Below are 43,899 nucleotides of genomic sequence, written 5' to 3'. Positions count from 1 at the left end.
CGCCGTCCTGGAGGAGACCCGTGCGGTCCAGCAGCGGCTGCGGGATCTGCCTTCGCGGGTCGGGGTGTACTTCCTCCTGGCGATGTGCCTGTTCCTGGAGGTCGGATACCGGCTGGTGTGGGACAAAATGACGGCTGGACTCGACGGCCTCCTCCCGGCGCCGAGCACGAAGGGCCTGCGCGACCTTCGACGCCGGGTGGGCTGCGCCCCGATGAAGACCCTGTTTGAGGTGGTGGCCGGAGCACTGGCGCAACCACACACCCCAGGGGCCCGTTTCGGCCCCTACCGCACCGTCTCCTTCGACGGCTGCAGCTCCATCAAGACCGCCGACAGCGAACGCAACCGGGGCTGGCTGGGCCGATGCCCGCACGGCGGCTATCCCCAACTCGAGTTGATGACGCTGGTCGAGACCGGAACCCGGGCGGTGATCGCCGCAATCTTCGGGCCCACCAGGGAGGGCGAGACCTCCTACGCCACCCGGCTGCTTTCGCACCTTCGCCCCGACATGCTGGTGCTGTGGGACCGGGGTTTCGACGGCAACGACTTCCTCGCGGCCGTGCACACCACGGGCGCCCGCATCGTGGGCCGCATCAGCCAGCGCCGCCGCCCACCGGTGCTGAAGACCCTCGCAGATGCCTCCTACCTGTCGGCCATCGGCGGCGTCCCGGTACGCATCATCGAGGCCCAGGCCAGCGTCACCTGCGCGGACGGCAGCGGCTTCGCAGGCACCTACCGCCTGGTCACCACGCTGCTGGACGCCCACCGCTTCTCCGCCGACCGCCTCGTGCGCCTTTATCACGAGCGCTGGGAACACGAGAGCGCCTATTACGCGCTGCGTCACACCATCCTCAACGGGCGCGTGCTGCGCTCGTGCGACCCGGTCGGCGTCGAGCAGGAGATGTGGGCCCTGCTGGTCCTCTACCAGCTGCTGCGCCGGGCCATGGTCGAGGCGGCGGAGTCCCGGCCGGGCACCAATCCCGACCGCTGCGGCTTCACCATCGCCCTCCACACAGCCCGCGACCTGCTGGTACGCGCGGAAGGAATCCTCGAGCAGGGCCTCGGCACCATTGGAAGCAGGATCTTGGCAGCGCTGCTGCCGGCACGCCGGCCCCGCGTCAGCACCCGAAAGGTGAAATCTCCCATCTCCCGATATGCGGAACGGAAGTTGGACGGCCGCCCGGACGCGAGCCAGACGGTGACTGCCGTGACGATCACGCTCCTACAGCCCCCGCCCACTCGCCCCGAACTGCCAGCGGCCACGGTCCCCCAGTACGTCGGTGCCGGCAAAACCAGCAACCGCATGGCGCGCGTCCTCGCCGTGCTGCAGGAAGAGCCCGAGCGGCAGTGGCGGGCCCGAGAGATCGCCGAGCTCCTCGGCGACGTCACCCTCGTCGCCACCTACCGGCAACTCTCCCGCTGGACCGAGAAAGGGCTGATCAAGAGGATTCGTACAGGCCGCTACGCGGCAGCCGCACCGCCAACGGCCGCTGCTTTGCGCCCCGGTCACCAGCGCTAACTACCCGGCCTTGGGGGAACTTCAGCTGCGGCCAACGACTTGGTGCGCGACGGCTGACACCCCGCCCTGAGCAAGCGAACGGCCGTGCGGGACGATCATGATTGTGACGTCAGGATGGGCCCGCACGGCCTTGAGCCATCGTATCTGTACCGGCATCCCGCGCCGCCGCTTAAGCAAGCTGATCGCGGAGCTGGCCGAGCCGTGGACGGCCCGTGAGGAGTCCCGGCTGCGTGAACGCCGAGGCCATGACCGGCAACTACGTGGACGCTGCCGCCGACGGCATCACATGGGCGCGGGCCCGGGAATACGCCCTGACCCGTACTGAGCGCAATTCTCGCCTGGCCAAGCGGCCTTACGATCTCCGTCACGCCGGGATCTCGTTCTGGCTCTACTCCGGAGTGGACCCGGCCGAGTGCGCCCGCCGCGCCACAGAGCATCGAGGTTCTCTTTCGCCACTACGCCAAGTTCCTTGACGGCCTTCGAGAGCAGGCGAACCGTCTCATCGAGCAGTCCGTGAACGAGTGGCAGCGCGTCAGTCAAGGTGACGTACCCGAGGGCTGACCGGGGATTTGGTCCGTGACTGGTCCGGAAGCACTGGTCAGGAGGGGTGCAGTCGTGGGAGGAATTGGGAGTTAGCACGCAAGCCGGGCCCGGTCGAGAGCGGGTTGCACGAAGGGCGCCTGACGGGTGAAAACCCAGGTCAGGCGCCTTTTCGCATGTGTCTAGAAGAAGCCCAGCCTCTTCGGCGAGTACGACACCAGAAGATTCTTCGTCTGCTGGTAGTGCTCCAGCATCATCTTGTGGGTCTCGCGGCCGATGCCCGAGCCCTTGTAGCCGCCGAACGCGGCGTGTGCCGGGTACGCGTGGTAGCAGTTGGTCCACACGCGGCCCGCCTGGATGGCGCGGCCCGCGCGGTACGCGGTGTTGACGTCCCGCGTCCAGACGCCGGCCCCGAGCCCGTACAGCGTGTCGTTGGCGATCTTGATGGCGTCGTCGAAGTCGTTGAACGACGTCACTGACACCACCGGCCCGAAGATCTCCTCCTGGAAGATCCGCATCCGGTTGTCGCCCTCGAAGATGGTCGGCTGGACGTAGTAGCCACCCTTCAACTCGCCGTCGTGCTCGATGCGTTCGCCACCCGTGAGGACCTTCGCGCCCTCCTGGCGGCCGATGTCCAGGTACGAGAGGATCTTCTCCAGCTGGTCGTTCGACGCCTGTGCGCCGATCATCGTCTCCGTGTCCAGCGGGTGCCCGGCCTTGATCAGCTCCGTACGGACGACGGCCGCCTCCATGAACTCGGCGTAGTGGCCCCGCTGCACCAGCGCCCGCGACGGGCACGTACAGACCTCGCCCTGGTTGAGCGCGAACATCGTGAAGCCTTCCAGCGCCTTGTCGCGGAAGTCGTCGTTCGCCGACCAGACGTCCTCGAAGAAGATGTTCGGGGACTTGCCGCCGAGCTCCAGGGTCACGGGGGTGATGTTCTCGGAGGCGTACTGCATGATGAGCCGCCCCGTCGTGGTCTCGCCCGTGAACGCGACCTTGGCGACGCGCGGGCTGGAGGCCAGCGGCTTGCCCGCCTCCACACCGAAGCCGTTCACGATGTTCAGCACACCCGGCGGCAGCAGGTCGGCCACCAGGCTCAGCCAGTAGTGGATGGAGGCCGGGGTCTGCTCGGCCGGCTTGAGGACCACGGCGTTGCCGGCCGCCAGGGCCGGTGCGAGCTTCCACGTGGCCATGAGGATGGGGAAGTTCCAGGGGATGATCTGCGCGACCACGCCGAGCGGCTCGTGGAAGTGGTACGCCACCGTGTCGTCGTCGAGCTCACCCAGCGAACCCTCCTGCGCCCGGATCGCCCCCGCGAAGTAGCGGAAGTGGTCGATCGCGAGCGGGATGTCTGCAGCCAGCGTCTCCCGGACCGGCTTTCCGTTCTCCCAGCTCTCGGCGACCGCGAGCTTCTCCAGGTTGGCCTCCATCCGGTCGGCGATCTTCCGGAGGATGTCGGAGCGCTCGGTCGCCGACGTACGGCCCCAGGCGGGCGCGGCGGCGTGCGCCGCGTCCAGCGCGCGCTCCACGTCCTCGACGGTCCCCCGAGCGATCTCCGTGAACGGCTGCCCGTTGACCGGAGTCGGGTTCTCGAAGTACTGGCCGCGAGCCGGCGGCACGTACTCACCGCCGATGAAGTGGTCGTACCGCGCCTGGTAGGAGACGATCGCACCCTCGGTGCCGGGCGCTGCGTAACGGGTCATACGGGTCTGCCTCCTGGGAAAGCGCTGCCCGCCGTTGGGCAGCTCTCGGCGCGAGGCTAGGCACGCGCACGTTGCGAGTACGTTGCGTCCAGGCCGCGGCCGTTGCGTGTACGGGCGCGAGGACACGCCGCAGGGCGTTCCGGCCGCCCGGTGCCTCAGCGAGGTGCCGCCGGACGTGCCCACCCTGCCGGTGCCGCCAACTCCGACTCCAGCTCATCGAGGCGCGCCCGTACCGCCGCTGTCGGCCGAACCGCCGCGAGCGCCCGCCAGACGTCGAGGTCGTCCTCCCCCCACGGTGCGTGAGCCCAGCCGGCCAGCAGGTCGGGGTCGCGGCGGGCGATGAGCGCCGTCCGCAGTCCGTCGGCCAGCCTGCGCCGCAGCAGCGCCACCGCCGGTGCCAGCGAGCCTGGCAGCAACGGTCCCGGGTACGCGCCCGCGGCCTCCGCGAGCGCACCCGCCGCCAACCGGCGCTCCGTGACCTCGACATCGGACTCGACCGGAGCCGTCAGCCGATACGGACGCGAGGCCAGCAGGCCGGGCCCGAGTATTCGGCGCAGCCGTGCCAGCTCGGCGCGCAGCGTCACCGGTGTCACCGACTCGTCCTCGTACAGCGCGCACAACAGCTCGTCCCCGCTCAGTCCCTCCGGATGCCGGGCCAGCAGCACCACGATCTCGCTGTGACGGCGACTGAGCCGGATCTGCCGACCGCGTGTGCGCAGCCGCGCCTCGTCGCGACCCAGGGCGCTCAGCTCCACCGTGTCCGCCGGGGCCTCAGGTGGAGACAGCAGGGCCAGCTGGGACTCGGCGGCCCGCGCCACCGCCTGCACGAACCCCAGGCTGTGCGGGTGCGCGAGCCCGTCCCCGCCGGTGATGTCCAGCGCGCCGAGCACCCGGCCGGTGCGCGGATCGTGGACCGGTGCCGCCGCGCAGGTCCAGGGCTGGACCCGGCGGATGAAGTGCTCGGCCGCGAACACCTGCACCGGCCGGTCCACCGCGACGGCCGTCCCCGGCGCGTTCGTCCCGACCGCCGACTCCGCCCAGCGCGCTCCCGGCACGAAGTTCATCCGGTCCGCCCGTCGCCGTGTTGCCGGATCGCCCTCGACCCAGAGCAGCCTGCCCTGTGCGTCGCACACCGCCAGCAGATGTTCGCCGTCCGAGGCGAACGGGCCCATCAGCTCGCGGATCAGCGGCATCACACGTGCCAGCGGGTGTTCCGCCCGGTAGGAGCCGAGGTCGCCGTCCACCAGTTCCACGGGCGCGGTGCCGTCCGGCCCCACACCCGCCCGCGCAGAACGCCGCCACGAGTCGGCCACCACAGGACGCACCTTCCGCGCGACCGTGCCCGCCGCCGTGAACGTCTCGTGTGCGCGACGTAGCTCCCGCACCCGTTCGACGGGATCGGTCCCCGGCTCCAGCGCCACCCACGGATCGGTCAATGCGGCCTCCCGGGACGGTGATGGGGTCGGGGACATCGTCACTCCCGGCGGGGCCCCCGACAACCATCTCGACAGGCTTCCGCCCGAACGAGGTCGGGGGAGCCGCACCGGACCCGAACCCGTGTCCATGCGCCCTGCCGGCCCACGGCGCTGCCTTCCGGTTCAGCTTGATCTAGCGCGGAACCCGGGGCGTGAACGACTCCGTTGGGAAATCTGCAAACCAGACTGGGTGATCAGGCTGCCAGGTCGAGGGTGGAGAAGTGCGATGTGCGGGTCTTCCCCAGTGGTATGCCGAGTAGCGGCGTGGTCCGGACGAACGGGATTCCACCTGCGGGTCCGGGACCTCGTGGTCGTTGGTGCTGGCCACTGGGGTACTGCTCCTTCTCCGCCCTCGGTCATCGACTCAATGAATCGTACGGTATGCCCGCCTCACACCACTTTGACAGGGAGAGTCGCGCACGGCGTGCCGCGTGAGTACGAGTTGCGCAAGCACACCTACGCTGAACTCAAGGCCCGTGGTCTGGGGGTACAGGCTGCCCAACACGTGATCAAGAAGGTTCGCGACTCCTGCACGACGCTCAAGGCCAACATCCGCGCCGGGAACCTGGGAAAGCCGAGCTCCAAGCGGCGGGCCAAGGCCGAGACGAAGCCGGTCGCCTTCCGGCCCGAGGCGGCGCAGCCCTACGACGACCGCTGTCTTTCCTGGCAGTACGACGCGCAGACCGTGTCGATCTGGACTACGGCCAAGCGCATCAAGAACGTCCGCATCACCTGCTCCGTCGGCGCGCTCAAGACCCTTCGGGAGTACCGGCAGGGCGAGTCGGACCTGATCCAGCGCAATGGGGAGTTCTATCTGATCGCCACCTGTGAAGTGCCGCAGGCCGAGCAGTGCGAGCCGGACGGCTTCACCGGGGTGGATCTCGGCATCGTCAACATCGCCACCACGTCCACCGGCTACCAGGCCGCCGGGCGCAAGCTCAACCGGTACCGCAAGCGGCAGGCCGCCTTGCGTGGCGCTGTTCCATCGGAGACTTCATCGTCTACAAGGCGCGACGGGCCGGAGTCCCGCTCGTGTTCGTTGACCCTGCCGACTCCTCGAAGGAGTGTGCGGAGTGCGGACACGTGGACCGGCTCAACCGCGTCTCCCAGGCCAAGTTCGTATGCCGGTCGTGCGGCGTCGTTGCGCACGCCGACCGGAATGCTTCCCGCGTCCTCGCCCACCGCGGCGAAGACGTGTGGATTGCGGGGCGTGAGTCACGCGTCCCTGCCACCCCATAAAGGGGTGACTGGACGGAGGAGCCAACCCAGCAGCCAGTTGGGCACCACCTCCAAACCCGGCCCTCCAGGGCCGGATCAAGTTGACGCGAGGTTCACGAGTCTCATGTAGCGCGTCCAGTCCCAGTTCGGCCCGGGATCCGTGTGGTCCGTGCCGGGGACCTCGTAGTGGCCGATGATGTGGGCCCGATCCTTCGGAATGCCGTACCGCATACAGACGGCTGCTGTGAGCCTGGCCGACTCCTGGTACAGGGCGTTCGTGAAGTAGCCCGGCTGTTCCACCCACCCTTCGTGCTCGATGCCGATGCTGCGGGTGTTGTAGTCCCAATTCCCCGCGTGCCAGGCGATGTCGTGCTCGCGGACGCACTGCGCGATGTGCCCGTCCGCCGAGCGGACGACGTAATGCGCGGACACCTTCTTCCTCGGGTTCCTGAAGATGTCCAGGGTGTTGGTGTAGGTCGCCTGCGTCACATGGATGACGATGCGATCCAGCGGCTGGCTCACGGGCCGGTCCGCGGCCGTGTAGTTGGCGGAGGCCGCCGAGAACCAGTCGGCGAAGCGGTGGTCGACGGATCGGGGCTGGGCGCGGGCCGGAGCCGAGGGGAGCAGCACGTAGGGCACTGCGGCCAGGGCCGCGCCCTTCAGCAACCGCCGTCTGCTGGTGAATGAGTTCGTTTGCTGTGACTCGGCTCGTTCCACGAAGAGAGCGCCTTTCGTAGCCGGAGTTCCGAAATATATCGATCTCGTGCCTCGTGTACTCAACGCCTCGGCGCGGCTGTCGTTTCGCGCGACCCGATAACGGATCTCGCCTGTCTCGCCCTGCGGCGTGTGCGCGGCCGGCCGTGGGCTGCGCCGAGCAGCGGCCCTGCACAGCGCGACTTCCGCGCGTGCCGTCGCCGGTATGGCCGTGAACCGTCTCGCCCGTCATGTGAATCCCCCGATTCCACTGGTGTGCAGCAGCCGCTCGTCGGCTGCGTGTGTGCATCACGTTACGGTGCCGAACGGTCGCGCGGCGGAGGCGCGGTGCCCTCGGTGGACAAGCGCGTAACTGTGAATATCTCCGCCACCCGTTGGAGGGAAAGCAAGCCGGCCGAGGTTCCGGGCGGCAGCGGCTCGGGCGGTTCCCTCACCTCTGTCCGGCCACTCCCGCCGGATCGTCGAGCACCGCCCGGACCACCGAATGCGCGGCGCCGAGCAGCGGCCCCTCGGGCCCCAGACGCGAAACGGTCACGGCACACGCGGGGCCGGCCGTGCGGCGCGCCAGTTCCCGTTCCAGGGACGGCAGCAGCCAGGGCGCGAGCCCGGCCAGTGCCCCGCCGAGCACAACGGCCCCCGGGTCCAGCAGGTTCACCGCACCGGTCAGCGCGATGCCGAGCGCGGTCCCGGCGCCGCGCAGGGCATGGCGTACGTCCTGGTCACCCTGCGCGGCGCGTTCGGCCAGCAGTTCCACTCGGTGCTCGCCCGGCGACAGCCCGGCCGCACGCAGCACGGCTTCCTCGCCGGCGTACTGCTCCAGGCAGCCACGCCCGCCGCACGCGCACCTGGGCCCCTCCGGGTGTACCGGCACATGCCCCAGTTCGCCCGCGAAACCGCGGGTGCCCCGCAGCAGCCGCCCGTCCACGACGACCGCACCACCGATACCGATCTCCGCCGAGACATGCAGGAAGTCCCGTGGCGTGTCGTCGCCCAGCCAGAGTTCCGCGAGGGAACCGAAGTTGGCCTCGTTGTCCACGGTCGACGGCAGTTCGGACGGTAGCAGCGGGCCCAGGTCGACATCGTGCCAGTCGAGGTTGGGGGCGCGGACGACGGTCCGGGCGTCGCTTGCCACCAGACCCGGCACCGCGACCGCCAGGCCCGCAGGCCACAGCCCTTCTCCACCGGCCTCGGCGACGACCTGCCGTACCAGTGCAGCCAGTTCGCCGAGTACCGGCTGCGGGGGGCGGCCCCGGTTCGTTCCGTGCCGCACCGCCCGCGCCCGTATCTCCCCGCGCAGATCCACCGCACACACCGCCAGGTGGTCCACCCCGATCTCGGCACCGATCCCCGCCGGGCCGCTCCCGCTGACGGCAAGGGCGGACCCCGGGCGCCCCACCCGGCCGGGACGCTCCGGCCCCAGCTCTTCGAGCAGTCCCGACCGGATCAGTTCGTCGACCAGGGTGGAGACCGCCGCCCGGGTCAGACCGATCCGTGAGGCGACCGCGGCGCGCGAGAGGGGCCCCTCGGCGCTCACGGTGTGCATGACGCGCGCCAGATTGCGGCGGCGCATGCCCTGCTGGGTGTCGGGCACCCGGCTGCCGGGGCCGCTCGGACGGGCTTCGTGCAGCGGTGCGGTCATGCCTCCCTCGGATCCCGTCAGCGCCGGTCCGGCTCCCGCTCCAGCAGCGGGGCCGCGTCGGAGAGTACCCCGGCGATCCTGGCCAGGGTCGCCTCGTCCCGCTCCACGGCCTCCAGCACCGGGCCACGGGCGGTGTCCCAGCGCCGGGCGACGGAGGCCGGGTCCTCACCGGTCAGCAGTCCGGCGGCCTGGGCGGCGGCGCCCAGGGCGACGAGTTCCCTGGCCTCGGGCACCTGCACGGGACGCCCGGACAGCCGTCGTACCGTCTGCTGCCAAGCCGTTCCCCGCGCGCCGCCGCCGATGAGCAGCAGCGGGGCCGTGCGGTCCGCGTCCTCGTCGAGCACCAGGTCGAGGGCGCCGAGCAGTGAGTGCACCGCGCCGTCGTACGCGGCCTGCAGCAGCTGCCCCGCGGTCGTGTCGTGGCGCAGACCGTGGAGCAGGCCCGACGCGTGCGGGAGGTCCGGGGTGCGCTCACCGTCGAGGTAGGGGAGTAGCGTCACCTCCGCGCCCGGATCGACCGCCTCACGGTCCAGGCCCAGCAGGGTGGCGATCCGGTCGACGGCGAGCGTGCAGTTCAGGGTGCAGGCCAGCGGCAGCCAGTCGCCGTGTGCGTCCGCGAAGCCCGCGACGGTGCCGGTCGGGTCCGTGGGCCGCCGCTTCGAGACGGCGTACACCGTGCCGGAGGTGCCGAGGCTCAGTACCGCCGTGCCGGGCCGCAGCCCGAGGCCGAGCGCCGCCGCGGCGTTGTCACCGGTGCCCGGAGCGACCAGGGTGCCCTTGGAGAACGGCAGGTCATGGGCGTCGCGCACGGTGCCCGCGACCTCGCCGGGCCGGACCACACGCGGCAGCAGGGCCGGGTCCAGGCCCGCGAGGGCGAGGATCTCCTCGTCGTACGACTCGGTCGCGGAGGCCCACCAGCCGGTGCCGGAGGCGTCGCCACGGTCGGTCGTGCCCTCCCCGGTGAGGCGTTCGGTCAGATAGTCGTGGGGCAGCCGCACGGCCCTCGTCGCGCGGACCGCCTCGGGCTCGTGCTCGGTCAGCCAGGCCCACTTCGTGACCGTGAAGGAAGGGCCGGGCACGCTTCCCGTGCGCTCCGCCCAGACCTTGGGGCCGCCCAGCTCCTCGACCAGCCGGCGGGCCTGCGGCGCGGAGCGCACGTCGTTCCACAGCAGGGCCGGACGCACCGGGTCGCCGTGCGCGTCCAGCGTGACCAGACCGTGCTGCTGGCCGCCGATGGACACCGCGGCGGCCTCGTGGGCCGCCTCGCCGCACTGGTGCAGGGCTTCGCACAGGGCGTCCCACCACTGGCGGGGATCGCTCTCGCGGCCCGCCCCCGACGAGACGGTGTGAGGTGCTTGGCCGGCGGCCACCACCTGTCCGGTCGACGCGTCGACGACCAGGACCTTGGTGGACTGGGTGGATGAGTCCACCCCGACCACGAGCGGACCCTCGGCTGCTGACATCGGGCTCTCCCTCTTCCGCGGCTCGCGGGATCTGGCCAGTTGGCGGGGCGTGCCGGGACCGGCGCAGCCCGGGGCCGCCCCTCGTCACCGTACGCAGTCCCCACACGAGGACGCATCGTCTCTTCCCAGAGATGCCCCCCGCATACTAATTTGTTAATCGCCATGACGAAATAGTCTCAGCGAGCAAGGAGCCACGGCATGAGCTACCAGCCCACCCCCGAGGACAGGTTCACCTTCGGCCTGTGGACCGTCGGCTGGCAGGGAAGGGACCCGTTCGGCGACGCGACCCGGCGCGCCCTGGACCCGGTCGAGACGGTGCAGCGCCTTGCCGAGCTCGGCGCCTACGGTGTGACCTTCCACGACGACGACCTCATCCCCTTCGGGTCCTCGGACAGCGAGCGCGAGGAGCACATCAAGCGCTTCCGCCAGGCGCTCGACACGAGTGGGATGACCGTGCCGATGGCCACCACCAACCTCTTCACCCACCCCGTCTTCAAGGACGGCGCCTTCACCGCCAACGACCGTGACGTCCGCCGCTACGCGTTGCGCAAGACCATCCGCAACATCGACCTGGCGGCGGAGCTCGGCGCCAAGACGTACGTCGCCTGGGGCGGCCGGGAAGGTGCCGAGTCCGGAGCGGCCAAGGACGTGCGCGTCGCACTCGACCGCATGAAGGAGGCCTTCGACCTCCTCGGGGAGTACGTCACCTCCCAGGGATACGACCTTCGCTTCGCCATCGAGCCCAAGCCGAACGAGCCGCGCGGCGACATCCTGCTGCCGACGGTCGGTCATGCTCTCGCCTTCATCGAGCGCCTGGAGCGCCCCGAGCTGTACGGCGTCAACCCCGAGGTGGGGCACGAGCAGATGGCCGGCCTCAACTTCCCCCACGGCATCGCTCAGGCCCTGTGGGCGGGCAAGCTCTTCCACATCGACCTCAACGGCCAGTCCGGCATCAAGTACGACCAGGACCTGCGCTTCGGAGCGGGCGACCTCCGGGCCGCGTTCTGGCTGGTCGACCTCCTGGAGAGCGCCGGTTACCGCGGGCCGCGCCACTTCGACTTCAAGCCGCCCCGGACCGAGGACCTCGACGGTGTGTGGGCATCGGCGGCGGGGTGCATGCGCAACTACCTCATCCTGAAGGAGCGTGCGGCCGCCTTCCGTGCGGACCCCGAGGTCCAGGAAGCCCTGCGCGCCTCCCGGCTGGACGAGTTGGCGCAGCCGACCGCCGCGGACGGCCTGCAGTCGCTGCTGGAGGATCGCAGCGCCTTCGAGGAGTTCGACGTGGAGTCGGCCGCCGCGCGCGGAATGGCCTTCGAGCGCCTGGACCAGCTGGCCATGGACCATCTGCTCGGCGCCCGAGGCTGATCATCGCGGCACACCGGCGCCGGCATCCGCACGGAATACCGCGGAATCGGACCATCCATGCCATGAGCCCGTATCAACTGCCGTGCGAGGGTGGCGCGGTGGCGGTCCCGAGGTGACTCTTAACGGTATGGCCATGCCGCCCATGCCACCCCGGCCGCCGGGAGACACACCGCCTTGGGACGACGGCGGGTTCGGCCCGCCGTCCCGGGCGCCCGGTTCGCGCCGCCCCGCCGTCTTCCTCGTGCTCGCCGTGATCGTGGCGCTGGGGATCGTCGCCGTTGTTCTGGTGGTGAACAACGGTGGCGGATCCTCGAAGCAGCAGCCGTCCCCCGAGAGCAGCGGGAGTACGAGCAGCCCTGCCGCCCCGTCGCTGGGTATCCCCTCCGGCCTGCCCACCGCACTGCCCTCGTTGCTGCCCTCAGGGCTGCCCACGAAGCTTCCCTTGGGCTTCCCCACCGAGCTGCTCAGCGGCTTTCCGAGCGTCTTGCCGAGCGGGTTCCCGAGCGACATCCAGTCGCTCTTCGCCGACCCCGCGGCGACGCCGTGAGCAACCGCGTGCCGGTCGGGCGGTGCGAACCCGGTGTGGGCATGCGTGCGTGTGCGTCACGCGCGCGTGCCCCCGAAGTGCGGAGCACGCGCGCGTGGTGGACGGCGATGCGACTCAGAAGCCCTCGGGCAGCCGCACGTACACGACCGTCGTCCTGATGCCGCTGTCGACGAGCCGGCCCTGTGCGTCGAACGCGCCCGCACCGTCCGTCATCCCGAAGTCGTTGTCGTTGACGAGCGTGAGCGTGTGGTGATCCACGCGGGCGATGCCCTCGATCTTCCCGGGCACTCCCTTGACCTTGCCGAGATCGACGACCAGTCGCTTCTCCAGCACCGGAACGCCGGAGGCGGCCGGGTCGTCGAGCTGCTCCAGGGAGGGAGAGGTGGTGTCGTCGTCGTAGCGTCCGCCCAGGATGTCCGCACTCCGGGTGAGCCGGACCAGCTGGAGTCGTGCCGCCCTGTCGGTGCGCTCCTCGACGAGCAGCCAGCCGCCCCCGACGGCCACCACGGACGAGATCTTCAGCTCGGACGGGTCGTCCTCGCCCGGATCCACCACGTCCACCGGGTCGAACCGGTACGCGTACTCCGCGGTCACGGCCCGCTTCTTCGGGGAGAAGCGCAGCAGCCGGGTGGTGCGCGAGGCGGCCCCCGCGTCCCCGTCGGGGAGGGACAGCGGGCTCTGCAGGGCCATCACCAGATCACCGTCGGGGAGCTGCGTGAGTCCTTCGAAGCCGCGGTTGATCGTTCGGTGCAGCAGAACGGACGGCAGGGCCTCGACGACCGGGTAGTCGGTGCCGGTCAGGTTCAGTCCCTTGGGCACATACCTCGTGAGGACCTTCCCGCGCGGAGACGTGGATCAACGACGGCCCGTACTCGTCGACGAGCCAGAAGCTGCCGTCCCCGGACCACACGATGCCCTCGGTGTCGAGGCCGTTCGGGTTGTACGCCAGCGCCTTCTGGGCGTCGTAGGAGTACGGGGCCTCGTCCCGGCCCCGCTGGTTGGGCAACCCGGTGACGGGCTTGCCGGAGGAGGTGGTGATCGGGATCGCGTCGAGCACCCTCACGGTGTCGCCGCAGACGCGGATCTTCACGATCGCCGGGTCGAACCCGGGCACCGGGAAGGTCCGGCGCTTCTTGCCGGCAACCTTGATCTGGCCGTTGGGCCCCCGGTCCGTCACGGTCCAGAACTCACCCTTGCGGCCCGCCGGGTAGATGTCGCTGCCGATCCCGCCGAGATCGATGCCGTGGTCGTCGTCCACCGTGCCGTGCAGCAGCGCGTTGCTGAACGCACCCAGCGGGATGTTTCCGAGCGTGGCGGTGCGCGTCACCTCCGGCTGATCGTTGTGCGCGCTCGCGGTGCCGGAGACCGCGAGGGCGGCCAGGACCGCGAGGGGTACGCTCGCGGCGACAGAGCGGCGCACACGGCGTCGACCGGCTGCATGCGGGGACATCGGGGCCTCCTGAGGCGCAAGTTCGTTGACAGCGGCCAGAGTTGGCCCCGGCGTCGAACGCCGAGCGACGGCTCGGTGAACGCCGGACGACGGCCGTGGATCGGGCCGCCGCCCGGTCGGGGAAGCGCCCGGCTCATGGGTGGGTCGCGCGGCGGTGACGGATCGCGTCTCTCAGGGATGAGTGGGGGGGGCGGCTCAGGGTCGTCTCGGGGTCACGGTTGGAACCGCGCGCGGGACGCACCCGTTCTCATAGCAGAGAGCGGCACTGGCCGCGAAGGAGGCGACACATGTCGAAGAACGCGAAGATCGCCACAGGGGGAGCGCTGGTCGGGCTCGTCCTGCTGATATGGCTCCCGTGGTGGGCCGCCCTCCTGATCATCCTGGGAGTCCCCGCGGCCGCGTACCTCACCCTGGACCCCTCCCAGCGGCGCAGGCTGCGCCGTGTGACACGCAAGGAACTCGGCCGCTGAGGTCCTAGCGGTCCGCCGCCTGTCCCGCCAGAGCGCAGGAGTCGACCACGTCGCCACCCGCGGGCCTGCCGACGGTACGGTCCGCGGGCGGTCGCTCGCCCCGCTCCACCCACGCGGTGAGGGCGTCGAAGGCCGCCCGGTAGCAGGGCAGGATCGGCCGCAGCCGATCAGGGAAGGAGTCGTACAGCCCGTCGACATGGGTGCCACCCTGAATGGTGTAGAAGCGGTCCAGCGGCCCGCGCCCGCTCTCCCGCACCATCCGCGTGTACACGTCCGAGTCCGTGGCCTTGGGCAGCAGCACATCCAGGTCGCCGTGCAGGGTGATCAACGGTTTGCCGATCCGCCCCGTGAGGGCGACCCGGGCCACCGCGCGGTGCACGGACGCGGGCCGCTTCGCATAGTCGTAGGCCGCGTCGGAGGCGCAGGGGGCAAGGATCTGCTCCGCTGTGGACCCTGCGGACGCGCCAGGACAGGCGGCGTCGTAGGAGGGGTCGAACTCCGCGCGATAGATCTTCTGGGTGACACCCCAATACGCCGCTTCGTGGTAGGGCCACAGGAACTCCGACCCCCGGGGGAACCCCGCCGCGTAGAGGTCCTCGTCCCGTGCCGAGCCGAGCATCCGGGCCACCGTCACCGGCAGCGATGTCAGCAGGCTCGGGCCCTGCGCCGTCCACAGCGCGCCCTCCCAGTCCACGCCGCCGTCGTATAGTTCGGGGTGGTGCTCCAGTTGCCAGCGCGTGAGGTAGCCGCCGTTGCTGATGCCGGTCATGTACGTGCGCCGGGGAGCGCGCTCGTAGCGTTCGGCGACCGTGCGCTTCGCGGCGAGCGTGAGCTGGGTCGTGCGCCGGTTCCATTCGGCGACGGCATCGCCGGGCCGGGTTCCGTCACGGTAGAAGTCCGGCCCGCTGTCGCCCTTGTCGGTGGCCGCATAGGCATAGCCCTGGGCGAGTACTCGGTCCGAGATCGCCGTATCAGTCGCGTACTGCCTGCGGGTTCCGGGTGCTCCCGTCACGACGAGCCCGCCGTTCCACCGGTCGGGCAGCCGGATCACGAACTGGGCGTCGTGCCGCCAGCCGTGCGTGGTGTTGAAGTGCGAGTTGTCAGGGAAGTAGCCGTCGATCTGCAGTCCCGGAACGCCCGACGGATTGTGGGTCGCCTTGGCCGTCAGCCCGGCCTGGTCGGCCATGTCGGTATACGGAGTGCCCGCCAGCCCGGCTGTCGTCAGGTCGTCCAGACAGGCGCTCTGCTGGAGCGCCGCACCCGGCACCCGCACCCGCTCCTGCCGTGCGCAGTGGCCGCCGCCGGCCGCCGCTGCGGGGCCGGTGAGGGCCGAGGCCAGCAGGGTGGCGGCGAGGAGCGCGATGCTTCGGGACAGGCGCATGGGGGCCTCCGGAACACGACGGGAGCGGGGTGGCTGCCCATGCTGCGACCAGAGAAACCCACCGGCCATGGGTGCGGGCCATATGTGGACCGACGGCAGTGTGGGGCTGAAGACTCCTCTCAGGTCTTCGCGGCGCGTCCGGCCCTGCGGCGCGGCTCCAGCCTTCCTCCTGCGTCCGGAGGCACGTCGGTGAGGGCCCTTTCCCTCCTGAGTCCAGCGGTGCGCCGCTCCGGCCTTGCACGCCGAGCCTGGCCGGCCCACTCCGCCCGGGCTGCCGCCTCAGGCCGGGCGGACCGCCAGCTTGTCCAGCGCCTCGAGCAGTCCGGGCAGCTTCGAGCCACGGCCCACGGGGAGAACCTCGCCGGGCTTCTCGTCGAGCAGCACGAACGCGATGTCGTCGGTTCTGGCCACCATGGACCAGCCGGGCCCGTCGGCACGCAAGGTGCGCGCGTCGCCCGGAGCGAACGAGGAGCGGATACGGCCCAGCGGCGGGGGAGCGTCGACGTAGGCATGGGCCTCCGCGAGGACGCGGCGGAGGCCGACCGGGGACTTCTCACCGCCGCTTTCCCCGGCGCTCTCCGTCCCCTCCCCGGCTTTCTCCGCCGCTTCCCTGGCCGTTCCCGCCGCCTCTCCGGCCGGTGTCTCGCCGTCTGCGGATGCGAAGAAGTCGTCGTCGATCTGCTCGCGCCACATCGTCCACTGGAGGGCGATCTCGTCGGCTCCCAGGCGCCGTTGCGCCGGGCCCCAGGTACTGGTGTCCGGCGGGGCGAGCGGCTCGCGGTCGGCGAGTTCGGGCGCGGGGTCGTGCGGCGCGGGCAGACCCGGCGCGGCGACGGCCACCGCCAGCGGCCACCCCGGCAGTGCGGCGACGACCGTCCGCTCGTCCGGCGACAGCTCGTACTCCATGCCGCAGTCCCAGGACGCGATGGCCACGGCCACCAAAGACACGTCGTCGATGACCACGGTCCAGCGCGCACCGTCGCCGTCCTGGCCGAGCACGAGGCCGTACCCGTCGGCCAGTGGCGGCAGCTCGAGTGCCGCACAGGCATCCGGATAGTCGTCGCCCAGCACGCTCGGGAACTGCGCGGGCGTCAGCAGAGCCGCCGTCAGCACATACAGCGCGTCGTCCTCGGCGGCGACGGCTTCCTCGTCCGTCCCGGCCATGCCACCCTCCCTGTGGTTCGTCCGTCGGCGCACACTAATGCTCACGCGAGCCGGTTGTCACGAGTGCGAATCACACGAGAAATCGCAGTTCTCCGGCGGGATCGGGGCGAAACGGCCGAGCGGTCGCGGGTCTCAGTGCGCGGGCAGACCGAGCAGTGTGCGAGCGACCACCGAGGGCGACTCGTCGCGCTCCCGAGCCAGGGCGATGACGGCCCGGCACGCCAACTCGTTCACGCCGAACGACAAGGCCTCCGGCGACACCCATGCCACGGCCTCGTCGATGCGGTCCTGGTCGTCCTCGGCACACGCCGCGACATAGGCGGCGGCAGCCTCGAACAGGTTGTGTGTGCGCCTGCCCCCGCCCGTGCGCGTCTCCGCGTCGGTGCCCGTCTCCGTGCCCGGGGACTTGACGAATCTGCCGACCGACTTGCGGATCCTGTCGAACATGCCGACCACCTTCCCCCTGTGTGGTTGCCCTCTCCGAGGCGCATCTGCCGCTCTTCAACCTAGAGTTGAAACTTCGGCGGCAGAAGAGGGGCCGAACGGTGAAGAGATGCGAGCGACTCGAACGGCGCCCCGCTCTGCCGCTCGACCGCCCCGTGTCGCGGTCGCTGCATCAACCGGTCGCACCGCTCCCCTCGAGTGAGTCGAGTGTCGTGCGCAGCCAGGTCAGCTCGGCCCGGCTCGTGGCTCGCGCGATCGTGAGGATGCCGCGTCTGAAGGGATCGTTCAGCTCCTCCGCGCGCAGCGGCCGGTCACCCTCGTAGAAGAAGCTCGAGGGCTCCTCCAGGAAGGCGAGCCGACGGCGCAGGACGGCGGCCTGGGCCGCAGGGTCCTCCAGGTGCCTGAGGAAGGCGAGCACCGTGAACCAGCGGTTCTCGTCGCTGATGTCGCGTTGCGCGGGTTCCGCCAGCCGGTGGCGCAGCTCCTGTCTGCCCTCGTCGGTGAGCGCGAGGACATGACGCGGAGCGGCCACGGAGCCCGGCTCCGTCGTCCTGGCCAGCAGTCCGGACTTCTCCAGTCGCTTGATCGCGGGGTAGAGCGTGCTCTCGGCGACGGGACGCACGTGGCCCGTCAGCGCGGTGATGCGTTTGCGTAGCTCATAGCCGTGCAGCGGGGCCTCGTAGAGAAAGCCGAGGATGGCGAGTTCCAGCATGCCCGTATTCTGCCGCGTCCCCGTAATACATCCATAGCGATATACCTCGGACGCGATGTATTCTGCCTCGAGGCTGGGATCTACAGAAGTGCAGAGGAGAGACCGATGCAGCAGGCCGAGTTCGACGGCAACGGGAGCCTGATCCGCTGGACCGAGACGCCCGGAACGCTGCCCGCGCGCGTGTATGTGCACGGGCTGGGAGCGGCCTCGACGGTGTACCACGCGCACATAGCGGCACGGCCCGAACTCGCCGGACGCCGGACTCTCTTCGTCGACCTTCCGGGACATGGAATCAGCGACCGTCCCGCGGACTTCGCGTACGCGCTGGAGGACCACGCCGACGCGCTGGCCGCCGCACTGGACCAGGCGAAGGTCACCGGGGCGGAACTTGTCGCGCACAGCATGGGCGGTTCCGTCGCCATCGTGCTGGCCCACCGCCGGCCCGATCTCGTCTCACGGCTGGTGCTCCTGGAGGCCAACCTCGATCCGAACCCGCCGGTCGGCGCCGGGAGCAGTGGCATCTCCCGGTACACGGAGGACGAGTACGTCGAAAAAGGCGGCCACGCGCGTGTGCTCCGTCGGATCGGCCCCACCTGGGCGGCGACCATGCGCCTCGCCGACCCGCGCGCCCTCCATCGCACGGCCACGCACCTCGTGCGGGGCACGAACCCCACCATGCGCCGGTTGCTGGAGGCGCTGACAGCGGACCGGGTCTACCTCCAGGGGGAGCTGAGCGGCGAACTCGACGACAGGGAGGGCCTGGAGGCCGCGGGCGTCCGGGTGGTGACCGTGCCCGGTGCCGGGCACAACATCATGTTCGACCACCCCGACGCTCTGGCCGCCGAGCTCGCGGGGACCCGCTGAGACTCAGCCCTCGCGGACGGCCAGGGCGAGGAAGCGAGGGTCCTCGTCGACGTACGACGTCATGCGCCAGCCGGAACCGGCCAGCAAGGGACGGAGGTTGGATTCGGCGCGCAGGTCGTCGGCGGTGATCTGCCTTCCCTGCCGGGTCGCGAGGGCCGCCCGGCCGATCGGATGGAAGAGCGCCAGCAGGCCGCCGGGCCGCACCACGCGGGCCAACTCCCTCAGGGTCCGGGCCGGCGTGGGGAGATGAGCGATCAGACCCGCCGCGAAGACCGCGTCGAGGGACTCCGTGCGCAAGGGCAGCGCGGCCACATCGGCGAGCAGCAGTCGTCCGTCGCGGTCCCGCCCGGCCCGTACGGCGGCCTCCAGCATCGCCGGGGTGAGATCGGCCCCCAGAACTACTCCCGACGGCCCCACGGCCGCGCGCAGCGGCGGCAGGGCCCGGCCCGTACCGCAACCGGCGTCGAGCACGCGGTCGCCCTCGTGCAGCCCGAGCGCGGCGACCGCTGCGGCGTAGGCCGGGCCGTCGTCGGGGAACCGCGCGTCCCAGTCGGCTGCCCGCGCGGTGAAGAACTCCTGGACGTGTGTGTGGTCGTCGCTCATGTTCCGCATGATTCCTCACCTCCATCGGGGATGCCTCTGTGCGCATGTACGGGCGTGAGGCGATCGTTCCTGGAATAGCCTGGGTCAGATTCCAACACTTTTCGAAATGAGCCCCCTGTGTGCTCCCTCGTCAGGGCTAGCGTCCCCGGGCCATGGGACACCTGGACCACGCCACATTCGGCTGGCTGACCCCCGTACTGTCTTACGTGATGGCGTGCATAGGCGCCGCCCTCGGGTTGCGCTGCACCGTGCGGGCGCTCGGCGCCACCGGCACATCGCGTCGCAACTGGCTTCTGACCGCTGCCTCGGCGATAGGCACCGGCATCTGGACCATGCACTTCGTGGCCATGCTCGGCTTCGGCGTCAGCGGCACAGAGATCCGTTACGACGTGCCACTGACCATACTGAGCCTGCTCGTCGCCATCATCGTCGTCGGCGCAGGCGTCTTCACCGTCGGCTACAGCAAGGACCGGGGCCGGGCGCTGCTCTTGGGCGGCCTCACCACCGGCCTCGGCGTGGCGAGCATGCACTACCTGGGCATGGCGGCGCTGCGGCTGCACGGGACGGTCCGTTACGACCCCCTGCTCGTCGCGGGCTCCGTCGTGATCGCGGTGGTCGCGGCGACCCTGGCCCTGTGGGCGGGCCTCAACGTCAAGTCCCCCGTCGCGGTCACCGTCGCCTCGCTGGTCATGGGGGCGGCGGTCAGCTCCATGCACTACACCGGGATGTTCGCGGTGAGCGTGCGCATCGCGCCGTCCGGCGAGGCCCTGCCCGGCGCCTCGGCCATGCAGTTCATCTTCCCCCTCGCCGTCGGTCTCGGCGCCTACCTCTTCCTGACCTCGGCGTTCGTCGCCCTGTCGCCGACCGCGGGCGAGCGTGAGGCCTCCGCTTCGGCCCAGCGACCGGCCGAGAGTCCCGCCCGCTGATCTGTGGCCCTCAACGGCACGTTCAGCCCTACCCGAGCGAGGAGGCCATGCGTACACCCCGTAGAACCCCGACGGCCGCCACCGGAGCGCCGGCCCAGCCACCGGTCCGGGGCCGGCGCGCACACGCCGGTCCGCCGGCCGACGAGCGCGTCGACACCGGCGAGGTCGGCCGTCCCGCGCCGTCCGTTGCGCTCAGACGTCCGCGGCGCTGGCGTGTGCGCCCCCGCACCGTCCGCGCCAAGGTCGTCTGCCTGCTGATGGTGCCCGTGATCTCGCTGCTCGCCCTCTGGGCGTACGCCACAGTCAGCACCGCTCAGGACGTCGCCCGGCTGCGCCGGCTGCAACAGGTGGACGCCACCGTGCGCGCCCCGCTCGCGGACGCGGTCGCAGCTCTCCAGAGCGAGCGCGCGGCCGCGGTGCGCTACGCGACCGACCCCGCGGCAGAACAGCAGAGTGATCTCAAGGCCCGTGCGGCGCGGACCGACCGTGCCGTGGCCAAGTTGCGGCTCGGCGACCACCACACCGTGGCCGACGGCACCGACCTTCCCTCGGGAGCGCCCGCTCGTCTCGATGCCTTCGTCACCGAAGCGGAACACCTGGGTTCCCTGCGCGGCGACGTACTCGCCCACCGCGTCGGCTGGGACGAGACGTACGGGCAGTACACCGGCACCATCAGCACGGCCTTCTCGGTGAGCGGCGCGCTCAGCGGGGTCCAGGACGCCGGCCTCGGCTCCGACGCGCGCGTACTGCTCGAGTTCTCCCGCGCGGCGGAGTCGCTCGCCCAGGAGGACACGATGCTCTCCAGCGCGCGTCTCGCGGGCGCCCTGGACGGCCGACGCATGCGGCTGTTCACCGGCGCCGCCGACACGCGCCGCACCCTCACCGCCTCCGCCGTCGCCGATCTGCGCGCCGGCGAAAGTGCCGCCTGGCACCGGCTCGCGCAAGACGCCGCATACGCCGAGGTCGGCACTGCCGAGGACAAGATCCTCGCCGCCCGGACGGGGAGGGCGGCCGTCGGGGCTGCTCCCGAAGGCGTCTGGAACCCGGCCCACGCGCGCGTGCAGGACGGCATGCGCACCATCGAGGCGGACGCGGGGCGCGGCATGGCGCGCCGGGCCGACCCGTTCATCCGCGGACTGCTCACCCCGGCCGGCGCCGCCGTCCTCCTGGGGCTCGTCGCCGTGTCGGCATCGCTCGTCATCTCCGTGCGCATCGGACGCGGCCTCGTCGTCGAACTGGTCAGCCTGCGCAACAGCGCCCTGGAGATCGCCCGGCACAAACTCCCGCAGGCCATGCGGAAGCTGCGCGCGGGCGAGGAGATCGACGTGGACGCCGAGGCGCCGCCCGGTCCGCCCGCCGAGGACGAGATCGGACAGGTCGTCGAGGCCCTGGGCACCGCGCACCGCGCTGCCCTGCACGCCGCCGCCGAGCGCGCGGAACTCGCCAGCGGCATCTCCGGGGTCTTCGTCAACCTCGCCCGTCGCAGCCAGGTCCTGGTGCACCGCCAGCTCAGCCTTCTCGACAGCATGGAGCGCCGCTCCGAGGACCCGAGCGAGTTGAGCGACCTCTTCCGGCTCGACCATCTGACCACGCGCATGCGCCGTCATGCCGAGAGCCTCATCATCCTGTCCGGAGCCGCACCGGGCCGGGCCTGGCGGATGCCCGTCCCCCTGACCGACGTCGTCCGCGCGGCCGTCTCCGAGGTCGAGGACTACGCGCGCGTAGAGGTACGACAACTCTCCGAGGCCTCGGTGATCGGCGGTGCGGTCGCCGACGTCACCCACCTCCTCGCCGAGATCATCGAGAACGCGGCCCAGTTCTCGCCGCCCCACACGCGCGTGCGTGTCAGCGGAGAGCCCGTCGGCAACGGATTCGCCGTCGAGGTCGAGGACCGGGGGCTCGGCATGGGCGAGGAGACACTCGCCGCGGCCAACCGGCGCATCGAGCAGTCCGAGGCCCTCGATCTCTTCGACAGCGACCGGCTCGGCCTCTTCGTCGTCAGCAGGCTCGCCGCCCGCCAAGGCATCAAGGTGCATCTGCGCACCTCGCCCTACGGCGGCACGACCGCCGTGGTTCTCCTGCCGACCGCCCTGCTGCACGGTGGCGCGACGGAACACCACCCTCTTCCCTCCGATGCCGAACCGCTCGAGGAACGCCGGTACGCGCGCGTGCCCGCGAGCCCGGCGCCCAAGGAGCCCGTCGAGCAGACCGCGGAACGGCCCGCGCTGGCCCGGGCGATGCCCCAGGCACCGGTCGGCCCCCCAGCCGCGGTCGCTTCCCTGCGGTTGCGCCGGGCCGCGGACGACTCCGCTGTCTCCGAGGACCTTCCGCGCCGTGTACGGCAGGCGAGCCTGGCCCCTCAACTGCGCGGACAGCGCGCCCAGGAGCAGGCCACGGGCGCTCCCGGCGTGCGGCGCGATGACGAACGCGCCCCCGAACTGGTACGGGACCGCATGACGGCCTACCGCGACGGATGGGTACGCGGCGGCGGCCGTCCCCCCGGCCGCACGGCAGGCCCCCTGGGTGAAAGCAGCGAAGGAGACTCCGCATGATCCATGACTCGAGCACGAGGGCCACCGAGCGGTCGGGGGAACTCGACTGGCTGCTGGACGACCTGGTGCTGCGCGTGGCCGAGGTGCGCCACGCCGTGGTGCTGTCGAACGACGGCCTGGCGGTCGGTGCCTCGACCGAACTCGGCCGCGAGGACGCCGAGCATCTGGCCGCTGTCGCGTCCGGATTCCACAGCCTGGCCAAGGGCGCGGGACGCCACTTCGGTGTCGGCGGAGTGCGCCAGACCATGGTGGAGATGGACGAGGGCTTCCTCTTCGTGGCGGCCGCGGGCGACGGCTCCTGTCTCGCCGTCCTCACCGTCGTCACAGCGGACATCGGCCTGGTGGCCTACGAGATGGCCCGGCTGGTCAAACGGGTCGGTGAACACCTCCGCGCCGCGCCCCGGATGACCGATCATCCGCCGGCCGCCGGATGAGGACCGAAGGCGGTCGGGGATGACCGAGGACAGAACAGGTATGCAGCATCGGCCGGGCAGCCAGTGGTACGACCGCGAGGCGGGGCCACTCGTCCGTCCCTACGCCATGACGGGCGGCCGGACCACGTCGGGGCCGACCGGGATGGCCTTGGACCTCATCGCCCTCGTCTCGCTGGAGACCGGCGCTCCCGATGCCGCCGACGACACCTCACTGGGTCCCGAGCACCACGCTCTGCTCGACCTGTGCCGCATCGAGACACAGTCCGTCGCCGAACTCGCCGCGGAGGCGGACCTGCCCGTGGGCGTCGTCAGAGTGCTCGTCGGGGACCTCCTGGAGCTGGGTCGCGTCAGGGTCAGCCGTCCCGTGCCACCGGCCCAACTGCCTGATGAACGCATACTGCGCGAGGTCATCGCGGGACTGAGGGCGCTGTAGACGACGAGTGGTCCTCACATGGGCCGCGCAGACGCCGAGTTGCGCACCCGTTCGGACGTCGAACGAACGAAAATCGATCAGATCGGTCAAATGATCGCTTAGCCCCACGAAGTCCGAGGGTAGTTGTCATGATGCTGAACCCGCACAGATGTACTGAAGTCGACCGTTGTCGGCACTCCCGAGAGAAGTGATCCATGGTCTCCGAGTTCCCCGATGCCCCCGAGGCCGAGACGGCCGCCCTGGCGTTGAAGATCCTGGTCGCCGGCGGATTCGGCGTGGGCAAGACGACCTTGGTGGGCGCGGTCAGCGAGATCCGGCCGTTACGCACGGAGGAGTTGTTGAGCGAAGCCGGTCAGTTCGTGGACGACACCGACGGCGTGGACCAGAAGGTCACGACGACGGTCGCCATGGACTTCGGACGCATCACCATCCGGTCCGGGCTCTCGCTCTACCTCTTCGGCACCCCGGGCCAGGACCGCTTCTGGTTCCTGTGGGACGAACTCGCCCAGGGCGCTCTAGGTGCCGTCGTCCTTGCGGACACCCGGCGACTTGAGGACTGCTTCCCAGCGGTCGATTACTTCGAGCACCGGCACATCCCGTTCGTGGTCGCCGTCAACTGCTTCACGGGTGCCCGCGCCTACGACGCCGACGATGTGGCACACGCCCTCGACCTCGACCGGGGCACACCCGTGGTGCTCTGCGACGCACGGGACCGTGACTCCGGGAAGGAGGTGCTGATCCGCCTCGTCGAGTACGCCGGACGGATGCACACCGCCCGGCTGCTCGACTCCGTGAGCTGACGGCGCTATTCGGCTACGGCCCTGTGCGCCAGCACCTTCTCGATCCGCACCCGGACGAGGAGTTCCCCCGGGACCCCGTTGCGGGCGCCGAACTCCTCGGCCCGCTCCTCGCCCATGTACCGGGCACCGAGCCGGGTCGCCCAGCGCCGCACCTCGTCGAGGTCCTCGGACAACGCGGCCCGCCCCTGCAGCACGACGAAGTCGTACGGAGGACGCTCGTCGTCCACGCAGAGTGCGACCCGGCCGTCCCTGATGAGATTCCGCCCCTTCACCGTCTCCTTCCCGGTGTTGAAGACCACATCGTCACCGTCCAGCAGAAACCAGATCGGCGTCACATGCGGACTGCCGTCGGCGCGGACGGTGGAAAGCTTCCCCGTGCGGGTGCCGTGGGAGACGAAGGCCCGCCACTGCTCATCGGTCATCTTCTGTGCCATGTGTCCATCCTGCTTGCCGCGAGGGCGGCTGTGGTGAAGGCTGGCTGATCGGATCCTCCGGCCAGGGGGAGTGACATCACGGGGAGAGAGGACTATGACGCAGAACACGGGACTCAGCTGGCTACTGGACGATCTGACCGGGCGGGTGGAGCACATACGGCATGCGCTGGTGCTGTCCAACGACGGGCTGGTGACCGGTGCGAGCACCGGGCTGCGGCGTGAGGACGCCGAGCATCTCGCCGCGGTGTCGTCCGGGTTGCACAGCCTGGCCAAGGGATCGGGCCGCCACTTCGGGGCGGGCCAGGTCCGCCAGACCATGATCGAGTTCGACGACGCGATCCTGTTCGTGACGGCGGCCGGCGCCGGAAGCTGTCTGTGCGTGCTCAGCGCCGCCGAGGCCGACATCGGGCAGATCGCGTACGAGATGACGCTGCTGGTGAACCAGGTCGGCGAGCACTTGGCGGTGGACGAGCGGCAGCGGGACCAGACGCCGACCGTGGATCTCTGACCACGAGGCGGACATCGGTCCGGACCTTGGGCGGCCGACGCCTCCGATCCATGGCGGTTCGGTAGGTGACCTGCGGAAACTAGTTGTGGGCGGCGTTATCCACAGGCAATCTCCGAGATTCGGCGATCGGGCTACGGTTTTTCCGCAGCGGATGCACACGGCGTCCGCGAGGCAATCCACGGGGGAGACCGCCATGTCCGGACACACGATCACGCCCACGCGCGCCGAGGCTGCCGCCACTGTCGCAGGCCGCACCTCCCGCCGGTCGTCACTGGCGCTGAGCCGCGCCGCCCAGGAACTGGACCTCAAGCGAGGTGAGTTCGACCTCGCCGTCCGGCTCGGTCGCGTACGAACCGTTCCGGACGAGGGAGGAGGGGGCCGCCGCGTCACCCGCGCGGAGATCGACCGTGTGCGTGCGGAGGACGGATTCCCCGAGGTGCTGCGTGGGCGGGTCGAGACCGTGGGCACCAGGGACGGCGCGGCTCTCATGGAAGTGACGCCGGGCAGGTTCACCCGGTTCGCTCGCCTCGGCCTGGTGGTCCCGGTGAACTGGTACGTGAACCGCTACCGGGCCGTGGTCTGGCTGTATCTCGCCGACGAGGTACGGCAGTTCGCCGTCGAACCGGAGAACGCCCGGCTGCTGACCGGCAGGACACCGGAGGGGCTGCGCGGCCAACTGGAGACGGGCGTGGATCTGCGGCCCCGCAACTGGCGTGGACGCCACTTGGGATTCGAACTGCGCCAGGCGGAAGACCCATGGGCGAAGGCCGCCGTCGTGGCGTCCCTGCTGGATCCGGTCCAGACGGTGGAGATCGTCCGGGATCCGTACGAGCGCGCCCATCTTGACCGCCTCCGGCCCGTCCGGCCGGGGCAACCGGCGCCCGAGTCACCCGCAGCGTCGATCGCGGCACGGATCATGACGGCGCAGGACTGCGACGAGATCGAGTGGCTCCGGGCCGAGTTGGCACAGACGCTGATCGAGGCCCGCCGGCACCGGCCTGCTCCGAGGCCGGCGCCGGGGCCACCGGACCGACAGGCCACCATGCCTGGCTGCCCGCCTGCGGCCTGGGGTGAGGCCATGCGCGTCCCCGAGGGCGCCCTGCTCGGTCGGACCGCGGCCATGCAGCCGGAACAGACGCGGTCGCGAAGCATGCTCGGGTGGCTGCGTCGCAGAGACGCCTGACCGCCCCGGCGCGGACGGCCGGGCGCCGTGTGTCGCCCAGGACGTCACCGCTCGAGACTGCGGAACAGTCCCTCCTGGACGACCGAGACGAGCAGGCGCCCCTCGCGGTCGTAGATGCGCCCCCGGGCCAGGCCACGGCCACCCACGGCGATCGGGGACTCCTGGTCGTACAGGAACCATTCGTCCGCGCGGAACGGCCGGTGGAACCACATGGCGTGGTCCAGCGACGCCATGTCGAAGCCGCGCGGTCCCCACAGGGGTTCGACGGGGATACGGACGGCGTCCAGGAGCGTCATGTCGCTCGCGTAGGCCAGCGCACAGGTGTGCACGAGCGGGTCGTCGCCCAGCGGCCCCACGGCGCGCATCCAGACGGCGCTGCGCGGCTCGGCCTCCTTGACCTCCTCGGGGGTCCAGCGCAGCCGGTCCACATAGCGGATGTCGAAGGGCTGACGCCGGGCCATCCGCTCCAGTGTCTCGGGCAGCCCGCCCAGATGCTCCTTGAGCTCCTCCGCCACCGTCGGCAGCGACTCCGGGTCCGGCACCTCGCGGCCCGGCGGCAACTGGTGCTCGAAGCTCCCCTCTTCAGGCTTGTGGAAGGAGGCGGTCAGATTGAAGATCGTGCGGCCCCGCTGCACGGCCGTGACACGACGGGTCGTGAAGGACCTGCCGTCACGGATCCGTTCGACCTGGTACACGATGGGCATGCCCGGGATGCCGGGGCGCAGGAAGTACGCGTGCAGGGAGTGCACCGGCCATTCGCCGTGCGTCGTGCGGCCGGCCGCGACCAGCGCCTGGCCGGCCACCTGCCCGCCGAAGACCCGTTGCAGGGACTCCTGCGGGCTGCGACCGCGGAAGATGTTGACCTCGATCTGCTCCAGGTCGAGCAGATCGACGAGCCTCTCGGCTGGGTTCGTCATGAGTGGGCTTCTCCTGTGCTCACAGCTGGCCGACGTCGGTGACCCGGACGACGGCGCGGCCCTCCGCGTCGGAGGCCGCAAGGTCGATCTCGGCGCTGATGCCCCAGTCGTGATCGCCGTTGGGGTCGGCGAAGATCTGGCGGACCCGCCACAGCTGGTGGGCCGGCTCCTCCTCGATCATCAGCAGCTTCGGGCCGCGGGCGTCGGGGCCGGTGCCGAGTTCCTCGTACTCGTCCCAGTACTTGTCCATCGCCGCGCCCCAAGCCTCGGCGTCCCAGCCGGACTCCGCGTCCATCTCGCCGAGTTCGTCGATCCGGTCGAGGGCGGCGAGCTCCACACGGCGGAACATGGCGTTGCGTACCAGGACGCGGAAAGCACGGGCGTTCGCGGTGACGGGCTTGACCTGGTCGGCCTTCTCCTGGGCCTCCTCGGCCGTCATCTCCTCCGGGTTGGCCAGCTGCTCCCACTCGTCCAGCAGGCTGGAGTCGACCTGGCGCACCATCTCGCCCAGCCAGGCGATCAGGTCCTCCAGGTCCTCCGACTTCAGGTCGTCGGGGACGGTGTGATCGAGGGCCTTGTAGGCACTGGCCAGGTAGCGCAGCACGATGCCCTCGGTGCGGGCGAGCTCGTAGAAGGACACGAACTCCGTGAAGGACAGCGCCCGCTCGTACATGTCGCGGATGACCGACTTCGGCGACAGCGGATGGTCACCGACCCACGGGTGGCTCTTGCGGTACGTGTTGTACGCGTGGAAGAGCAGCTCCTCCAGGGGCTTGGGGTAGGTCACGTCCTGGAGCCTCTCCATGCGCTCCTCGTACTCGACGCCGTCCGCCTTCATCACGGCCACGGCCTCACCGCGCGCCTTGTTCTGCTGGGCGACCAGGATCTGCCGCGGGTCGTCCAGGGTGGACTCGACCACGGAGACCATGTCGAGAGCGTAGGAAGGGGACTCCGGGTCGAGGAGTTCGAACGCGGCCAGCGCGAAGGTCGACAGCGGCTGGTTGAGCGCGAAGTCCTGCTGGAGATCGACCGTGAGGCGCACGATACGGCCGGTGGCGTCGGGCTCGTCGAGCTTCTCGACGATTCCGCCGTCCAGCAGCGAGCGGTAGATCGCGATCGCCCGCCGGATGTGCCGCAGCTGCTGCTTGCGCGGCTCGTGGTTGTCCTCCAGCAGATGACGCATGGCCTCGAAGGCGTTTCCCGGCCGGGCGATCACCGACAGCAGCATGGTGTGGGTGACCCGGAAGCGGGACGTGAGCGGCTCCGGCTCGGAGGCGATCAGCTTCTCGAAGGTGTTCTCCGTCCATCCGACGAAGCCCTCCGGTGCCTTCTTGCGCACCACCTTGCGGCGCTTCTTCGGGTCGTCGCCGGCCTTGGCGAGCGCCTTCTCGTTCTCGATGACGTGCTCCGGCGCCTGTGCGACGACGAACCCGGCGGTGTCGAAGCCTGCCCGCCCGGCGCGGCCCGCGATCTGGTGGAACTCACGGGCGCGCAGGGTGCGCACACGGTTCCCGTCGTACTTGGTCAGCGCCGTGAACAGCACAGTCCTGATGGGGACGTTGACGCCGACCCCCAGGGTGTCCGTGCCGCAGATGACCTTCAGCAGACCGGCCTGGGCCAGCTTCTCCACCAGGCGGCGGTACTTGGGCAGCATGCCGGCGTGATGCACACCGATCCCGTGCCGCACATAACGGGAGAGGTTGCGGCCGAACTTGGTGGTGAAGCGGAAGTTGCCGATCAGCTCGGCGATCTCGTCCTTCTCCTCGCGCGAGCACATGTTGATGCTCATCAGCGCCTGGGCCCGCTCCACGGCCTGCGCCTGGGTGAAGTGGACGATGTAGACCGGCGCCTGCTTGGTCTGGAGGAGTTCGGTGAGGGTGTCGGTGAGCGGAGTGAGCCGGTACTCGTACGAGAGCGGCACCGGACGGGTCGCCGAGCGGACCACCGACGTCGGCCGGCCGGTACGGCGGGTGAGGTCCTTCTCGAACATCGAGACGTCGCCGAGCGTCGCCGACATCAGGATGAACTGCGCCTGCGGCAGTTCGAGGATGGGGATCTGCCAGGCCCAGCCGCGGTCGCCCTCGGCATAGAAGTGGAACTCGTCCATCACGACCTGGCCGACGTCGGCCTGTTTGCCGTCGCGCAGCGCGATCGACGCCAGGACCTCGGCTGTGCAGCAGATCACAGGGGCGTCGGCATTGACGGAGGCGTCGCCGGTGAGCATGCCGACGTTCTCGGTGCCGAAGATCTTGCACAGCTCGAAGAACTTCTCCGAGACGAGTGCCTTGATCGGCGCGGTGTAGAAGGTGACCTCGTCCCGGGCGAGTGCCGCGAAGTGAGCGCCCGCGGCGATCATGCTCTTACCGGAGCCGGTGGGGGTCGACACGATCACGTTCGCCCCCGAGACCGCCTCGATCAGCGCCTCCTCCTGGTGCGGATAGAGGGTGAGGCCGCGCTCCCCGGCCCACGACTCGAAGGCTTCGTAGAGGGCGTCGGGGTCTGCGGTCTGCGGGAGCTGATCGATGAGGGTCACGCCCCCATCTTGCCTGGACTCACACCCGATGGGGGAATCGGATGTCCTCGCGAAGATCACGAACGCTACGCTGTGGCGCCGATGACATGTCAGCGCACGGGAACAACCGGAAAGCGCTGCAAGAGAAATGGGGCGGGAAGCGGCCATGATGGGACCAGCACACTCACTGTCGGGGGCCGCGGCCTGGCTCGGGGTGGGAGCGGCCGCCGCCGCAGCGGGGCACCCGATGCCCTGGCCGGTCCTGCTCGTCGGCGCGCTGATCTGTGCGGGTGCCGCGCTGGCTCCGGATCTGGATCACAAGGCGGCCACCATCTCGCGGTCCTTCGGCCCCGTCTCGCGCTGGCTGTGCGAGATCGTCGACAAACTGTCGTACGCCGTGTACAAGTCGACCAGGAAGGCGGGCGACCCGCGCCGATCCGGCGGTCACCGCACGCTGACCCACACCTGGCTGTGGGCTGTGCTCATCGGTGCCGGCAGCTCGGTCGCGGCGATCGTCGGCGGCCGGTGGGCGGTACTAGCCATCCTCTTCGTGCATATGGTGCTGGCCATCGAGGGCCTGCTGTGGCGGGCGGCACGTGGTTCGAGCAGCGATGTGCTGGTGTGGCTGCTGGCCGCGACGAGCGCCTGGATCCTCGCGGGCATACTCGACAAACCGGGCAACGGGGCGGACTGGCTCTTCACCGCGCCGGGCCAGCAGTACCTGTGGCTGGGCCTGCCCATCGTCCTGGGTGCCCTGGTCCACGACATCGGGGACGCGCTGACGGTCTCCGGCTGCCCGATCCTCTGGCCGATACCCCTCGGCCGCAAGCGCTGGTACCCGGTGGGCCCGCCGAAGGCGATGCGGTTCCGGGCGGGCAGCTGGGTCGAGCTGAAGGTCCTGATGCCGGTGTTCATGCTGCTCGGCGGGGTGGGCTGCGCAGCCGCGCTCAACGTCATCTGAGACCGGTCTTGGCGCGGCGGGCCGCCGCCCCCGACGTCGGGGGCCTGCCGCGGAATGTGACGAGCCTGGGCGGCGGACCGGCGTCCCCGCCTGCCGACTCAGCCCGTTGCGTCCTCGTCGGCGGTCCCTTCCAGGGTGCCGTACCGACGCTCGAACCGAGCGACGCGCCCCTCGGAGTCCACCGTCCGCGCCTTGCCCGTGTAGAAGGGATGGCTCTCGGAGGAGATCTCCACGTCCACGACCGGGTAGGTCTCGCCGTCGTCCCACTCGATGGTCTGGTCGCTGGTCGCGGTGGACCGGGTGAGGAAGGCGTATCCGGCGGAGCGGTCGCGGAAGACGACGGGGTGGTAGTCAGGCTGCTTGTCCTGCTGCATGGCTGCTCCTCGCGCGGGGGCGGGCATCGGCGGGATCAGCCGGACAGGAAGTCCTCGTCGACGATGTGCACGGCCGCCTCCTCCGCCGAGGCTGCGGCGCCGTCGATGCCGACATCGGTGGCGATCAGTCCGCTCTCCTCGTCCTCGTGCGATCCCTCGTCGGGCGCCACGAGCCGACCGGAGCGAGAGCCGCCGACCTCGTTGTCCAGGGGCTCGCCCTCGCCGTCGAGCCAGTCCCCGATGCCGTCGTCGTCAGGGACCGTGATGTCGGGGACTTCCTCGGCGAGGCGCTGGTCCAGCGTTTCGCCGGAGTGCCCCTCGGCCGCGGTCACGCCGACGTGGTCCACCGCCCACGGCCGCTCCGGCGGCGACCAGCCACGTTCGATGGGGTTGTTCACCCCGTCGTTCTCCAGGGTGTCCTCGGCGTCGAGCAGCCCCGCGTCGTCCTGCACCTCGGATCCGTCGGGCTGGTAGACGTCGTCTCCCCAACCGTCGGTGCTGTCCACGGGGTACCTCCAGGTGGTGGGACGGTCCGGACGCCGTCGTAGGGCGGCGGCGGACACGGGGTACTTCCGGGCGCGGGTGGCGCTGTGCGGAACCGGACGGTTCGGCCGCGCCCTCTTGCCGCTTCCGAGATCCAGCCTTTCACCCCCCTTCCCCACCGCGCAACGGCAGGCGTGGGACGAAGGCGCGAGGCGTGGGAGGGGGGCCGGGTCCCCGGTCGCCGTGCCGGGGGCCCGGCCCGCCTCCCACGGGCCGGTGGAGCGGCGTCAGCCGTGCCAGGACCGCCACAGGGCCGCGTACGCTCCGTCCGCGGCGACCAGATCGTCGTGGCTGCCCAGCTCGCTGATCCGCCCCTCCTCGACGACGGCGATCACGTCGGCGTCATGGGCGGTGTGCAGTCGGTGGGCGATCGCGACGACCGTGCGGCCCTCCAGGACACGGGCCAGGGAGCGCTCCAGGTGGCGGGCGGCGCGAGGGTCCAGGAGAGAGGTGGCCTCGTCCAGGACCAGGGTGTGCGGGTCGGCGAGCACCAGGCGGGCCAGCGCGATCTGCTGCGCCTGTGCAGGGGTGAGAGCCAGACCGCCGGAGCCCACCTCGGTGTCCAGACCCTGGTCCAGGGCGCGTGCCCAGCCGTCCGCGTCCACCGCGCCCAGCGCGGCCCACAGCTCAGCGTCGACGGCGTCGGTGCGAGCCAGCAGCAGGTTGTCGCGCAGGGAGCCCACGAAGACGTGGTGCTCCTGGTTGACGAGGGCCACGTGCGAGCGCACCCGTTCCGCCGGCATCCGGGAGAGTTCGGCACCGCCAAGGGTGATCCGGCCGTCCCGGGGCGCGTAGATCCCGGCGAGCAGCCGGCCGAGGGTGGACTTGCCCGCGCCGGAGGGCCCGACCAGGGCGAGCCGGGTGCCGGGCGCGACGTTCAGGGAGACACGGTGCAGCACGTCGACTCCCGGCAGGTATCCGAAGCGCACCTCGTCGGCCTCGACGTCGTGTCCGTCGGGTGCCACGGAAGCGTCGCCCGCCTGCGGCTCGATGTCGCGCACGCCGACCAGCCGGGCCAGTGACACCTGGGCGACCTGCAGCTCGTCGTACCAGCGAAGGATCAGGCCGACCGGGTCGACGAACATCTGCGCGATGAGCGCGCCCGTCGTCAGCTGGCCGATGCCGATCCAGCCCTGCAGGACGAACACCCCGCCGATCATCAGGACCGAGCACAGGACCGTGACATGCGTGATGTTGATGACCGGGAAGAGCACCGACCGCAGCCACAGGGTGTACCGCTCCCAGGCGGTCCACTCCTTGATCCGCCGGTTCGACAGTTCGATGCGCCGGGCGCCGAGCCGGTGGGCCTCCACGGTGCGGCCCGCGTCCACGGTCTCTGCGAGGACGGCGGCCACGGCGGCGTACCCGGCGGCCTCGGAGCGGTAGGCGGAGGGGGCCCGCCGGAAGTACCAGCGGCAGCAGATCACCAGCAGGGGCACGGCGATGAGCACGGCCGGGGCGAGCGGGGGAGCCGTGACGGCCAGACCGCCGAGCAGCAGCGCCGCCCAGACGACGCCGATGGCCAGTTGCGGCACGGCCTCGCGCATGGCGTTGGCCAGCCGGTCGATGTCGGTGGTGATCCGGGACAGCAGATCGCCGGTCCCGGCCCGTTCCAGGACCCCCGGCGGGAGACCCACCGCCCGTACGAGGAAGTCCTCCCGCAGATCCGCGAGCATCCGCTCGCCGATGACCGCCCCGTGCAGTCGTACCAGCCGTACGAACACGGCTTGGATCACCAGGGCGACGACGAAGAGCGCCGCGGTGCGCTCGAGGTGGAGTTCCCGCGCGCCGTCCGACAGGCGCTCCACCAGGCCGCCCAGCAGATACGGGCCCGTCATCGACGCGACGACGGAGACCGTGTTGACGGCGATCAGAAGCAGGAAGGCCCGCCGGTGCCGGCGGAACAGTTCTGCCACATAGGCGCGCACGGTCGCGGGGGCACCGACGGGCAGCGTGGTCGCCGCCGTCGGGGCCGCCGGGTCGTACGCCGGTGGCGCCACGCCGATCATGCGCTCTCCTCGATCCCTTCCAGCGTGTTCATTTCATCCATGTCGTTGAGTTCTTCCAGCTCGGCAAGCGCGGCCGTCTCGGCGTCGGTCTCCCGGGTCACGACCGCGCGGTACCGCGGCTCGCTGTGCACCAGGTCCCGGTGCAGACCGACCGCCGCGACCTCGCCCTCGTGCACCAGCACGACCCGGTCCGCGTGGTCCAGGAGCAGCGGTGAGGAGGTGAACACGACCGTCGTGCGGCCCGTCCGCAGCTTGCGGATGCCTTCGGCGATCCGTGCCTCCGTGTGGGAGTCGACGGCCGACGTCGGCTCGTCCAGGACGAGCACCGGCGGGTCGGTGATCAGCGACCGGGCCAGCGCGAGTCGCTGGCGCTGGCCTCCGGACAGTGACCGGCCGCGCTCGGTGATCCGCGCGTCCATCGGGTCCTCGGTGCCCGGTGCCCCCTGGACGAGCGCGTCCAGGACGTCACCGCACTGGGCGGCGGCGAGCGCATCCCGGGCGGCGACCGAGCCCGAGGCCGGTACGTCGAGCAGTTCGCGCAGGGAGCCGGAGAGCAGCACCGGGTCCTTGTCCTGGACGAGGACCGCGGTACGGGCCGAGTCGAGCGGCAGCTCGTCCAGCGGCACGCCGTCGAGCAGCGCCGAGACGTCCTGTCCCGTCTGCTCGGCGGGGTGCCCGCCCAGCCGTTCGGCCAGCACGCCCGCCGCGTCCGGGTCGCCGCAGACCACGGCGGTCAGCCGCCCCGCGGGTGCGAGCAGCCCGGTCCGCGGGTCGTACAGGTCTCCGTCCGGCACACCGGCCTCACGTGAACCACCGGATTCCGTGGCCCGCTCCAGCGACAGCACCCGGGCCGCGCGCCGGGCGGACGGCCGGGAGAAGGAGTACGCCATCGCGATCTCCTCGAAGTGCCGCAGCGGGTACGTGAGCAGCATGACGGCGCTGTACACGGTGACCAGCTCACCGACGGCGATACGGCCCTCCCGTGCCAGGTGCACACCGCGCCAGACGACCGCGATCATCAGCAGCCCCGGCAGCAGCACCTGGATCGCCGAGATCAGCGACCACATCCTGGCGCTGCGCACGGCAGCGGTGCGGACCTCCTGGGAGGCCGTGCGGTAGCGCTCCAGGAACAGTTCCTCGCCGCCGATGCCCCTGAGCACCCGGAGTCCCGCGACGGTGTCCGAGGCCAGTTCGGTGGCCCGGCCCGCCTTCTCGCGCTGGGTGTCGGCGCGCCGGGTGGCGCGGGGCAGCAGCGGCAGCACGGCGAGCGCCAGCACCGGGACGCCCACGGCCACGACGACACCGAGCGCGGGCTGGTAGACGAGAAGCCCGACGCAGACCGCCACGACGGTGAGCGCCGCCGCGCTGAACCGGGAGACGGCCTCCACGAACCAGCCGATCTTCTCGACGTCACCGGTGGACACGGCGACGACCTCACCGGCCGCGACGCGCCGGGTCAGCGCGGAGCCGAGCTGGGCCGTCCGGCGGGCCAGCAGCTGCTGGACGCGTGCGGCTGCGGTGATCCAGTTGGTGACCGCGGCGCGGTGCAGCATGGTGTCGCCCAAGGCGACCCCGACGCCGCAGAGCAGCAGCAGGCCTCCGGTCAGAGCGAGCCGGACGCCCGAGCGTTCGACGACGGCCTGAACCGCGAGGCCGACACAGAACGGCAGTCCGGAGACGGATAGGAAGTGCAGCAGCCCCCAGGCCAGGGCCTTGAGCTGCCCGCCCAGCTGGTTCCGGCCGAGCCACCACAGGAATCGGGGCCCCGAGCGGGCGTCCGGCACACCCGGGTCGGGATACGGAAGGTCTTGAATCTGCATGGCTTCCCAGTGGCTCGTGTCAGTGGATGGACGGGGCTGCGGTGCGATGCACGGACCGGTGCGGGTCCCCGCAGTCCGCGCGGGCCCGTGACAAGCCGTGACAGGGTCGCGTCGGAGGGTGGGTGAAAGCAAACGGTTTTCCGGTCCGGAAGGCGAGTTCCGGCCCGTCCGGCAGGCGGGTGAAAAGCGGAGAGGGGAAACCCATTATTAAGAAGATAATGTGACGATATGTCGCATGAGTACGGGTGAGGTGTGCGGTGGAGTGCGTGCGCGAGCCGTTGCGGCGGCCTGCGGCGTCCTGGTGATGTCCCTGTCGGCGTGCGGCGGTTGGGGGGAGGGCGGCCATGGCGTGAAGGGGGGTGGCCCGGGCTACGGCGCCAGGGGAAGCTCCACGCTCACGGCGGACCCCCGGCGTACCGTCGAAGGTGCGCCGTCCTCGGACCCGGAAACCCCGGGCGGAGTCCCGCCGTCTTCGAATCCGGCACCCGCAGGGGGAGGCGCGCCGTCGTCGGACACCGGATCCGCGGAGGAAGCCGTGCCGTCGCCCGACAGGGAATCCCCCGGAGGCGCGTCAGCGGACCCGGTGGATCCGAGGTCCTCGCCGACCTCCGCGCCCACGAACGACCCGGAGCGTGTCCCGGGCGTAGGCGACCGGCTGCGCCGGCTCGTCCCTGACGCATCGCGCCAGGTCCTCGCGGTCTACGGCGACGGCGAGGACTCGCCGGACTGCACGATCGTGCTCTACGAGAAGGGCGATGACGACGCCTGGAGCGAGATCGGGCAGTGGCGGGGACACAACGGCAGAAGAGGCTGGACGGTGGACCACCACGAGGACGATCTGCGCACGCCTGTGGGTGTGTTCACACTCAGCGACGCCGGTGGTGTCCTCGACGACCCGGACACCAGGCTCCCGTACGACCAGGGTGAGTCCTACCGGGTGCCGGAGGGCTGGGGTGAGGCCCACCGGCATGACTTCGACTACGTCATCGCCATCGACTACAACCGGCTCAGGGGCACTCCGCCGAACGACCCGACCCGGCCGCTGGGTATGGAGAAGGGTGGCGGCATCTGGCTGCACGTGGACCACGGTGACGGTACGTCGGCCTGCGTCAGTCTGCCCGAGTCCGGGATGGAGTACCTGCTGCGGACGCTCGACCCGGACTGGTATCCCGTGGTGGTGATGGGTGACAGGGAGACCCTCAGGGCCTAGCCGTTTCACCGGATGCCCGTGCACCGCGATCGACCGCCCCGGAGTACTCATTGCGGAGCGGGCCGACTCCCCGTAGAAACACGGGACATGAGAAGCAGGATTATCATGTCCATGTTCACCGGAGGGATTCTGGCGGTGAGTCTCCTCCTCGGCGCGGGCCCCGCCTCGGCCACGACCTCCTCGGCCCGGTCTGCCTCCCACGCCCCCTCCGCGGCCACCGTGGCCCCGCCCGACGAGTTCGGCACCGACTGGCACGACCCGGTGACGGCAGCCCCGCCCGTCGGGCGGCCGAACTCCCGGTCCTGTGAAGTCACGCTCGCCGAGACGCAGTTCCGGGACTTCACCCCCTACCGGGGGATGTACACCCCGCCGAGCGGTTGCGGCGACCACTGGAGCAAGGTCGTGCTGCGCCTTGAAGGCAAGGTCAAGGGCCGGCAGTTCGACCGCCTCGGCTATCTGCACGTCGGCGGGGTCGAGATCCTCCGCACGTCCACGCCGGAGCCGTCACCGGACGGCATCGAGTGGTCCGTCGTGAAGGACGTCACCCGGTACAGCGAGACGTTCCGGCAGAGCCGTGACGTCGAGATGCTCATCGGCAACGTCGTCGACGACACCTACACCGGGGTCATCGACGTCAAGGTCACGCTGACGTTCTATGCGGGCAGGCCCGCACACACCCCCGACCGCGTCCTCACCCTCCAGAACGGTACTTGACCACGCCCCGCAACAGCGAACGCATCGTCGCCGAGGTGTACGCCACCGGCTCGGGCGGCGGCTGCGAGGAGTTCTGGTATCTCACCGTGCCCGACACGGCGCCGTACTCCTGCAAGGCGGCGGGCGGCCCGTACCGCGAGGTGCAGATCACGGTCGACGGGCGGCTCGCCGGTATCGCGGCGCCGTTCCCGGCCGTGTGGACCGGCGGCTGGTCCAACCCCTTCCTCTGGTACGTGATCCCAGGACCACGCGCCTTCGACGTCCAGCCGATCACCTATGACCTGACGCCCTTCGCCGGGCTCCTCGACGACGGCCGGCCGCATCGGGTCGAGGTCTCCGTCGTCGGTGTGCCCGCCGGGCAGACCGGCTGGAGCACCCCCGTGAACGTCCTGGTCTGGCAGGACGCGAAGAGCCGTCATGTCACCGGCGGGCTCACCGTCCATCAGGTGCGCGATCCCGTCGGCTCCCCGGTCTATACCCCCGGCCAGGAGAACCGGCTGGATACACAGGGCGGTCACCGGTTCACCGTCGCGGGATACGTCGACACCTCGCACGGCCGGGTGACCACCACGGTCAGCCGGACGCTGGCGAACACCTCTGTGCACCGCTGGACCGAGGGCGAGGACCAGGACGGTCTCGACGCCACCTGGACGGACGACGAGACCGTCACCGTCCAGGGAGCCGGCCCGGCCCGCACGACGCACACCCGTCGCACGTACACGATGGACGGCGCCACGACCATCGGCACCGACGGCCGGCTGCGTACCGTCCTGACGCTCGCCGACCGGGCCGCGGTCGTCGAGACCCACGGTGGCCGGCGTGCGGCGTGGTCCCTGCTCGACGACACCTACGCCGGCGACGCCGCCTACACGACCACTGTGCCGCGCGACCAGCGGCACGCGGTCGGCACGACGAGCGAGCGTTATCGGCTGTACGGCTCGCAGGGCTGCTACGACCGGCGGCTGACGACCGTCCAGGGGGTGCTCACCGAGAACCGCGACGGCTGCTGAGGACAACCCAGAGGAACCACGGTTCCCGCGGGAAGACCCCGCGGGAGCCACAGACCCCGCGGGAGCCGCGGAAACCGCAGGAACGGAGTGCGGCGCGTCGGGCGCGATGACGCCCGAGGATCGCGACACGATCAGCAGCGATGCTCCGGTCCGGCGGCGAAGGGAGGGTCGCCGCCGTCGATCAGTGTGGTGAGCAGCCCGCCGAGCACCTCGCGCTGCTCGTCCGTCAGCGGGGCCAGGATCTCCTCCGCCGCGGCTCTGCGCGCGCCTCGCAGAGCCCGCAGCGCCTCCCGGCCCTGCTCCGTGACCTCGATCCGGATCACCCGCCGATTGGTGGGATCGGGCACCCGGCGCACCCTGCCGCTCGCCTCCAGGCCGTCGACCAGCGTGGTCACCGCTCGTGGCACCACCTCGAGACGCTCGGCCAGGTCCGCCATCCGGGGCGGCGAGCCGAAGTGGGCGAGCGTGCGCAGCAGCCGGGACTGGGCCGGAGTGATGCCCAGGTCGGACCGCTCCAGATGCCGTTTCTGGATGCGGTGCACACGGCGGGTGAACCGCAGCAGTTGCTCGGCGAGCAGGCCGTCGGGGTCGGCGGTGGTCATGCGGGAACAATATCAGGGCCTCGTTCATTGTGAGTATAGGTAACAATGAACTAAGATCCGTGATCGATCGTCCCGCATCACGTCCCGATGCCGCAGCGTCGTCGAATCCCCGAGCGCTGCCCGACCTCCGTAGGAGCCCATGCATCCCGAGAACCTCACCTCGACGCCGTCCCTCGACGGCCCGTCCGAACAGCCCCGGCAGGTGCGCCGCATCCTTCGCCTCTTCAAGCCGTACGGCGGCCGGCTCGTCGTCGTGGGCCTGCTCGTCGGCGCCGCGTCGCTGGTTTCCGTCGCCACACCGTTCCTGCTCAAGGAGACCCTGGACGTCGCCATCCCGCAGCGACGGACCGGACTGCTGAGTCTGCTCGCCCTCGGCATGATCCTGAGCGCCGTCGTCAACAGCGTCTTCGGTGTGCTGCAGACCCTCATCTCCACGACGGTCGGCCAGCGCGTCATGCACGACCTGCGCACCGCCGTCTACGGCCGGCTCCAGCGCATGTCGCTCGCCTTCTTCACCCGGACCCGCACGGGCGAGGTCCAGTCCCGAATCGCCAACGACGTCGGCGGTATGCAGGCAACCGTCACCTCCACCGCCACCTCGCTGGTCTCCAACCTCACCAGCGTGACTGCGACCGTCGTCGCGATGGTCGCCCTCGAATGGCGGCTCACCGTCGTCTCGTTGCTCCTGCTGCCGCTGTTCGTCTGGATCAGCCGGCGTGTGGGCAGCGAACGCAAGAAGATCGCCACCCAGCGCCAGAAGCAGATGGCCGCGATGGCCGCGACCGTCACCGAGTCGCTCTCCGTCAGCGGCATCCTGCTCGGCCGCACCATGGGCCGTGCCGACTCCCTCACCCGGTCCTTCGCGAGCGAGTCCGAGAGCCTGGTCGACCTTGAGGTGAAGTCGAACATGGCGGGCCGCTGGCGCATGGCCGTGATCACCATCGTCATGGCCGCCATGCCGGCCGTCATCTACTGGACCGCAGGTGTGGCACTCCAGCTAGGCGGCCCGTCCATCTCGCTGGGCACGCTGGTGGCGTTCGTCTCGCTCCAGCAGAGCCTGTTCCGGCCGACCGTCAGCCTGCTGTCCACCGGTGTGCAGATCCAGACGTCGCTCGCGCTCTTCCAGCGCATCTTCGAGTATCTCGACCTGCCCATCGACATCACCGAACCCGAGCAGCCGGTCCGTCTCGACCAGGTCAAGGGCGAGGTCCGCTTCGAGCGAGTCGAGTTCCACTACGACGACAAGAGCGGTCCGATACTCGAGGACATCGACATCACCGTCCCTGCGGGCTCCAGTCTCGCCGTCGTCGGACCCACCGGTTCCGGCAAGTCGACGCTGAGCTATCTGGTGCCGAGGCTGTACGACGTGACGGGCGGGCGGGTCACGCTCGACGGCGTCGACGTCCGCGACCTGGACTTCGACACCCTCGCCCGCGCGGTCGGCGTCGTCTCCCAGGAGACGTATCTCTTCCATGCCTCGGTCGCCGACAACCTGCGCTTCGCGAAGCCCGACGCGACCGACGAGGAACTGCACGCGGCGGCGAAGGCCGCCCAGATCCACGACCACATCACGTCCCTTCCCGACGGGTACGACACGGTCGTCGGTGAGCGTGGACACCGTTTCTCGGGTGGCGAGAAGCAGCGGCTCGCCATCGCCCGTACCATCCTGCGTGATCCGCCCGTGCTCATCCTCGACGAGGCGACCAGTGCCCTCGACACCCGTACCGAGCACGCGGTCCAGGAAGCCATCGACGCTCTCTCGGCCAACCGGACGACCCTCACCATCGCCCATCGGCTGTCCACCATCCGGGGGGCCGACCAGATCGTGGTTCTCGACTCCGGGCGCACGGTCGAACGGGGCACCCACGAGGAGCTGTTGGAGCTCGACGGCCGGTATGCGGGCCTTGTCCGGAGGGACGCCCGACTGGAGCCCACGAGCTGACGATATGCCAGGTATTTCCGGTCCGGCGGGATACGGTGCGGGCCATGGAGACGACCACGCCGCCCCGCAAGCAGACCGGACTGACGCGCCGGAGCCGGGTCGCCTTCGTCGGGACGGGAATCGCCGTGGCGGCCGCCGTCATGGCCGTGCCGCTGGTGACCACCCAGAGCGACGGGAAGGGCCCGCACGTGGGCCTGGTGATCCCGGAAGGCTGGCGCACGGGCCAGATCTACACGGCCGTCGACAAGGTTCTCGGACTGCCGCCCGGCTCGACGAGGAAGTCCCTGCCCAAGGCCCACCTCAAGCTGCCGCGGGACGCTCAGGGGAACCCCGAGGGCTATCTCTTCCCGGCCTCGTATCCCCTCCACAAGGGAGCGAGCCCGGAGTCCGTGCTGCGGTTCATGGTCGACACCGCGAACAAGAGATTCAGCGGCGGCACGATCACGGCGGGCGCCCAGCGCCACGCCCTGACCGGCTACCAGGCCGTCACCGTCGCCAGCATCGTGCAGGCCGAGGCGGCGACCAAGGCCGACATGGCCAAGGTGGCCCGAGTGGTCTTCAACCGTCTGGAGCGGGGGATGCCGTTGCAGATGGACTCCACGCTCAACTACGCGCTGAAGCGTTCCACGCTGCGCACCAGCGTCAAGGACACGAAGATCGAGAGCCCCTACAACTCGTACCGGAGCGTCGGTCTGCCGCCGACACCGATCTCCAATCCGGGCGAGGAGGCGATGCGCGCCACGGTCAACCCGGCATCGGGCAACTGGCTGTACTTCGTCACCGTCAAGCCTGGCGACACCCGGTTCACGGCGAGCTACGAGGAGCAGCAGCGGAACGTCGCCGAGTTCAACCGGTTGCGCGCCGCGAAGTAGGAGGAGAGCCACGCCGGGTGTGCGCCCGGACGGGCCGCTGTGCCGACCGCCGCCGCTCCCTCAGGCCACGGCGGCTGCTTCTCCCGCTTCCTTCACCGGTTCCCCGGCCAGCAGGCGCCGGATGTCCCGCACGGCCGCGCGTCCCGCCCGGTTGGCGCCGATCGTGCTGGCCGACGGGCCGTATCCGACCAGGTGGAGCCGCGGGTCGGAGACCGCGCGCGTACCCTCCACCCGGATACCGCCGCCCGGCTCGCGCAACCGCAGCGGGGCGAGATGGTCGATCGCCGCCCGGAAGCCGGTCGCCCACAGGATCACATCGGCCTCCACATGCCGACCGTCGGCCCACTCCACGCCGTCCGGCACGATCCGGTCGAACATCGGCTGCCGGTCCAGGACCCCGTCCTTGATCGCCTTCCGGATCGCGTCATTGAGCGGCAGCCCGGTCACCGACACCACACTGCGCGGCGGCAGCCCCTGGCGCACCCGCTCCTCCACGAGCGCGACGGCCGCTCGCCCCACCTCCTCGGAGAACGGACCCTCCCGGAACACCGGGGGACGCCGGGTCACCCAGGTGGTCGTGGCGGCACAGGGGGCGATCTCCATCAGATGCTGGGTACCGGACGCGCCGCCACCGACGACGATCACCCGCCGCCCGGCGAACTCCTCCGGACCGGGGTACTGGGCCGTGTGCAACTGCCGCCCCCGGAAGGTCTCCTGGCCGGGGTAGCGCGGCCAGAAGGGCCGGTCCCAGGTCCCCGTCGCGTTGATCAGCGCCCGCGTCGCCCAGGTACCGGCCGATGTCTCGACCAGCAGCCGCCCGTCCGTTCCCTCGCGTACGGCCCGGACGTCGACCGGCCGCCGTACACGCAGGTCGAAGGCGCGCTCATAGCGGTCGAAGTACTCGGACACGACCTCGGACGACGGCCGCGCCGGGTCCGCGTCCGTCAGTTCCATACCGGGCAGTGCGTGCATCCCGTGGACCTTGCCGAAGGTCAGCGAGGGCCAGCGGAACTGCCAGGCGCCGCCCGGACTCGGGGCGTGGTCGAGCACTACGAAGTCGCGATCCGGCTCGAACCCCGTGCGCCGCATGTGATAGGCGCTGGACAGTCCGGCCTGACCAGCGCCTATGACGACCACGTCGACGTCGTGCACCCCGATGTTGTTCACGCTTCCACCAACCGCACCGAAGGCGAGGATCTTCCCGGCCGCTCAGGACCGGGCCGGCGACGGCGAGTGACGTCGAACCGCGCGGGCCGTGCACGGTCCACGGCGTCTCGCAGGATGGACCTCGTGTACCACCGGACGGAGGACCGGCCGGTGTGGACCCGCTCACATGGGTGAGGATGAAGACATGTCCGATGCCTTCAGCACGCGTGTCCTGAACGTGGCCTCCGGTTCCGGTGAGACGGTCGTGGATCTCACCCGGCAGTGCGAGGACTTCCTTCGCGAGACGGCGGCGGGTCGAGACGGCCTCCTGAACGTCTTCGTACCGCATGCCACCGCCGGCGTGGCGATCATCGAGACCGGCTCCGGCAGCGACGACGACCTCCTCGCCGCGCTCCATACGCTGCTCCCGGCCGACGATCGCTGGCAGCACCGCCACGGCAGTCCCGGCCACGGCCGCGACCATGTCGTCCCGGCCTTCGTCCCACCCCACGCGACCCTGCCGGTGATCGCAGGCCGACTCGAACTCGGGACCTGGCAGTCGGTGTGCCTGGTGGATACAAACAGGGATAATCCCAACCGTCAGGTACGGCTGAGCTTCCTCAGTTGATGCATGTTCCGGGACTGTAGCGTCGAATCCCGGCCGCGCCCAATGCCTCTTGGCCTCTGCGGGATCAGCCCGTGAGCTTCATCTTCCTGGCTCGGGTG

At 70.5% G+C, this 43,899-nt stretch carries 38 protein-coding genes and 2 pseudogenes; 20 read left to right on the top strand and 20 right to left on the bottom strand.

Features of this window, described 5'->3' with window-relative positions; all coding sequences use genetic code 11:
- Both ACFYX0_RS05185 and ACFYX0_RS05180 read left to right on the top strand, forming a co-directional pair.
- A partial coding sequence (locus tag ACFYX0_RS05185) for an IS4 family transposase (RefSeq protein WP_388966482.1) occupies nucleotides 1-1,516 on the top strand: 1,516 nt, incomplete at its 5' end.
- A gap of 230 nt (nucleotides 1,517-1,746) precedes the next feature.
- Nucleotides 1,747-1,989: a hypothetical protein gene (locus tag ACFYX0_RS05180; RefSeq protein ID WP_388966519.1), complete on the top strand. Its 243-nt coding sequence runs from the start codon at nucleotides 1,747-1,749 to the stop codon at nucleotides 1,987-1,989.
- A gap of 249 nt (nucleotides 1,990-2,238) precedes the next feature.
- Here ACFYX0_RS05180 and ACFYX0_RS05175 read toward each other — a convergent pair whose 3' ends face one another.
- Both ACFYX0_RS05175 and ACFYX0_RS05170 read right to left on the bottom strand, forming a co-directional pair.
- On the bottom strand, nucleotides 2,239-3,762 hold the full coding sequence (locus ACFYX0_RS05175; protein WP_388966479.1) for an aldehyde dehydrogenase family protein: 1,524 nt from the start codon (nucleotides 3,760-3,762) through the stop codon (nucleotides 2,239-2,241).
- A 155-nt stretch (nucleotides 3,763-3,917) separates the two neighbouring features.
- Complete coding sequence (locus ACFYX0_RS05170) at nucleotides 3,918-5,198, bottom strand: GAF domain-containing protein (protein WP_388966476.1); 1,281 nt, start codon at nucleotides 5,196-5,198, stop codon at nucleotides 3,918-3,920.
- Nucleotides 5,199-6,086: 888 nt separating this feature from the next.
- On the opposite strand from ACFYX0_RS05170, the gene ACFYX0_RS05165 reads away from it, so the two are divergent.
- Nucleotides 6,087-6,476: a zinc ribbon domain-containing protein gene (locus ACFYX0_RS05165; RefSeq protein WP_388966473.1), complete on the top strand. Its 390-nt coding sequence runs from the start codon at nucleotides 6,087-6,089 to the stop codon at nucleotides 6,474-6,476.
- A gap of 75 nt (nucleotides 6,477-6,551) precedes the next feature.
- Here the strand turns inward: ACFYX0_RS05165 and ACFYX0_RS05160 are convergent, their stop codons facing one another.
- The 3 genes from ACFYX0_RS05160 to xylB form a co-directional block, all read right to left on the bottom strand.
- Complete coding sequence (locus ACFYX0_RS05160) at nucleotides 6,552-7,121, bottom strand: N-acetylmuramoyl-L-alanine amidase (RefSeq protein ID WP_388966470.1); 570 nt, start codon at nucleotides 7,119-7,121, stop codon at nucleotides 6,552-6,554.
- 478 nt (nucleotides 7,122-7,599) lie between these two features.
- Nucleotides 7,600-8,808 (bottom strand): ROK family protein, encoded by a 1,209-nt coding sequence (locus ACFYX0_RS05155; RefSeq protein ID WP_388966467.1) that lies wholly within the window; start codon nucleotides 8,806-8,808, stop codon nucleotides 7,600-7,602.
- A 17-nt stretch (nucleotides 8,809-8,825) separates the two neighbouring features.
- Entirely contained in the window at nucleotides 8,826-10,271 is a 1,446-nt protein-coding gene (gene xylB, locus ACFYX0_RS05150) for a xylulokinase (RefSeq protein ID WP_388966464.1), read from the bottom strand.
- A gap of 198 nt (nucleotides 10,272-10,469) precedes the next feature.
- On the opposite strand from xylB, the gene xylA reads away from it, so the two are divergent.
- On the top strand, nucleotides 10,470-11,636 hold the full coding sequence (xylA, locus tag ACFYX0_RS05145; RefSeq protein ID WP_388966461.1) for a xylose isomerase: 1,167 nt from the start codon (nucleotides 10,470-10,472) through the stop codon (nucleotides 11,634-11,636).
- 133 nt (nucleotides 11,637-11,769) lie between these two features.
- On the top strand, nucleotides 11,770-12,183 hold the full coding sequence (locus ACFYX0_RS05140; protein WP_388966458.1) for a hypothetical protein: 414 nt from the start codon (nucleotides 11,770-11,772) through the stop codon (nucleotides 12,181-12,183).
- 114 nt (nucleotides 12,184-12,297) lie between these two features.
- Here the strand turns inward: ACFYX0_RS05140 and ACFYX0_RS05135 are convergent.
- Nucleotides 12,298-13,633, bottom strand: a pseudogene (locus tag ACFYX0_RS05135) (esterase-like activity of phytase family protein).
- Between the two features lie 287 nt (nucleotides 13,634-13,920).
- On the opposite strand from ACFYX0_RS05135, the gene ACFYX0_RS05130 reads away from it, so the two are divergent.
- A complete protein-coding gene (locus ACFYX0_RS05130; RefSeq protein ID WP_311701012.1) occupies nucleotides 13,921-14,103 on the top strand; it encodes a hypothetical protein in 183 nt (60 codons plus the stop codon).
- Between the two features lie 4 nt (nucleotides 14,104-14,107).
- Here ACFYX0_RS05130 and ACFYX0_RS05125 read toward each other — a convergent pair whose 3' ends face one another.
- From ACFYX0_RS05125 to ACFYX0_RS05110, 4 genes are all read right to left on the bottom strand, one after another.
- Nucleotides 14,108-15,484, bottom strand: coding sequence for a tannase/feruloyl esterase family alpha/beta hydrolase (locus ACFYX0_RS05125; RefSeq protein ID WP_388966456.1), 1,377 nt, complete (start codon nucleotides 15,482-15,484; stop codon nucleotides 14,108-14,110).
- A gap of 279 nt (nucleotides 15,485-15,763) precedes the next feature.
- Entirely contained in the window at nucleotides 15,764-16,648 is an 885-nt protein-coding gene (locus ACFYX0_RS05120) for a hypothetical protein (RefSeq protein ID WP_388966453.1), read from the bottom strand.
- A gap of 132 nt (nucleotides 16,649-16,780) precedes the next feature.
- Nucleotides 16,781-17,095 carry a hypothetical protein gene (locus ACFYX0_RS05115; protein WP_355910749.1) on the bottom strand — a complete coding sequence of 105 codons (315 nt, stop codon included), beginning with the start codon at nucleotides 17,093-17,095 and terminating at the stop codon, nucleotides 16,781-16,783.
- A 169-nt stretch (nucleotides 17,096-17,264) separates the two neighbouring features.
- Complete coding sequence (locus ACFYX0_RS05110; protein WP_355910752.1) at nucleotides 17,265-17,804, bottom strand: PadR family transcriptional regulator; 540 nt, start codon at nucleotides 17,802-17,804, stop codon at nucleotides 17,265-17,267.
- Nucleotides 17,805-17,909: 105 nt separating this feature from the next.
- Between ACFYX0_RS05110 and ACFYX0_RS05105 the strand changes: the two genes are divergently transcribed.
- Nucleotides 17,910-18,668: an alpha/beta fold hydrolase gene (locus ACFYX0_RS05105; protein WP_388966450.1), complete on the top strand. Its 759-nt coding sequence runs from the start codon at nucleotides 17,910-17,912 to the stop codon at nucleotides 18,666-18,668.
- A gap of 3 nt (nucleotides 18,669-18,671) precedes the next feature.
- Here the strand turns inward: ACFYX0_RS05105 and ACFYX0_RS05100 are convergent, their stop codons facing one another.
- Nucleotides 18,672-19,271: a class I SAM-dependent methyltransferase gene (locus ACFYX0_RS05100; RefSeq protein ID WP_388966447.1), complete on the bottom strand. Its 600-nt coding sequence runs from the start codon at nucleotides 19,269-19,271 to the stop codon at nucleotides 18,672-18,674.
- Nucleotides 19,272-19,423: 152 nt separating this feature from the next.
- Between ACFYX0_RS05100 and ACFYX0_RS05095 the strand changes: the two genes are divergently transcribed.
- From ACFYX0_RS05095 to ACFYX0_RS05075, 5 genes are all read left to right on the top strand, one after another.
- Entirely contained in the window at nucleotides 19,424-20,197 is a 774-nt protein-coding gene (locus ACFYX0_RS05095; RefSeq protein WP_388966444.1) for an MHYT domain-containing protein, read from the top strand.
- A gap of 47 nt (nucleotides 20,198-20,244) precedes the next feature.
- On the top strand, nucleotides 20,245-22,749 hold the full coding sequence (locus ACFYX0_RS05090) for a nitrate- and nitrite sensing domain-containing protein (protein ID WP_388966441.1): 2,505 nt from the start codon (nucleotides 20,245-20,247) through the stop codon (nucleotides 22,747-22,749).
- Complete coding sequence (locus tag ACFYX0_RS05085) at nucleotides 22,746-23,183, top strand: roadblock/LC7 domain-containing protein (RefSeq protein ID WP_355910764.1); 438 nt, start codon at nucleotides 22,746-22,748, stop codon at nucleotides 23,181-23,183. The genes ACFYX0_RS05090 and ACFYX0_RS05085 overlap by 4 nt, the downstream gene beginning before the upstream one ends.
- A gap of 19 nt (nucleotides 23,184-23,202) precedes the next feature.
- On the top strand, nucleotides 23,203-23,616 hold the full coding sequence (locus ACFYX0_RS05080) for a DUF742 domain-containing protein (RefSeq protein ID WP_388966438.1): 414 nt from the start codon (nucleotides 23,203-23,205) through the stop codon (nucleotides 23,614-23,616).
- Between the two features lie 194 nt (nucleotides 23,617-23,810).
- A complete protein-coding gene (locus ACFYX0_RS05075; protein ID WP_388966435.1) occupies nucleotides 23,811-24,416 on the top strand; it encodes an ATP/GTP-binding protein in 606 nt (201 codons plus the stop codon).
- Nucleotides 24,417-24,421: 5 nt separating this feature from the next.
- Here ACFYX0_RS05075 and ACFYX0_RS05070 read toward each other — a convergent pair whose 3' ends face one another.
- Nucleotides 24,422-24,850, bottom strand: coding sequence for a PPOX class F420-dependent oxidoreductase (locus ACFYX0_RS05070; RefSeq protein ID WP_388966432.1), 429 nt, complete (start codon nucleotides 24,848-24,850; stop codon nucleotides 24,422-24,424).
- A 94-nt stretch (nucleotides 24,851-24,944) separates the two neighbouring features.
- Here ACFYX0_RS05070 and ACFYX0_RS05065 point away from each other — a divergent pair, with 94 nt between their 5' ends.
- Both ACFYX0_RS05065 and ACFYX0_RS05060 read left to right on the top strand, forming a co-directional pair.
- Nucleotides 24,945-25,358, top strand: a complete 414-nt coding sequence (locus ACFYX0_RS05065) for a roadblock/LC7 domain-containing protein (RefSeq protein ID WP_388966429.1) — start codon at nucleotides 24,945-24,947, stop codon at nucleotides 25,356-25,358.
- 193 nt (nucleotides 25,359-25,551) lie between these two features.
- The gene (locus tag ACFYX0_RS05060; protein ID WP_388966426.1) at nucleotides 25,552-26,541 is read left to right on the top strand and encodes a DUF6397 family protein; all 990 of its coding nucleotides are present in this window, start codon (nucleotides 25,552-25,554) and stop codon (nucleotides 26,539-26,541) included.
- A gap of 44 nt (nucleotides 26,542-26,585) precedes the next feature.
- Here the strand turns inward: ACFYX0_RS05060 and ACFYX0_RS05055 are convergent, their stop codons facing one another.
- Together ACFYX0_RS05055 and ACFYX0_RS05050 are read right to left on the bottom strand one after the other, a co-directional pair.
- Nucleotides 26,586-27,458, bottom strand: a complete 873-nt coding sequence (locus tag ACFYX0_RS05055) for an acyl-CoA thioesterase (protein ID WP_388966423.1) — start codon at nucleotides 27,456-27,458, stop codon at nucleotides 26,586-26,588.
- A gap of 19 nt (nucleotides 27,459-27,477) precedes the next feature.
- On the bottom strand, nucleotides 27,478-29,991 hold the full coding sequence (locus ACFYX0_RS05050) for a DEAD/DEAH box helicase (RefSeq protein ID WP_388966420.1): 2,514 nt from the start codon (nucleotides 29,989-29,991) through the stop codon (nucleotides 27,478-27,480).
- Nucleotides 29,992-30,136: 145 nt separating this feature from the next.
- Here ACFYX0_RS05050 and ACFYX0_RS05045 point away from each other — a divergent pair, with 145 nt between their 5' ends.
- A complete protein-coding gene (locus ACFYX0_RS05045; protein ID WP_355910785.1) occupies nucleotides 30,137-30,931 on the top strand; it encodes a metal-dependent hydrolase in 795 nt (264 codons plus the stop codon).
- A 98-nt stretch (nucleotides 30,932-31,029) separates the two neighbouring features.
- Here the strand turns inward: ACFYX0_RS05045 and ACFYX0_RS05040 are convergent, their stop codons facing one another.
- The 4 genes from ACFYX0_RS05040 to ACFYX0_RS05025 form a co-directional block, all read right to left on the bottom strand.
- The gene (locus ACFYX0_RS05040) at nucleotides 31,030-31,305 is read right to left on the bottom strand and encodes a type B 50S ribosomal protein L31 (protein WP_355910788.1); all 276 of its coding nucleotides are present in this window, start codon (nucleotides 31,303-31,305) and stop codon (nucleotides 31,030-31,032) included.
- Nucleotides 31,306-31,340: 35 nt separating this feature from the next.
- A complete protein-coding gene (locus tag ACFYX0_RS05035; protein WP_355910791.1) occupies nucleotides 31,341-31,811 on the bottom strand; it encodes a DUF5709 domain-containing protein in 471 nt (156 codons plus the stop codon).
- A gap of 264 nt (nucleotides 31,812-32,075) precedes the next feature.
- Nucleotides 32,076-33,857 (bottom strand): ABC transporter ATP-binding protein, encoded by a 1,782-nt coding sequence (locus ACFYX0_RS05030; RefSeq protein WP_388966417.1) that lies wholly within the window; start codon nucleotides 33,855-33,857, stop codon nucleotides 32,076-32,078.
- Nucleotides 33,854-35,677 carry an ABC transporter transmembrane domain-containing protein gene (locus ACFYX0_RS05025; protein WP_388966414.1) on the bottom strand — a complete coding sequence of 608 codons (1,824 nt, stop codon included), beginning with the start codon at nucleotides 35,675-35,677 and terminating at the stop codon, nucleotides 33,854-33,856. The genes ACFYX0_RS05030 and ACFYX0_RS05025 overlap by 4 nt, the downstream gene beginning before the upstream one ends.
- A gap of 535 nt (nucleotides 35,678-36,212) precedes the next feature.
- Here ACFYX0_RS05025 and ACFYX0_RS05020 point away from each other — a divergent pair.
- Together ACFYX0_RS05020 and ACFYX0_RS05015 are read left to right on the top strand one after the other, a co-directional pair.
- The gene (locus ACFYX0_RS05020) at nucleotides 36,213-36,887 is read left to right on the top strand and encodes a hypothetical protein (protein ID WP_388966412.1); all 675 of its coding nucleotides are present in this window, start codon (nucleotides 36,213-36,215) and stop codon (nucleotides 36,885-36,887) included.
- An 87-nt stretch (nucleotides 36,888-36,974) separates the two neighbouring features.
- A pseudogene (locus ACFYX0_RS05015) lies at nucleotides 36,975-38,611 on the top strand (peptide-N4-asparagine amidase).
- A 131-nt stretch (nucleotides 38,612-38,742) separates the two neighbouring features.
- Here ACFYX0_RS05015 and ACFYX0_RS05010 read toward each other — a convergent pair.
- Entirely contained in the window at nucleotides 38,743-39,213 is a 471-nt protein-coding gene (locus ACFYX0_RS05010; RefSeq protein ID WP_388966409.1) for a MarR family winged helix-turn-helix transcriptional regulator, read from the bottom strand.
- 139 nt (nucleotides 39,214-39,352) lie between these two features.
- Between ACFYX0_RS05010 and ACFYX0_RS05005 the strand changes: the two genes are divergently transcribed.
- Both ACFYX0_RS05005 and mltG read left to right on the top strand, forming a co-directional pair.
- Nucleotides 39,353-41,155 carry an ABC transporter ATP-binding protein gene (locus ACFYX0_RS05005; protein WP_388966406.1) on the top strand — a complete coding sequence of 601 codons (1,803 nt, stop codon included), beginning with the start codon at nucleotides 39,353-39,355 and terminating at the stop codon, nucleotides 41,153-41,155.
- A 44-nt stretch (nucleotides 41,156-41,199) separates the two neighbouring features.
- Nucleotides 41,200-42,027 carry an endolytic transglycosylase MltG gene (mltG, locus tag ACFYX0_RS05000; protein WP_355910809.1) on the top strand — a complete coding sequence of 276 codons (828 nt, stop codon included), beginning with the start codon at nucleotides 41,200-41,202 and terminating at the stop codon, nucleotides 42,025-42,027.
- A gap of 60 nt (nucleotides 42,028-42,087) precedes the next feature.
- Here the strand turns inward: mltG and ACFYX0_RS04995 are convergent, their stop codons facing one another.
- Nucleotides 42,088-43,194 (bottom strand): NAD(P)-binding domain-containing protein, encoded by a 1,107-nt coding sequence (locus ACFYX0_RS04995; RefSeq protein WP_388966403.1) that lies wholly within the window; start codon nucleotides 43,192-43,194, stop codon nucleotides 42,088-42,090.
- 184 nt (nucleotides 43,195-43,378) lie between these two features.
- Between ACFYX0_RS04995 and ACFYX0_RS04990 the strand changes: the two genes are divergently transcribed.
- Nucleotides 43,379-43,801: a secondary thiamine-phosphate synthase enzyme YjbQ gene (locus ACFYX0_RS04990; RefSeq protein WP_388966401.1), complete on the top strand. Its 423-nt coding sequence runs from the start codon at nucleotides 43,379-43,381 to the stop codon at nucleotides 43,799-43,801.
- Nucleotides 43,802-43,899: the final 98 nt, after the last annotated feature.

It is taken from the genome of Streptomyces sp. NPDC002573 (assembly GCF_042889625.1).
GTDB classification, from domain to species: domain Bacteria; phylum Actinomycetota; class Actinomycetes; order Streptomycetales; family Streptomycetaceae; genus Streptomyces; species Streptomyces gibsoniae.
Note: the sequence above shows the minus strand (reverse complement) of the source record. Positions and strands in the feature narration are given on the sequence as shown.

What these genes read in the sequence shown, in the direction of transcription:
- ACFYX0_RS05175 (WP_388966479.1), bottom strand. Translation starts at nt 3,762, where the DNA reads ATGACCCGTTACGCAGCGCCCGGCACCGAGGGTGCGATCGTCTCCTAC.
- ACFYX0_RS05155 (WP_388966467.1), bottom strand. Translation starts at nt 8,808, where the DNA reads ATGACCGCACCGCTGCACGAAGCCCGTCCGAGCGGCCCCGGCAGCCGG.
- xylB (WP_388966464.1), bottom strand. Translation starts at nt 10,271, where the DNA reads ATGTCAGCAGCCGAGGGTCCGCTCGTGGTCGGGGTGGACTCATCCACC.
- xylA (WP_388966461.1), top strand. Translation starts at nt 10,470, where the DNA reads ATGAGCTACCAGCCCACCCCCGAGGACAGGTTCACCTTCGGCCTGTGG.
- ACFYX0_RS05140 (WP_388966458.1), top strand. Translation starts at nt 11,770, where the DNA reads ATGCCGCCCATGCCACCCCGGCCGCCGGGAGACACACCGCCTTGGGAC.
- ACFYX0_RS05130 (WP_311701012.1), top strand. Translation starts at nt 13,921, where the DNA reads ATGTCGAAGAACGCGAAGATCGCCACAGGGGGAGCGCTGGTCGGGCTC.
- ACFYX0_RS05125 (WP_388966456.1), bottom strand. Translation starts at nt 15,484, where the DNA reads ATGCGCCTGTCCCGAAGCATCGCGCTCCTCGCCGCCACCCTGCTGGCC.
- ACFYX0_RS05120 (WP_388966453.1), bottom strand. Translation starts at nt 16,648, where the DNA reads ATGGCCGGGACGGACGAGGAAGCCGTCGCCGCCGAGGACGACGCGCTG.
- ACFYX0_RS05115 (WP_355910749.1), bottom strand. Translation starts at nt 17,095, where the DNA reads ATGTTCGACAGGATCCGCAAGTCGGTCGGCAGATTCGTCAAGTCCCCG.
- ACFYX0_RS05110 (WP_355910752.1), bottom strand. Translation starts at nt 17,804, where the DNA reads ATGCTGGAACTCGCCATCCTCGGCTTTCTCTACGAGGCCCCGCTGCAC.
- ACFYX0_RS05105 (WP_388966450.1), top strand. Translation starts at nt 17,910, where the DNA reads ATGCAGCAGGCCGAGTTCGACGGCAACGGGAGCCTGATCCGCTGGACC.
- ACFYX0_RS05100 (WP_388966447.1), bottom strand. Translation starts at nt 19,271, where the DNA reads ATGAGCGACGACCACACACACGTCCAGGAGTTCTTCACCGCGCGGGCA.
- ACFYX0_RS05095 (WP_388966444.1), top strand. Translation starts at nt 19,424, where the DNA reads ATGGGACACCTGGACCACGCCACATTCGGCTGGCTGACCCCCGTACTG.
- ACFYX0_RS05090 (WP_388966441.1), top strand. Translation starts at nt 20,245, where the DNA reads ATGCGTACACCCCGTAGAACCCCGACGGCCGCCACCGGAGCGCCGGCC.
- ACFYX0_RS05085 (WP_355910764.1), top strand. Translation starts at nt 22,746, where the DNA reads ATGATCCATGACTCGAGCACGAGGGCCACCGAGCGGTCGGGGGAACTC.
- ACFYX0_RS05080 (WP_388966438.1), top strand. Translation starts at nt 23,203, where the DNA reads ATGACCGAGGACAGAACAGGTATGCAGCATCGGCCGGGCAGCCAGTGG.
- ACFYX0_RS05075 (WP_388966435.1), top strand. Translation starts at nt 23,811, where the DNA reads ATGGTCTCCGAGTTCCCCGATGCCCCCGAGGCCGAGACGGCCGCCCTG.
- ACFYX0_RS05070 (WP_388966432.1), bottom strand. Translation starts at nt 24,850, where the DNA reads ATGGCACAGAAGATGACCGATGAGCAGTGGCGGGCCTTCGTCTCCCAC.
- ACFYX0_RS05065 (WP_388966429.1), top strand. Translation starts at nt 24,945, where the DNA reads ATGACGCAGAACACGGGACTCAGCTGGCTACTGGACGATCTGACCGGG.
- ACFYX0_RS05060 (WP_388966426.1), top strand. Translation starts at nt 25,552, where the DNA reads ATGTCCGGACACACGATCACGCCCACGCGCGCCGAGGCTGCCGCCACT.
- ACFYX0_RS05055 (WP_388966423.1), bottom strand. Translation starts at nt 27,458, where the DNA reads ATGACGAACCCAGCCGAGAGGCTCGTCGATCTGCTCGACCTGGAGCAG.
- ACFYX0_RS05045 (WP_355910785.1), top strand. Translation starts at nt 30,137, where the DNA reads ATGATGGGACCAGCACACTCACTGTCGGGGGCCGCGGCCTGGCTCGGG.
- ACFYX0_RS05040 (WP_355910788.1), bottom strand. Translation starts at nt 31,305, where the DNA reads ATGCAGCAGGACAAGCAGCCTGACTACCACCCCGTCGTCTTCCGCGAC.
- ACFYX0_RS05030 (WP_388966417.1), bottom strand. Translation starts at nt 33,857, where the DNA reads ATGATCGGCGTGGCGCCACCGGCGTACGACCCGGCGGCCCCGACGGCG.
- ACFYX0_RS05025 (WP_388966414.1), bottom strand. Translation starts at nt 35,677, where the DNA reads ATGCAGATTCAAGACCTTCCGTATCCCGACCCGGGTGTGCCGGACGCC.
- ACFYX0_RS05010 (WP_388966409.1), bottom strand. Translation starts at nt 39,213, where the DNA reads ATGACCACCGCCGACCCCGACGGCCTGCTCGCCGAGCAACTGCTGCGG.
- ACFYX0_RS05005 (WP_388966406.1), top strand. Translation starts at nt 39,353, where the DNA reads ATGCATCCCGAGAACCTCACCTCGACGCCGTCCCTCGACGGCCCGTCC.
- mltG (WP_355910809.1), top strand. Translation starts at nt 41,200, where the DNA reads ATGGAGACGACCACGCCGCCCCGCAAGCAGACCGGACTGACGCGCCGG.
- ACFYX0_RS04990 (WP_388966401.1), top strand. Translation starts at nt 43,379, where the DNA reads ATGTCCGATGCCTTCAGCACGCGTGTCCTGAACGTGGCCTCCGGTTCC.